This window comes from Pseudolactococcus laudensis, from assembly GCF_013449735.1.
In the GTDB taxonomy this organism is placed as follows: Bacteria; Bacillota; Bacilli; order Lactobacillales; family Streptococcaceae; genus Pseudolactococcus; species Pseudolactococcus laudensis.
In genome coordinates this window covers 1-43,677 of sequence record NZ_JACBNY010000017.1, presented here as the reverse complement: position 1 = coordinate 43,677, position 43,677 = coordinate 1, and the positions used below count along the sequence as shown (strand labels likewise).

Annotated in this window: 42 protein-coding genes and 1 pseudogene; 5 read left to right on the top strand and 38 right to left on the bottom strand. The window is 38.8% G+C overall.

Annotated elements, in window-relative coordinates; all coding sequences use genetic code 11:
- Window positions 1-263: 263 nt before the first annotated feature.
- From HZR21_RS08965 to HZR21_RS08950, 4 genes are all read right to left on the bottom strand, one after another.
- Window positions 264-539, bottom strand: a complete 276-nt coding sequence (locus tag HZR21_RS08965; RefSeq protein WP_003139300.1) for a non-specific DNA-binding protein Hbs — start codon at window positions 537-539, stop codon at window positions 264-266.
- 134 nt (window positions 540-673) lie between these two features.
- A complete protein-coding gene (locus HZR21_RS08960) occupies window positions 674-1,246 on the bottom strand; it encodes a YpmS family protein (protein WP_003139303.1) in 573 nt (190 codons plus the stop codon).
- Window positions 1,236-2,099 (bottom strand): SGNH/GDSL hydrolase family protein, encoded by an 864-nt coding sequence (locus HZR21_RS08955; protein WP_180747364.1) that lies wholly within the window; start codon window positions 2,097-2,099, stop codon window positions 1,236-1,238. The genes HZR21_RS08960 and HZR21_RS08955 overlap by 11 nt, the downstream gene beginning before the upstream one ends.
- A 66-nt stretch (window positions 2,100-2,165) precedes the next feature.
- On the bottom strand, window positions 2,166-2,996 hold the full coding sequence (locus tag HZR21_RS08950; RefSeq protein ID WP_180747363.1) for a DegV family protein: 831 nt from the start codon (window positions 2,994-2,996) through the stop codon (window positions 2,166-2,168).
- Window positions 2,997-3,225: 229 nt separating this feature from the next.
- On the opposite strand from HZR21_RS08950, the gene trhA reads away from it, so the two are divergent.
- The gene (gene trhA, locus HZR21_RS08945; protein WP_180747362.1) at window positions 3,226-3,867 is read left to right on the top strand and encodes a PAQR family membrane homeostasis protein TrhA; all 642 of its coding nucleotides are present in this window, start codon (window positions 3,226-3,228) and stop codon (window positions 3,865-3,867) included.
- Window positions 3,868-3,964: 97 nt separating this feature from the next.
- Here the strand turns inward: trhA and HZR21_RS08940 are convergent.
- The 4 genes and pseudogenes from HZR21_RS08940 to HZR21_RS08925 form a co-directional block, all read right to left on the bottom strand.
- A pseudogene (locus HZR21_RS08940) lies at window positions 3,965-6,634 on the bottom strand (DEAD/DEAH box helicase family protein).
- 2 nt (window positions 6,635-6,636) lie between these two features.
- Complete coding sequence (rhuM, locus tag HZR21_RS08935) at window positions 6,637-7,638, bottom strand: RhuM family protein (protein ID WP_180747361.1); 1,002 nt, start codon at window positions 7,636-7,638, stop codon at window positions 6,637-6,639.
- A complete protein-coding gene (locus HZR21_RS08930) occupies window positions 7,638-9,563 on the bottom strand; it encodes a DNA methyltransferase (RefSeq protein WP_180747360.1) in 1,926 nt (641 codons plus the stop codon). Before HZR21_RS08930 ends, rhuM begins: the two co-directional genes overlap by 1 nt.
- A gap of 194 nt (window positions 9,564-9,757) precedes the next feature.
- Entirely contained in the window at window positions 9,758-12,880 is a 3,123-nt protein-coding gene (locus HZR21_RS08925; protein ID WP_180747359.1) for a DNA polymerase III subunit alpha, read from the bottom strand.
- Between the two features lie 223 nt (window positions 12,881-13,103).
- Here HZR21_RS08925 and HZR21_RS08920 point away from each other — a divergent pair, with 223 nt between their 5' ends.
- On the top strand, window positions 13,104-13,295 hold the full coding sequence (locus tag HZR21_RS08920) for a YjzD family protein (RefSeq protein WP_003139312.1): 192 nt from the start codon (window positions 13,104-13,106) through the stop codon (window positions 13,293-13,295).
- Window positions 13,296-13,406: 111 nt separating this feature from the next.
- Window positions 13,407-14,036: an ankyrin repeat domain-containing protein gene (locus HZR21_RS08915; protein ID WP_180747358.1), complete on the top strand. Its 630-nt coding sequence runs from the start codon at window positions 13,407-13,409 to the stop codon at window positions 14,034-14,036.
- A 159-nt stretch (window positions 14,037-14,195) separates the two neighbouring features.
- Here the strand turns inward: HZR21_RS08915 and pyrG are convergent, their stop codons facing one another.
- The 8 genes from pyrG to truA form a co-directional block, all read right to left on the bottom strand.
- The gene (pyrG, locus tag HZR21_RS08910; protein ID WP_180747357.1) at window positions 14,196-15,806 is read right to left on the bottom strand and encodes a CTP synthase; all 1,611 of its coding nucleotides are present in this window, start codon (window positions 15,804-15,806) and stop codon (window positions 14,196-14,198) included.
- Window positions 15,807-15,937: 131 nt separating this feature from the next.
- Entirely contained in the window at window positions 15,938-16,414 is a 477-nt protein-coding gene (locus HZR21_RS08905; protein ID WP_180747356.1) for a hypothetical protein, read from the bottom strand.
- Between the two features lie 68 nt (window positions 16,415-16,482).
- Window positions 16,483-18,903, bottom strand: coding sequence for an HAD-IC family P-type ATPase (locus tag HZR21_RS08900; RefSeq protein WP_180747355.1), 2,421 nt, complete (start codon window positions 18,901-18,903; stop codon window positions 16,483-16,485).
- A gap of 57 nt (window positions 18,904-18,960) precedes the next feature.
- Window positions 18,961-19,335, bottom strand: a complete 375-nt coding sequence (locus HZR21_RS11795) for a GNAT family N-acetyltransferase (RefSeq protein ID WP_246307841.1) — start codon at window positions 19,333-19,335, stop codon at window positions 18,961-18,963.
- Window positions 19,332-19,823, bottom strand: coding sequence for a GNAT family N-acetyltransferase (locus HZR21_RS11790; RefSeq protein WP_246307840.1), 492 nt, complete (start codon window positions 19,821-19,823; stop codon window positions 19,332-19,334). The genes HZR21_RS11795 and HZR21_RS11790 overlap by 4 nt, the downstream gene beginning before the upstream one ends.
- Before the next feature lie 61 nt (window positions 19,824-19,884).
- Window positions 19,885-20,424 carry a TIGR01440 family protein gene (locus HZR21_RS08890; protein WP_180747354.1) on the bottom strand — a complete coding sequence of 180 codons (540 nt, stop codon included), beginning with the start codon at window positions 20,422-20,424 and terminating at the stop codon, window positions 19,885-19,887.
- Window positions 20,425-20,466: 42 nt separating this feature from the next.
- Window positions 20,467-21,252 (bottom strand): bifunctional hydroxymethylpyrimidine kinase/phosphomethylpyrimidine kinase, encoded by a 786-nt coding sequence (locus tag HZR21_RS08885; protein ID WP_246307839.1) that lies wholly within the window; start codon window positions 21,250-21,252, stop codon window positions 20,467-20,469.
- A complete protein-coding gene (truA, locus tag HZR21_RS08880; RefSeq protein WP_180747353.1) occupies window positions 21,227-21,988 on the bottom strand; it encodes a tRNA pseudouridine(38-40) synthase TruA in 762 nt (253 codons plus the stop codon). Before truA ends, HZR21_RS08885 begins: the two co-directional genes overlap by 26 nt.
- Window positions 21,989-22,193: 205 nt before the next feature.
- On the opposite strand from truA, the gene HZR21_RS08875 reads away from it, so the two are divergent.
- On the top strand, window positions 22,194-22,760 hold the full coding sequence (locus HZR21_RS08875; protein ID WP_180747352.1) for a hypothetical protein: 567 nt from the start codon (window positions 22,194-22,196) through the stop codon (window positions 22,758-22,760).
- A gap of 144 nt (window positions 22,761-22,904) precedes the next feature.
- Here HZR21_RS08875 and HZR21_RS08870 read toward each other — a convergent pair whose 3' ends face one another.
- From HZR21_RS08870 to HZR21_RS08845, 6 genes are all read right to left on the bottom strand, one after another.
- Window positions 22,905-24,899 (bottom strand): ABC transporter ATP-binding protein/permease, encoded by a 1,995-nt coding sequence (locus HZR21_RS08870; protein WP_180747351.1) that lies wholly within the window; start codon window positions 24,897-24,899, stop codon window positions 22,905-22,907.
- Between the two features lie 179 nt (window positions 24,900-25,078).
- Window positions 25,079-25,780, bottom strand: a complete 702-nt coding sequence (locus tag HZR21_RS08865) for a MarR family winged helix-turn-helix transcriptional regulator (RefSeq protein WP_180747350.1) — start codon at window positions 25,778-25,780, stop codon at window positions 25,079-25,081.
- A gap of 140 nt (window positions 25,781-25,920) precedes the next feature.
- Window positions 25,921-26,238, bottom strand: a complete 318-nt coding sequence (locus HZR21_RS08860) for an AzlD domain-containing protein (RefSeq protein WP_180747349.1) — start codon at window positions 26,236-26,238, stop codon at window positions 25,921-25,923.
- Entirely contained in the window at window positions 26,238-26,966 is a 729-nt protein-coding gene (locus HZR21_RS08855; protein WP_180747348.1) for an AzlC family ABC transporter permease, read from the bottom strand. The genes HZR21_RS08860 and HZR21_RS08855 overlap by 1 nt, the downstream gene beginning before the upstream one ends.
- A gap of 531 nt (window positions 26,967-27,497) precedes the next feature.
- Window positions 27,498-28,109, bottom strand: coding sequence for a 30S ribosomal protein S4 (rpsD, locus tag HZR21_RS08850; protein WP_180747347.1), 612 nt, complete (start codon window positions 28,107-28,109; stop codon window positions 27,498-27,500).
- A gap of 168 nt (window positions 28,110-28,277) precedes the next feature.
- Entirely contained in the window at window positions 28,278-29,012 is a 735-nt protein-coding gene (locus HZR21_RS08845) for a TrmH family RNA methyltransferase (RefSeq protein ID WP_180747346.1), read from the bottom strand.
- A gap of 150 nt (window positions 29,013-29,162) precedes the next feature.
- Between HZR21_RS08845 and HZR21_RS08840 the strand changes: the two genes are divergently transcribed.
- A complete protein-coding gene (locus HZR21_RS08840) occupies window positions 29,163-29,438 on the top strand; it encodes an acylphosphatase (RefSeq protein ID WP_180747345.1) in 276 nt (91 codons plus the stop codon).
- Window positions 29,439-29,498: 60 nt separating this feature from the next.
- Here HZR21_RS08840 and HZR21_RS08835 read toward each other — a convergent pair whose 3' ends face one another.
- The 16 genes from HZR21_RS08835 to HZR21_RS08760 all read right to left on the bottom strand — a co-directional run bounded on the left by HZR21_RS08835 (window position 29,499) and on the right by HZR21_RS08760 (window position 43,487).
- On the bottom strand, window positions 29,499-30,368 hold the full coding sequence (locus HZR21_RS08835; RefSeq protein ID WP_180747344.1) for a methylenetetrahydrofolate reductase: 870 nt from the start codon (window positions 30,366-30,368) through the stop codon (window positions 29,499-29,501).
- 69 nt (window positions 30,369-30,437) lie between these two features.
- Entirely contained in the window at window positions 30,438-32,048 is a 1,611-nt protein-coding gene (gene pabB / locus HZR21_RS08830; protein WP_180747343.1) for an aminodeoxychorismate synthase component I, read from the bottom strand.
- 47 nt (window positions 32,049-32,095) lie between these two features.
- Window positions 32,096-32,689 carry a lysozyme family protein gene (locus HZR21_RS08825; RefSeq protein WP_180747342.1) on the bottom strand — a complete coding sequence of 198 codons (594 nt, stop codon included), beginning with the start codon at window positions 32,687-32,689 and terminating at the stop codon, window positions 32,096-32,098.
- Window positions 32,690-32,726: 37 nt separating this feature from the next.
- Window positions 32,727-33,710 (bottom strand): nucleoid-associated protein, encoded by a 984-nt coding sequence (locus HZR21_RS08820; RefSeq protein ID WP_180747341.1) that lies wholly within the window; start codon window positions 33,708-33,710, stop codon window positions 32,727-32,729.
- An 11-nt stretch (window positions 33,711-33,721) separates the two neighbouring features.
- Window positions 33,722-34,975 (bottom strand): serine hydroxymethyltransferase, encoded by a 1,254-nt coding sequence (gene glyA, locus HZR21_RS08815; RefSeq protein WP_180747340.1) that lies wholly within the window; start codon window positions 34,973-34,975, stop codon window positions 33,722-33,724.
- Entirely contained in the window at window positions 34,965-35,591 is a 627-nt protein-coding gene (locus HZR21_RS08810) for an L-threonylcarbamoyladenylate synthase (RefSeq protein WP_003137233.1), read from the bottom strand. The genes glyA and HZR21_RS08810 overlap by 11 nt, the downstream gene beginning before the upstream one ends.
- On the bottom strand, window positions 35,584-36,399 hold the full coding sequence (gene prmC / locus HZR21_RS08805; protein WP_180747339.1) for a peptide chain release factor N(5)-glutamine methyltransferase: 816 nt from the start codon (window positions 36,397-36,399) through the stop codon (window positions 35,584-35,586). The genes HZR21_RS08810 and prmC overlap by 8 nt, the downstream gene beginning before the upstream one ends.
- Window positions 36,396-37,463: an A/G-specific adenine glycosylase gene (gene mutY / locus HZR21_RS08800; protein ID WP_180747338.1), complete on the bottom strand. Its 1,068-nt coding sequence runs from the start codon at window positions 37,461-37,463 to the stop codon at window positions 36,396-36,398. The genes prmC and mutY overlap by 4 nt, the downstream gene beginning before the upstream one ends.
- The gene (gene prfA / locus HZR21_RS08795) at window positions 37,460-38,533 is read right to left on the bottom strand and encodes a peptide chain release factor 1 (protein WP_003137230.1); all 1,074 of its coding nucleotides are present in this window, start codon (window positions 38,531-38,533) and stop codon (window positions 37,460-37,462) included. Before prfA ends, mutY begins: the two co-directional genes overlap by 4 nt.
- A gap of 69 nt (window positions 38,534-38,602) precedes the next feature.
- Window positions 38,603-39,115, bottom strand: coding sequence for a GNAT family N-acetyltransferase (locus HZR21_RS08790; RefSeq protein WP_180747337.1), 513 nt, complete (start codon window positions 39,113-39,115; stop codon window positions 38,603-38,605).
- A 28-nt stretch (window positions 39,116-39,143) separates the two neighbouring features.
- Window positions 39,144-39,713 (bottom strand): thymidine kinase, encoded by a 570-nt coding sequence (locus HZR21_RS08785; RefSeq protein WP_180747336.1) that lies wholly within the window; start codon window positions 39,711-39,713, stop codon window positions 39,144-39,146.
- Between the two features lie 144 nt (window positions 39,714-39,857).
- Window positions 39,858-41,036 (bottom strand): tyrosine-type recombinase/integrase, encoded by a 1,179-nt coding sequence (locus tag HZR21_RS08780; RefSeq protein WP_180747335.1) that lies wholly within the window; start codon window positions 41,034-41,036, stop codon window positions 39,858-39,860.
- A 100-nt stretch (window positions 41,037-41,136) separates the two neighbouring features.
- On the bottom strand, window positions 41,137-41,349 hold the full coding sequence (locus HZR21_RS08775) for a hypothetical protein (protein WP_003137224.1): 213 nt from the start codon (window positions 41,347-41,349) through the stop codon (window positions 41,137-41,139).
- A gap of 281 nt (window positions 41,350-41,630) precedes the next feature.
- Window positions 41,631-41,891, bottom strand: a complete 261-nt coding sequence (locus tag HZR21_RS08770) for a hypothetical protein (protein ID WP_180747334.1) — start codon at window positions 41,889-41,891, stop codon at window positions 41,631-41,633.
- Window positions 41,892-41,978: 87 nt separating this feature from the next.
- Window positions 41,979-42,494 carry a hypothetical protein gene (locus HZR21_RS08765; protein ID WP_180747333.1) on the bottom strand — a complete coding sequence of 172 codons (516 nt, stop codon included), beginning with the start codon at window positions 42,492-42,494 and terminating at the stop codon, window positions 41,979-41,981.
- Between the two features lie 3 nt (window positions 42,495-42,497).
- Window positions 42,498-43,487: a phage tail tip lysozyme gene (locus tag HZR21_RS08760; protein WP_343037652.1), complete on the bottom strand. Its 990-nt coding sequence runs from the start codon at window positions 43,485-43,487 to the stop codon at window positions 42,498-42,500.
- Between the last annotated feature and the right edge of the window lie 190 nt (window positions 43,488-43,677).

The following is a 43,677-nucleotide window of genomic DNA, read 5'->3' as shown; positions in this document are numbered from 1 at the left end:
ACATTGAGACCTATTACAATACAAAAAGGATGCATTCAGCTCTTGATTACAAGTCTCCAAAAGACTTTGAAAAATATAATTCTTAAATTCTCTTAACTCCGTGTCTAGTTTTTCGTTGACTTTCCAATTAAGTCTATATTTTTGGGGTCACATCAAGTCAATGACTTTCATTTTTGAAAGTCATTTTTTATGTCCTCCAAATAAAACAAACCAACAAAAAAACAACCACAGAACCCTGTGATTGCTATATTTTGAACACTGAATTATTTAACAGCGTCTTTCAAAGCTTTACCAGCTTTGAATGCAGGAACAGTTGTTGCTGCGATTTTGATTGAGTCTCCAGTTTGTGGGTTACGACCTTCACGAGCTGCACGTTCACGAGTTTCGAAAGTACCGAAACCGATGAGTTGAACTTTTTCACCTTTTGCAAGGAATTCAGAAACTGATGCGAAAACAGCGTTTACTGCTTTTTCAGCGTCTTTTTTAGTCAAATCTGCAGATTCTGCAACTTTTGCGATCAATTCTTGTTTGTTAGCCATTTTAAAAATGTCCTCCAATAATTATTTTTACCCTTAGGCAAACTTTATTATAGCAAGTAACGGCTATTAAAGCAAGTAAAAACGCTACTTCTAGCGCTTTTTAAGGATATTTTTACATAAAAATTACTTTTTGGCTATTTTTGCATGAGATTAAAGACGAATTTATCATTTTTCATATCAAGTTTATTAGCCTGTAAGAAAGTATCCTTAGCTATGGCAATTTGCGGTAAATCAATGACTACCTCTTGTTTTTCAGATTTAATCGTGACAAATTTAGGTAAATCATATGCGCCTTTGATATAATTCAAAACTGTTTTAGCAGGTAAACTCAAAGTACCAATCGAGATACTCGTCACTTTCAAATTCACGGAACCATCATTTAAAGCGTAGGGTTCAAAATAAACATACAAAGGGATATCTTTTCCAAATATTTTATAGGTTCCTTCGAGAACTGCCTTATCTGAGAGGTAGAACTTATAGCTCATTTTGTTGTCCTGAAAGTCACCTAAATATTTATTGATAGCTGTATTCAATTGCTCAGTATTGGTTGAGATTTCTGCGACTTTATTCACACCCTTAATGGTACTCACCTTATCCAATACTTCTTGGTCTCGATGTTTGGTCACTTGAAAGCCAACAACAGCAACAAGTGAGATATTGATCGCTAGTATCAGCAAAAAGAGATATTTCCAGTAATTATTTTTCATTATGATGCTCCTTGTAAGCTTCAGCTACTGCGTCACTCATGATTTGATAGCCAATATTATTGGGATGAAAATGGTCTTCCTCAAACAGCGCATCATTAGTGATTGTTTGAATATCACCGTCACTACTTGTCACGCCACGACTACCATCCACCCCTTGGTAGAGCAAGTCATTAATCGGTACAAAGTACATCTTCTTTTGCTGCGCAACCATCTCCTGTGTCGCTTGGTTCCAACGGTCAATGACATCTTGCATCTCCGTTATATCAGGGAAGTTGAGGTAGAAAGGATTATAAATGCCCAAAACATAGACCTGTGCATCCGGATTATGCTTTCGAATAAAATCAAAGATTTCAGTTAGTTGTTTTTGATAGGCCTGCGCGGGTTTATCAAACGAACGCTCTGTTAAATTCATGAGCTGTGTTCTAATCACTTTCATGACGTCATTTCCGCCAACAGTAATTGTGATAACATCAGCCTTTTTTATCGCTGTCTGAATTTTCTTCTCTTTGGTCATGCGTTTGTAAATTTGAGTCGAAGTATTGCCGGCGACGCCGAAATTTTGCGATACAACATTCACATCTGAGATTTCGCCAATGGTGTTGGCTAATAGAGGGACAAAGCCTCCTTGATTGGTTTGATCACCAATGCCCTCTGTCAATGAATCTCCGATTGCCACATAATTCAGACGTTTCTGAGTCAGCGCCGCTTTCAAATTCTTGTTAGAAAGCTCTGAACCTACAGGTCGAATTAAGAAGTGACCAATGACGGTAAATATGGCAAAAATTGCCACCACAAAGACGACAATTTCAATCAGCCAACGGCGCACACGCCCTTCGTATTTATTTTTTTTCATAATCTTTCCTATTACATCGTTCATGCACTAGTTGTTAACTGATACTTTCAAACAGCAAACGACACCTTATTCAAACTCAATCATGAGCGCCCAAGCACCTGGACCAGTATGAGTCGCAACTGTTGAGTTGGTATCTAGGATTGGGATTTTTTTATCGACAAAAGGTTGCAATGTATCTCTCATCTGCTCAGAGAAAGTCATGTTTTCTGCATGAGAAATTCCAATCTCTTTGATTTTTCGATTTTTGATTTTGTCTGCAAACTCATCTAACCATTTTTGGAATGTCTTATTACCACGACCTTTTAAGATTGGATCTAGTGATGTATCGACTAACTCCATAACCACTTTAATGTTCAAAAGGCCACTCAGAACACCCGTTACACGATTGACACGGCCGCCTTTAACCAAATTATCAAGGTTTGCAATCCCGATAAAAAGCTCCGTATTTTCTTTAGTTTTTTCAACCGCTGCTAAAATTTCTTCTTTCGTCGCACCGCTCGCTGCCAATTTCGCAGCCTCAATGACTTGAAACTTCAAACCTTGGTCAATAAAATCACTATCAATTACCGTCACATCTGCATTTGAGAGCATGGCGCCTTGACGCGCAGCCTCTACTGTACCTGATAAAGCCTTGGTCAAATGGATGCTGATGATTTGGCTACCGTCTTCTGCTAATTTATCGTAAATTTCCGAGAACACCCCAACTGGTGGTTGAGATGTCTTAGGTAAATTCTTGCTGACCTTCATTTTTGTCATGAATTGGTCAGCTGATAAATCCGTATCCTGATAAAGGACACCATCAATCAATATCGCTAAAGGGACAATTGTAATCCCATATTTTTCAATCAGTTCTGGTTCAACTGTAATTGTCGAATCCGTCACAATTTTAATCGTCATGCTTAAAAACTCTTTTCTGTCGGAAATGACTAAAAAATAAAAAGTTATTCTCTAGTAATCTCAAAAATTATGTTATACTTGAGATGAAGTAGTTATCAAAACTAGATAGTAAGTTTTGAACTGCTTTCTAAATTATTATATCAAATTTTGAGTAAAATTTCTCAATTTATCATGTTGCATTTTAAGTGCTAGTCAGAGACTAGCTAGAAAAATAGAAAAAAGGTCTCTTTTGAAAAATTCTAAAGCTTACATCATTACTAACGAAGTCTTTAATGCCGTTACACACGGCATTGGGTTTGGCTTTGCAGTTGCAGGACTGATTCTACTCATCCTAAAAGGTGTTGCGCATCATTCCACACTACAAGTCGTCAGCTATACCATCTATGGCTCAACCCTCGTCCTACTCTTTCTCTTCTCCACCTTATTTCATAGCCTTATTTTCACCAAGGCCAATCAAGTTTTCCAAGTTTTCGACCACTCCTCAATTTATCTATTGATTGCCGGTACCTATACCCCTTATTGTTTGATTACACTCAACGGTTGGTTAGGTTGGACCTTGTTTGCTATTGTTTGGGTGTGTGCCATCACAGGTGTCGTGCTTAAATCCGTCTTTCTACCAAAGTGGGACCATGTCCCACGTCTATCAACAGTCTTGTATATCATCATGGGTTGGCTGATTGTCTTTGCCTTAAAACCGCTCTGGCATGCCTTACCACATCCTGGTGTTTGGCTACTCTTTGTCGGTGGGGTGCTTTATACTTGTGGCGCCTACTTCTACTCGTTAAAATTTCCTTATGCACACGTTGTTTGGCATTTATTCGTCATGGCAGCCGCTGTCCTGATGTGGATTTCAGTTTATAAATTTATCTAAAAAGATACGCCCAAGTCAGTCGACAAAAGGCGTATTTTTTTGGATTTATTTTAGCATTGCTACTTAACGTATCAATACAATTTGTTGATCATCAATTTTACAATACGATTTTTTCCAGTTGTTCCATTGTACCACGACCATCATCGGTTGTGTAAAATTTAAGACCATGTATTTCGACTTTGCCAACTTGGTCCACAAAATCAATCTCCCCATGATTTTCACTCATATAGAGTAGCAAGTCTTCTTTCCACAATTCCTTCTCAAATCGTTCACCACTCATACCTTTCGGCTCAATAAAAATCTGAAATTGAACTTCTTTATCCTCTAGGAATAAAATAAAGTCAGGTTGAAAACCTTGAACATGTATATCAGCCACAGTGCCGTCATATCGTTTTCGATTGCCGTATTGATGAAGTTTCAACTTCTCTGCTTTTGCTGATTCACGATGCATATTTTCATCCATACGGAAAAGATAAACATTTTTGCCGTATTTTTCTCTAAGCAGCCCCATCCTTGACTTAATGCGTTCAAGTAGTTGATGCTCCAACTGATTCATAATTGCTGTTTCATAAACAAAGAAATCTTCTTTTACTTCAGTAGCTGTGATAATCTGTGTTGTAAGTGTATTCGAATCGACTCGCGGAATACGTTTCTTATAATCTGTTAAATAGTTGCTTATTGGATAACCGACAAATTTATTAGTCCCACGCTGTTTGATAAAACCTGATTTTATCTTCGTTTCGTACTCTTTCAAAAGACCGACTGTCAGGTCAAGAATATCATTTGGTGATAATAAATCACTTGTAAAAGTTAGTGGAACATTGACAAACAGTTTGATATTTCTGGTATTAAGCCAATTTTCTCCATAAATAAAGTCTGACATTGAATCAATATTAGGTAGATAGTGGCGTAAATTATCAAATTGATAAAATGATATTTTTTGTATCGCTTTTTTGATATAACGCTCATCGAACTTGGCAACATGGATTTGTTTCGTTTCATTTTGAACTCCTTCATCCAGATAGGATACTTCTTGGATGGCAGAATAGAAATTTCTTGTGATATCTTGCTTGTGTTGAATACCATAACTGTCTAATGAAACAAAATAATCAGCTGAGACTTCCTCCGATTCATTGTAATAAATCTTACCATTTTTATAAACTTCCGTTTGCTTGAACGATTTTTTTAGTTTGATTTCAATCGGAGGATTTTTTTCATCCTTGCCCGTTGGCAAGTCCATTTCCTTGAGTGATGCCACCAATTGTTTAAGATACTGTGGCTCATTCATGGTATGGTAATGCAAAGTCTCTAGGATAAGAGAGTCATTTCCAGTCTCACCATCAAAACGGCATTGATAGCTCCTAACACCGTCTTTCAAAAAAGGATAGTACCTTGCACCACGCCCAATCAATTGTGCTTCTACCATGGTAGCCGTCTTATTGGTCTTGGCTTCCTGTTCAATTCGGACAATATCATAAAGGTTTAGAACATCCCACCCTTCAGTGAGTTTGGCTACAGCAAATACGACACGATAGAAATTATTTGGACTTTCAAGGGTATTAAGGGCTTGATACTGCCCTTTTTCAAGCATATTACCTCTCTCAGTATCATTGGCATTGATGATATTTCTTGCATTAAAATCTCGTTTGAGGTCACTTATCACCTCATCAAGTCTATCTTCATTTTTTTCATAGTAATGATAAGCAAGACTTAAAATTTCACTGTCGGCACCTTTGTTTTTCCTGATAAAATCAAGCAAACTGTCACTTGTCAGACTAGCAATCAACTCTTTAAAATCTTGATTGGCTTTATTAGAGACATCAATTTTTGACGATTTAAAAAGAATGATTGGTTTAAATGTTTCAGTAATACCTTGAAATTCTGCTCTATATTTCCGAAATTGAGAAACAAGAACAGCATTTAACATCTTATCTCTATCGCTTGCCTGAGACTGAATACGCTTGACATTTTTAGAGTACCTGTCTGCCATAAGTCGATTAAGTGCATAACGATAAACAACTTTATCTTTATATTTATTGTAAATCGCCTCTTTTTCAAACTCAACCGTGGCCGTAAATTCTAAAAGAATATTATCTTCACGTGCATTGAGAATTTTTTGAATTGCAGATTCCCAAGTATTTTCTTTCTCTTTCTCAGTTTTCGTGCTTGCCGAATAATGATGAGCTTCATCTGCCAAAACGACCACTGGATGCTTGGCATAATCCATGACTCCCATCGTATTTTATTTTTGAATGAAAAGATCATCCGACATTTTTTGCACACTTGAAAGTTTAATATAGATCGTATTTTGATCAATAATTCTCGGAAACCTTTCAACTTGTTTCACTGAGATAATCTTACCATCAATTTCAATCTTATCAGAAAAAAGATACTTATCACTGCTACTATTGACTAAATTATCCTTTGTTTTCATCAGTACAGAGTTAGTATTGACTGTAAAAAGAAAGTTTTGATAACCTCGTTCTTGATAAAGATAGAGAATCAAGCCAGCCATAAGATCGGTTTTCCCTGAACCGGTCGCCATGTTAAACATGAGATGATTTGGTCTATTAACCGTTTTTTCTTGTGAGTAGTGAAAAAAACGAATTGCCGCATCTTGATAATATCTCAATGTATGTGCGAGATTTTCATTAATATAGCTAGGGATTACATAACCAGTATGTTCACTGATAAAACTTTGTTCAATGTGTCTAGCTTCATTAATCAGAGGAAAATCTAAGATTGGGTCTATTTTCTTTTTCGCCATATCTAGTCACCACCTTTCAACCGTTTTATATCATCAGATAGAGCATTGAAGTAATCTTTATCAACAGAAGTTACCTCATGATATTCTATCTGATAGTTTTCATAAACTTGATCAACTTTACCATCTGCTGACTTTCTAGAAACTTTACCTCGACCTTCAAGGATGTCAGCTCTCTGATAGGTCAAATAGCGGTCTAGTTCACTTCGCCAATCACTCATAGTCATCGCACTTTGAGTTCTTGCTTGGTACTCTGCCGTATCCAGATAACCTGATACTATTAAATTTAGACGTTCTAATTCATCTTGATTGAGATAATTTTTCGAAATTTTTAAGTCGAATTTTCTAGGATAATTTCCTTTGAAGTTAGTCAAACCTAGATCTTTTTTACTTTCATCAAGACGTGTAAAGATTAATTCAGGTGCCGTTTGACCGGTAACTGCGTAAAGCATTTTGTTTTGAACGGTCTGGAAAAATTCTCGTGCGACATCACTTGAACCATCGTAGTCTACTGATGTTGCAAAAATATCGAGTACTTGTTGGTAAAATAAACGCTCACTGGATCGAATATCTCTAATCCGCTTTTGTAAATTTTTAAAATAGGATAAATCAGAAGTTAACTTATCATTATCCAATGCGGCACCTGTTATCAAATACTCTTTCAATATGGTTGATGCATATCGCCTGAACTGGGCACCACGAGCTGAACGCACACGATAGCCGATCGCTAGGATCATATCAAGATTATAAAAGGCAACCTTGTGGGACTGTGTTTTTCCTTTGATTGCACCATGTTCAGTGGTCATCAACTGATAGTTGACAACCACTTCCTCCTCTAACTCACCATCGGAAATAATCGCTTTGATGTGCTTGCTGATATTTTGCTTTGTTGTCTGAAAAAGTTCAGCAAGTTCAAGTTGCGATAGCCAAACGGTTCCGTCTTGCAAATGAAGTTCAATCTTTGCCTGGCCATCTTCGGTATTATAAAGAATGATATCGTTTGTCATCACTCAGTTTCCTCATAAAATGCATGATTAAACTGATAATCCGTATCCGCAATAATATCACGAACGTTCGCATCATCTATCTCAGAATAGTTATAATACAGGCCATTTTTATCCAACAGTTTAACTAATAAACGCTTGTTCGCCTCAAACCCTTCACTAAAATCAATCTTTGTAAGGTCTGCACGGAAGGAAACATCTACATCATCATTTGACTTCATACGATCATAGACCATTTTTAATTCTGTCAAATCAGATGAATGGATGATGTCTTGTAGATAGCCCATATTTTTAAGCATGAGTTCTGCATAGACGAATGAGCCGCCACCTTGCCAGTTGACGTCTTTAGAGATACCACCTTGCTCACCAGCAATGACTTTTTGTAAGCGTGGAACTGAAACCGTGTTGATATAGTCCATCTGTTCAATACCGATAAAACGTCTATTCATTTTCAAAGCCACTGCTTGAGTGGTTGCCGAACCCATGAAGAAATCTAGGACTAGATCATTTTCAGCAGTAGTAATTTTTATGATTTCCATTAAATACTCTTCGGGTTTTGCATAATCAAAATCATCACGACCAAACAATTCATCAATTTGGTCATTACCTAAACTATTTGTCGTTTTGCCATCATACAATTTCAACAAAAAGTCAGAATAGACGGCTGATGCTTTTTTATCCTCTGCATCATCTTCATTTTTAAAAACACGACGGAAAGGTTTCTCACCACTCATAAAATCATAATCATCAGGAAAACCAATACCACCATTATCATACCATTCTTGAAAAGTATCCTTGGCAACAGCCCATGAACGCTTGGGGTTTACAGGATATTCTTTTCCAGTCTTAGGATTAACCATTGTAAAATTAGAATTAGGACGTTCTTGTATAGTCCTTTGGCTAGTCATATATGCCTTACGCCACGGACGGCTAGGAAAATCTTCCGTTGTCAAATATTTTCGCTCAACTTTCCGTCCGATTATTTCATCACTATCACTGCCATTGGTATAAACTAATAGCCAATCAAAGTCTTGTGATAAATTAAATGGTACATCTGATTTACCATTTCTTGTTTTTCTAGGAATTGTTCCAACAAATTTTTCTTTCGTAAAAATACTATCAGCAAGTAATTTCAAATAATGCATGCCATCTTCACTAATATTTATCCAAATAGATCCTTTCTCAGATAATAATTCTTTAGCAATTTCTAAACGATTTTTCAGAAATGTCAACCATGAAGATAGGTGAAAATTCGAATTATACTTGAAAGAATCCTCGCTAATTTTCTTTTTAAAAAAATAGGGGACATCTAAATAAATCAACTTCACTTTCCCAGCATAACGTTCCTTCAAACTATGTAATGCAAACAAGTTGTTCCCTTTGATAATCAGATTATCTTGCGTAGAAAACTCAGTCACTTCGTGACTACCATCTTCATCATATTTTTTAGCATTAACAAATACTTTCTTGTCAAACAAGCGATCAATTTCATCTTTTTCAATCACTTCATTTAAAAAGGCATCATCATAGCCATCTTCGTTATCTTCTTTTGTCATGGCGGCAGTTAGTACGCCATCTTTAAAAGGGAAATCTAGGACAACATCTTCATTATCAGCTAAAAATTTACCACCACTCGTCAAACCCACACGATTTTCATACTTGGTGTAGCTTGTATCCCAGTAATCACTATAAAGTACCGCTTCTTCTAGCAACTCAACCTTAAATATTTTTTCACCTGCTAATTCAACTAGATAATGTTCTCTAATAAAGTCAATGCTTAATAGTTTTTTCAATAACTTTTCATCATATTGACGTAGGTCTGTTGAAAGTTTAGAACGATTAAGTTCATCTCCGATGAGATAAGTTTCACCAAACTCAGACGGTGCGATTTTAAGTTCATCAAATATTTTGGGTTCAATTTTCGCCATAGGGTGATTTCTCCAGTTTATTTTCTAATTTCAATTACTGTCATTATATCAAAAAATCAGGTTGTTTGCCGTCCTCCAATATTAGCTGTCTTAACACACCAGCTCTTTATTTTATTACTTAACTTAAACGACAAGAAAGACTAATTCTCAGAAATAAAAAATGATTGTCAAATATCATCAACAATCATTTTAAATCACCTATATACCGCTTTATCCACATATCCCGTCAAGCGTTTCAATAAAATTTCAGACTCGTCCACGTAAATGCCAGTCATTTGCGTCGTCTTTGTGGTTTCATTATACAAAATCACAGGTGAATTGCCTGGGAATTCTTTTAAAATTTGCGCAATGCGCGAATTTTTACTCGTATCTAAAATCGCTAACCAAAGTTTTTTGTCCGTTTCAACCACCTTGACAAGCTGCTCGGCAACCAACTGTAAGCGATCATTTCGCTCAGAAACCTTACCTGTGATCAAATAAAAATCATTGACCTCCAGATCAGCCAGATAATGGTGATAGCTTTCCGGAAACATGGTCACATCAAGCTCATCCTTGGTATCTGTCACATTCAAGAAAGCCATGGTCGCACCATTCTTCGTTCGATGCGTCTTCAAATGCGTCAATTGAACTAAAATCGTTGCTTTTTGACCCGCCGTAAGCTGACTCACCTCAGTAAAGTTACCATGGCGTGTTCTTGCAATACGCATTAGAGGATGTTCAGTCACTGCCACACCCATCAAATCAAATTCCATCTGATATTTTTCAGCATTGCTATAATCTTCATAATCAACATAGGCAAATTTTAAATTTGTCGATGTTTCGGAAAAGAGGTCTGTTTGAAATACTGAATTAAAGTCCAGTAGTCTCTTGAGATTTTCAACTAACTTTCGACGATTCGGATCAAAGTTATCAAATGCACCAACTTCAATCAAGGGTCTGATGACAGTTTCCTTACGATAATTCTCTGGTAATTTTTGAATGAAATCCTGCAAACTTGAAAATTCTCGATGTTCAATGATCCAAAGCGCTAAATCGCGCGGCAAACTCTTAATCGCGCGCATGCCTAAGAAAATTTCACCTTTGGATAATTTATCATAGTAGGGCATGCGATTAATTGTCGGTTGTGCCAGTTTAAAGCCTAGATTTTGTGCATCATTAAGTAGAGCGATACGCTTACTGTCCCGCAACATAATTTCATAAAAAACATCTGGATAGTGTGCTTTAAAATAGGTCATCTGAACTGCTAGAGCACCATAACCAAAGGCGTGAGACCTATTAAAGCCATAGTTGGCAAAACGTTCAATCAGTTCATAAATCTCAGTCGCTTTTTCTGTCGTATATCCTTTTTTCAAACTACCTGCAATAAATTCAGCTTTTAACTGCTCAAATTCACTGCCTTGTTTTTTAGAAATAGCACGTCTGAGTAGATCTGCACGACCCAGTGAAAATCCGGCAAAAATCTGGGCAACCTGCATGATTTGTTCCTGATAAATCATAATCCCATATGTTGGTGCTAAAATATCAGCAATTGAGTCATCCGGATAAATAACCGTCTCCTCACCATGACGCCGTCTGATAAATTCAGGAATAAAGGCTGATGGTCCTGGTCTGAAAATTGAGGTTGCTGCGACAACATCCGCAAATTCTGTCGGTTTCGATTGACGTAGAAAATTCATCATCTGAGGGTTTTCAAACTGGAAAATCCCCAAAGTCTGTCCCTTTCTGAATATTTCTAACGTCGCATCATCATTGAGATCAATTTGGCTGATGTCGATTTGTTTTTCATACCTTTTCGCAACTAAATCCCGCATGTCATTGATGAAAGTCAGGTTTTTGATACTCAGAAAGTCAAATTTAATCAGACCAATTGCTTCAACATCGTGTGCCTCAAACTGAGTGATCGGTAAGGTTTCACCAGGTGCTAAAGGCAGGTAATCTGTCAAATCATGAGCCGCAAGAACAACACCTGAGGCATGGACAGATTTCTGACGTGGCATGCCTTCTAGCTTTTGCGCATAGGCAAAGATTTTTTGTAGACGCGAATCGTTAATGATTTCAGCACGAAAACGGTTATTTTTCTCATATTCCTGGGCGAGATTATCCGAGCGACCAATCATACTTGAAACGTGTGAAATTTCAACTTCTGTCATGCCAAAGACCTTAGCAACATCACGAAAACTCTGTTTCATACCAAAAGTAGAGAAAGTCATGATCTGCGCGACATGACTACTGCCGTAACGATTTTTGACATAGGTCAAAATTTCAGCACGCTGGTTATCCGGCATGTCGATATCAATATCGGGTAAGCTGGCCCGTTCAGGATTGAGGAAACGTTCAAAAAGCAAATTATTAGCGACAGGGTCTACACCTGTGATTTGCAAAGCATAGGCCACGAGAGAACCTAACGCAGACCCACGCCCCATCCCTGTATAAATCTGTTGTGACCGTGCATAGCGAATGACGTCTGCAACAATCAAGAAGTAATCATCAAAGCCCATTTCATGAATGACACCTAGCTCATGATCCAGTCGCTGTTGATAATTAGCTGAAGTTAACTGTCTAGCCTTTAAGAAGTGTTCAGCAGTTTCACGTAATTCATCTGCTGCTGGCTTTTCAGGATTAAAACGCGGCAGGGCAAGTGTGTCAAGCGCAATATCATAGCTGATCTCTGAAACCAGCCGTTCTAAATTTTTCAAACTCTCCGTATCAAATAAAGCGCGAACATCACTTTCTGCCCGTAAATTTTCGAAGTGGTTGCTGGTCAAGCTATCATCATACTTGGTGCCATTTTTAATGTGATGTAAAATTGCTAGCGTCTCTGCATCCCCGGCGTTTAGATACCTTACCGTTAAAAATGGAATTTTCGGTCGCAAAAAGCCTTGTGCCATTGGCTGTGCCAAACCGACATAAACATCTTTTGGGGGCAATTGGGAAAGGATACTATCAACAGCTGAGTCAGCGGGAATGATGAGGGCAACGTCACTCAAATGACTTTGCATGTCTGAAAAATCGTTAAAGCCGAAATTTTTCTTACTCGAAATACTGTAAAGATTTCTAAGCCCGACATTTGTTTTGGCAATGAAAGTGAAATTGATAGCGAGGCCGTCCAACAAAAGTGTCGTTTCGTAGCCAATGACTGGCTGGATGCCTGCTGCTTGGGCTTGCGTGATGAATTGGTGGGCAGCATGGAGATTGTCGCTATCAGAAATGCCGAGTGTTTGGTAGCCGAGCGCTTTTGCTGCTGTGATATAATCGGTGAGTTTGACCGTCGCATCCATAAAGCTAAAAACGGTTTTCGTATTAAGTTGGGCGTACATCTTAACTCCTTTCATGGTCTTTTATTTTTGTTAGGCAACTTGATTCAGTGGGTTGCCAGGTTAGTTGCTCTCACGAGTTAAATCTAGCCATTATTTTTTGATGTTTTTCTTGCAAAATTTCCTTATTTCTATTATACTTTATTTTGAGAGAAGAAACATATCAGGACATATCTAAAATTTTCATTTTCTATTTTAGAAAGCCCTTTAGAAAGCAGATGGTGTTATGAAATTCTTCGTTGTTCTATTTTGGTCATTGATTTTAAGTGAAATTTCTGGCTTTGTTATCGGCAAACTCAATGATACAAGTTTCCAACCTAATCTGGTCGCAATCATTGCTGTTGTCTTTACAGTCTTCATTTTCATTATAGACAAAATCGCAATTCCAAAAGATCCACAAGCTAAAGCATCAAAATAAACCGTTGGGTTTATTTTTTTATTTTCTAAAAATATATAGGATTGAACATTTGAAATATATGAGATATAATTAAATGAAAGCGGTTTAAATCAGAAAAAGACGAGGGACAAAATGAAAAAACTATTTGTTGCAATTAGACGTGGTAATAATGATGAAGTCAAAGCAATCCTTACTAATAAACCCAAGTTATTATCATGTACCGCAAAACAACCACCCAAAAAAGATGACGGACAGTCCCTTCTTCAAGTTTCTTTGAAAACTGGAAATTTTGAAATTGCTGAATATCTCTTGGATATGGGGGCAGATGTCAATTTTATCGAAAAGGAAAGTTGTAATGAATGGCTAGCTCCTGTTTTACATGATGCAATTAGAGCTCTAATATTTAATTGTCAAACAATGGAAAAAGATGCTGATAAATTTGATAGAGTCTACAAAATATTTAATAAAATGCTTACCTTAGGTGCAGACCCAAATGCGGTTGATTCATATGGAAACACCTGCCTCGGCAGAGCAATTATGGATGCAAAACAGATGATTGATCATCCTTTTTTTGAGGGTAAATCATCTTGGGCAGGAGAAGGATTAGATGATATCGGGCGTGATTTGGTATTGACACAAATCAGAAGTGTATTTCAAGCGCTCATTGATGCTGGAGCAAATATCAATTCTTCCAATAGCCAAAGAGAAAGTGCTGTATATGATATCAAAAATTCAAGGTTAGAATCATTTAATTTATTTTGAGATATAGTGTCAATTTATCGAAATATAAGAAATGTTATATCATCTCCGTCTTATTTTTAAAAAATCATACTTTAATTGTAGAAAAAATCATATTTACTCGTATCAGAAATTTTAGAAATCAAAAAATGCTAGAACATCAATCCTAGCATTTTTTGTGTTTTATTTCGCTTCAGCGTTTTCAACAGATGCTTTGACAAAGGCTGTGTAAAGACCTTCTGATCTATTTGGACGGCTTGACAATTCTGGGTGATATTGACACGCAACGAAGAATTTATTTTCTGGAATTTCAACAATTTCTACCAAACGGTTATCAGGTGATACGCCTGAGAAGACGAGTCCTGCTTTTTCAAACTGTTCACGGTAGGCGTTGTTAAATTCATAACGGTGACGGTGACGGCGTTGGATGACTTCTTGGTTATCATAGGCTGCTGCTGTCACTGAGTGTGCTTTCAATTTCGCTGGGTAAAGTCCCAAACGAAGTGTACCACCCATATCCTCAACATCGATTTGATCACGCATGAGGTCGATAATTGGGAATTTCGTTTCAGGATTTAACTCAGTTGAGTTAGCGCCGTCAAGTCCAAGGACGTTACGACCAAACTCGACACAGGTCAACTGCATACCTAGACAAACGCCAAGCATCGGCACATCATGCTCACGCGCATACTGAATCGCCGCAATTTTACCCTCAGTGCCACGGGGTCCAAAGCCACCCGGTACAATAATACCGTCAGCGTCGCCCAAAAGTTCAGCAGCATTTTCAGGGGTCACATCGTTTGACTGAACCCATTTCAGGTCAATGTCGGTGTCCGCAGGGTATCCGGCATGTTTCAAAGCTTCAACGACAGAGATATAAGCATCTGGCAATTCGACATACTTCCCAACCAAAGTAATCTTAGTTGATTTTTTGAGGTTCATGACGTGGTGAACCATTTCTGTCCACTCTGTCATATCTGCTTTTGGCAAATCAAGTTTCAAATGATCCAAAACGATTTGGTCCATGTTTTGAGCTTGTAAATTAAGTGGGATTTGGTACAAATGTTCCACATCAAGTGATTCAATAACAGCCTCTGGCGCAACATCTGTAAACTGTGCAATTTTATTTTTAATCCCTTGCTCAGCTGGTGTTTCTGTCCGGATAACAATCATATTCGGCTGAATCCCCAAGCCACGTAATTCTTTAACAGAGTGTTGTGTTGGTTTAGTTTTCATTTCAGCAGACGCTTTTAGATAAGGTAATAAAGTTGTATGAATGTAGAAAACATTGTCCGAACCCACATCAGATTTCATCTGACGCAAGGCTTCAAGAAATGGTAATGACTCAATATCGCCAACAGTTCCGCCGACTTCAGTAATGATGACATCTGAGTCAGTCGTTGCTGCGGCACGTTTAATTTTTTCTTTCAAGGCATCTGTGATATGTGGAATAACTTGAACCGTTGCTCCCAAATATTCGCCTTTACGCTCTTTACGCAAAACTTCTGAGTAAATTTTACCTGTTGTCACGTTAGAGTATTTGTTAAGGTTAACATCCATGAAACGCTCGTAGTGACCAAGGTCAAGGTCAGTTTCTGCGCCATCATCTGTCACGTAAACTTCCCCATGTTGGTAAGGACTCATTGTACCCGGGTCAATATTGATGTATGGGTCAAACTTTTGAATTGTGACTTTAAGGCCACGATTTTTTAAAAGACGACCAAGACTTGACGCCACAATCCCTTTACCAATACCTGAAACCACACCACCTGTGACGAAAATATACTTTGTCATTTACCTATTGTCTCCTTTAATTTAAACACACATGGGAAAATAAATATAAAAAGCTCCCAATAATGGGAGCTATTTGTCCGACCGCCTGAGCGGTGCCCGATAATTATTATAGCAAATTTTTTGTGGACTTGTCAAATTTGATTTTTTAATCGTGCTATTGTTTCCTGATAGGCTTGTCTGGCTGCTAGGCTATCTGCTTTCATCGTTGGAAATTGTTTCTTAATTTGATTTGCTGTCATAAAGAAGAAAACAAACGCAACCACAACTGCTGCAAAAAACAAGACTTCAATTATTAGCAATGGTAAAATAGTCGCATCAGTCAAATTAGCTACCAAAAATACCATAGGGATTGATAAAGCGTTATAGACATAAACCATGATTGGTGCGATATATGAACGACCACCTAGCTTGAGTTTCATATTATAACGATGCACTTGAATCGCTGCAATAAATATGACCAGACTAAAAAAACTGTTTTTAAAACCAATTAACGAGAGAATAACAGTCACTATCGTCATAATTGGAATGGTTAGATTACCACCCCATGCATTATATGGCAAAGACTGTTCTTGCATGAGTTTTTTAGCGCGTTTACTTTCTTCTTTCATTGAAACCCCTTATGATTAGTTTATCTATTTGTAATCATATCATTATATCAATGGTTTTTCAATTCAATTCATACTTCTATCTCTTTTGGCTTTTCTTTTAAAACTGTTTTTAGTAAGATAAATCGAATGATTAATATCGCAACAATATCAATGAGCACAATAATAATCGTTAAAAAGTCATACCACATAGGAGGCCAGTAGAACTCTACAGGAGATAGACCAAAAAGCGACATAAGTGGCGCAATGAAATAACTGGCAATAAAGGTAACAAGTGATAAAAGTATCACACTTAATCTAAATCGTGTTAACGGCCGACACAAGAGGAACATCAAGAAGATTTGAACACCTCCAACCACTTGTGTAATCGTTGTTTTCATTGCCATATCCAAAATTTCTGACTGTGCGTAATGTTGATAATGTAGTACCCTACCTCCTACATCTTCTATGGAAATTTCTCCTTTAGCTAATGCCCCTAAAGTAAAGATTGTCAAAGCAAGTACAATACCACAAGGCAAGGCATTTAGAAAAATATTTCTAAAGAAGTTATCCTTGGCCTTGGCTTCGTTTTTCTCAAAAACAAGTAGAAAAGTTGGTACACCAATCGTTAAAATACCTACTAGAGTCAAATTAACTGGATCAAGTGGGAATAAAATTTTAAAGAGGAAGAAAGCAAAAACCAAAATCGTCGAATAAATCACACGAACAACGTGTAAACTTGCGACTGTATTGATATTATTAATCACTTTTCGGCCTTCTTTGACAACATTTGGCAGCGTTGAAAAATCATTTTCCAACAAGACAAATTTAGCAACTGCTTTTGTTGCCTCGCTACCAGAACCGAATGCAATGGCACAGTCTGATTGTTTGAGCGCTAAAATATCATTAATGCCATCACCAACCATACAAGTCGTATGACCGTTTTTTTGTAACGCTTGAATGATGTTCCGCTTTTGAGGGGGTGTCACGCGACCAAAAATACTGGTCTCTTTAACAACTCGTTGTAAGGTCGCCATATCTTCAGGAATATCCGCAGAAATAATCGCCTTACCTGTTACACCAACATCTTTTGCAATGGCAGCAACGGTATCAGGATAGTCACCAGAGATAATCTTAACATCAACATCTTGTGATTTAAAATAGGCAATGATATCACGCGCATCTTCCTTGACGACATCCTTAATTAGAATTAGGGCAAGCAAAGACGCATCTTTGGGTACCCCTTTATCGGTGAGATGACCTTGACTGTGTGCCAAGCCAATAATCCGGTTGCCTGATTTTAGATACTGTTCAATATCAGCTTTAACTGCTGCCGGTAGCTCCGATACAATCATATCAAAAGCCCCTAAAAGATAGGTACCCTGACCTGCAATCTCCATAGCTTGTAATTTTAGCTCTGATGAAAACGGCAAATAATCTACGACATCATATGTTTTTTGTGGGGTTTGAAATTTAGACTGTAAAGCAATCGTAGACATATTTTGTTCTGCATCACGACTGACAATAAAAGCGATAATATCATCAATCTCTGACTGATTGTCACCGTAGTAAAGAACATTTTCGACACTCATCTTACCTTCGGTAATGGTCCCTGTTTTATCCAAACAAATGGTATCTACTCGCGCTAAGGTCTCAATTGCAGGTAATTCTTGGGTTAAAGTACCCAGTGTGGAAAGTTTTAAAACGCCGGCAGCCAATGCGACACTAGTTAAAAGCACAAGGCCTTCGGGCATGATACCTATCATAGCTGCAACAGCTTTTAATATAACAGCATTTGTGCCAATAATCTCCAGGAAGTTATATTGGTCAAGAAAGACGGCAATCGTCGCAGGCAAAATGATAATCGTAATCCATTTCAAAATGCGATCGATATTCTTTTGAATCTGTGATTTCGTCATAGCAAAGGCTTTAGCTTCAACGGTTAGCTTACTGACGTAAGTGTTATTACCAACTGAGATAACTTGTACTTTCGTATTGCCTTGCATGACCAGACTGCCTGAATAAATCTCATCACCGATATGCTTTTTGATAAATTCTGACTCACCAGTAATCAAAGACTCATCAACGACGAGGCCTTCTTCTAAACTCCTGACGTCAACGGGGACTTGCATCCCTTTGGTTAAGAAGAGAATATCATCCAGTACGATGTCTTCCTTATTGACTTGTGTTTCAATCCCGTCACGTAAAACTAAGACCTTAGCCTGCTTTAAAATAGAGAGGCTCTCAATTGTTTTCTTAGCTTTAATTTCCTGATAGATGCCTATCCCTGTATTAAATACGACTGACAAAATAAATAGTAGATTTTTAAGCGAGCCTGTAAACAAGACCATGCAGAATAGCAACAAGTTCAAGAAATTGAACAAGGTCAATGTATTATGAAGAATGATTTCTTTGGTCGTTCTACTAGCAGAGGTAGTTGCAATATTGACCTCACCTTTTAATAGATGTGCTTCAACTTGAGCTTGGGTCAGTCCTGTCTTAAAATCGGTCATTCCGAGGTACTACTCCTTCATTTTAATTTGGTGCTATCACTTATCGATGCGGACAGGTTAAAAATATTCACGTAAGATCACATCTTTCATGACAAATTTGGTAAATTCACCTATCGTCATTGTAACAGCTTGGCCAGTGCCAAATGTCATGTTATTTTCTGGTAATATCTCGTCAATAATCGTAAATTGCTTGTCTGCATTAACTGGAAATTGTTTCAAATATGCTTCTAGATTGACAATTCGAGCCATCATATCTGCTCGTAAACTAATTTGTGCCCGACTCGGCTCACGCATATCTTGTTCTAATGTAACATTTGAGGGTGCTGTGTAAACAAACTTATCAAAGGCACCTGCATGACTAGCAATAAAACGATAAGCTGTATTTTTAGCTTGAACATCAAGCGTTATCAGTTCATGAATGATAAATGTCATGCCATTAAAGGCATAAATGACATATCCTCTAGGTTCTGCTTGGTCATAAAGTCTGTGCGTTTAACCGTTAAATGTGTTTTTTCTCCCAACGGAAAATCAGCTGCATCAATCTCATAATGTTTTTGGTTGAAGACATAACTATAACCAAATTTACTGTAAAAACTGTAAGAAAAAGGTGCGAGATAAGAAAATAGTGTTTCCTTCTGATAATTCTCTTGTAAAATTTCAGTCATGAGCTGACTTGCTGCACCATTGCCACGGAACTCAGGATAACTTGCAACGTAACCAATTCCTGCCATTGGTACCGATTGACCTTGGAAGTTAACCTGAAAGTGGGTATCGACAATCATACTCGTCAATTCACCATTTTCAGTATGTGTATGTAGGGTCGACTGCTCTAATAATTTGTAAAAAGCGCGGTCTCCGCCAGTTGGATTTTTATGGAAAGCATATTTCGCAAGCTTCAAACAAGCCTCTTCAATCGTCATTTTTTCCCTCACCTTATTTGTCTTTTAATCAGACTAACCTTGTCTAAACGTATCAACTGTATCATAAGCTGGCACGTGGCCCACCAATCAGCTTAGGACGGCTTTTGAGTGCTGTCACGTGAGCGCCACCTAATTCACGCATGATTGGGCGAAAAGGAATCTGCACGTGTTTCACATGCATCCCAATCGCTGTATCACCAATATCAAGACCAGCTTGCGCTGTGATATACTCAACTTCTACTGGGTCATTAAATAAAGCATAAGCTGCGACTTGACCACTGCCTCCAGCATTGAGCAGTGGCACAACGGAAACGATTTCCAAATCTTTTTGCTCTGCTAAATCTCGCTCGACCAACAAAGCACGATTAAGATGTTCGCAGCCTTGAACCGCTAAAAACACACCGATAGCCGTGAGTTTATCATAAATTGTTTTAACCACAACTTGACCAATTTCAGCTGATGAATTATGCCCAATCAAGCCACCATTAACTTCACTTGATGACAAGCCCAAAACGAATATCTGATCTTTTTTAAGGTCAGCCTGCTTGATAACATCCTCAATCAAGATTTCTGTTTGCGCTTGCAATTTTTCTAAATCCATTTGTTTACCCCACTATCATACTCTAAATACATTAAAATAATCTCACCGATGAGGCAATCGTTGCAACACCCCATATTCATTTGAGTTAAGAATCGCCTGATAGACAAATTCCTTACTTTGTTCGACAGCTGCTAGTACTGACACCCCAAGCGCCACATGACTTGCAATAGCCGACGCAAACGTACAGCCAGCACCATTATTATTTCGCGCAACAATCGGTTTAACAAATTCCCGAGAAATGACACCATCATCATATAAATCACGCGCAAAATGCTTATCCAAACGACTGCCACCCTTAATTACCGTATGACGACTCCCCAGACCAGACAAAACCGTCGCAGCAGCTTTCATATCCGAAACAGTCGTAATCGTCAGACCAGCCAGCATCTCAGCCTCCCTCAGATTCGGCGTCATTACCGTCACATAAGGCAAAAACTCAAGCATCTTCGCCGTCATCAGCGACATCTCCTCATCTTTATTTTCTTTAAAAACCAGAACCGGGTCAAGAATGACGGAGACATCTTGATGCTGCTGAATAAAACGCAAGGTCAGGTCGGCAATCTCTATTGACGGCAACAGACCTATCTTAATCGCATCGAAAGTAACATCATTTAGACTATCCAATTGCCGCTTGAAAATATCAAGATCCGTTGGAAAAATATCAAAGCCAGATGCATGCTCAGCTACTGTCACAATCGACGTCACGGCAACAAACCCATAAATCCCGTATTGAGAATAAGTCGCTAAGTCAGCCTGAAAGCCACCACCTGATAAGACATCAGACCCCGAAATCGCTAATATTTTAGGCGTTGATTTCATCGTCGTCATAACGTAACTCCATGAGACACAAACCATGAGCCGGTGCTGTCGGTCCTGCTAAATCACGATTTTGTGCCACTAAAATTTCAGATACTCGCGAAACTGGCCACTTGCCGGCACCAATTTTTACCAAGGTACCGACCATATTTCTGACCTGCTTATATAAAAAACCATTGCCAGAAAAAATGAAGAGAATTTCATCTGTCCCACTTCTCACTACATCTGCCTGTGTAATCGTCCGAACCTTGTCCTCGACCGTAGCGCCAGAGGCTGTAAAACCTGTGAAGTCATGCGTGCCAACCAATAACTGCGCTGCTGCAACCATGTCATCAAAAGCAACGATTTTCGGAAAATGATAGCTAAAACGCCGGGTTAAGGGGTTGTTGGCCCGAGAGGTGGTCAGGCGGTACTGATAGGTTTTGCTGTGGGGCTTGAATCGTGAGTGAAAATCGTCAGCAACTAGCTCAAGCGCAACAACATCAATATCATCTGGTGTTTGAGTATCCAGGGCAAATCGTAATTTTTCAGTGTCACGCGCTTGCGGTAAATCAAAATGAATGATTTGAGCTAGCGCGTGAACGCCACTGTCTGTACGCCCTGAGCCGTGAAGTTTAACAGGATGACCTGAGTTTAATTTCGCCAAAACACGCTCAAGTTCCTCTTGAACGGTTCGACCATTATTTTGTATTTGAAATCCGGCAAAATCTGTGCCGTCATATGCAATCCTTGCTTTATATCGTGTCATGCTAACATTATATCATGTTCATTTAAAAATCTGATGACAAAGTGGATTGTTTTTTCTGTTTACCATTATCATTTAAACTTATTTTTTCATAATATGTTGACATGAATTTTTTAGCATGTTATTATGAAATCGGTATCAGCGCTCAAATTTAATCAACTTTGATAAGCCAATGACGGTATGACTATTTTAATGAAAAGAGAAGACGATGCATCCTAAATATTTAATCACTGCTTTTGCAATAATGTCACTCATGACTTTGGCTGCTTGTGATGAGTCAGACCACGAAAAAGGTGCAGTTGCGCCTTCATATTCAAGTGAAAGTTCCTCAGTCAACTCATCAAAAAAAGACGGTGTTGTCGTTGACCAGCCATTAGGCATGGATGATGTTACTGTTATTGAGCTTACCCACGGTGATACGCCACCAACGCAAGAAGAACTCGAAAAATATCAGTGGTATTCTCAAGGATCAGCGAACTTTGCATCATTTAATGGCGGAGAATTAAAGATCTTTAGTTGGAGAAAAAGTGACAATGGTTCTTATCATAGGTTAGAAATTTCAAATTTTCCTTATGAAATTATTGACAATGTCATGCAATGGGATGTTGTTATTCGTGGTAAAAAATATGTTGGTGTGGATGATACATTCGTCATGTCTTGGGAAGGTAATGAGCTAGTGCTGACTCCCAAAGATGACCAACCTGAAAAAGGTCATCGTAGTCATAGATTTGTCCCGATTGAGTATAAGTACTCAAAAAGAATTGTGTGGCAATAATTTCTCGCCTTTTTTCTCAACCCATATTTTGTATGTAATAATGCAAAATATGGGTTTTTCTATACTGAAAACTGATTTATAAGTAACACATCTACTGCAAGATTCGGTAACAAAAAAGACACTTTCGAGTCTTTTTTAAATTGCTTAATCATTTGAAAGTGCTTCAATCGGGTTCAATCTAGCAGCTTTACCTGCTGGCATCAAACTAGCGAACAAAGCAATGATAATTGCAATGATGACACTACCTATAACTGCACCAGTTGAAATTTGAATGATATGGAATTTATCAAGCAAATCACTGACGCCTGAGTTAACACCAACTTGACCAAGAAAGGCAACTATAATCCCTAGAATGGCAGAGGCAATTCCTAACATGACAGTTTCAATAACAAAGAGTAGGCGAATATCCCCTTTTCTTGCGCCTAAAGCACGTAGGATACCAATTTCTTTCGTCCGTTCTGCAACTGACATATACGTTGTAGCGATAATCATCATCAGACTCACGAGAAGTGAAATGCCTGCGATTAAAGCGAGAACGATAGTAACAATGGATGTAATATCATTAATCGGTTTCAAAACTGCACCGAGTGAGAAGGTTACAAAGTCTTTCTTGCCGTCAGTTTTCAAGTTTTGAATTTTGTTTACGACAGATTTAACATTGTGGCTATCATCGATTGTTGGCACGATGAAGTTAGGGTCACCGACAATATTATTTGCGATAAATGCTTTTTGAAGGGTTTTAAAGTTCATTGTCAACGGATTTTGTGCTGGGTTACCTTTAGTAATCCCCGACACTTTCACGTCTTGTGAAATAGTTACTGGTGCGCCATCTTTATTGAGCATTTTATACTCAAGGTGTAGCGTTTCACCAATAATTTTTTTCCAATTTGTCTTATCCCATTTTTTTGCAAAAGTATCTGGTACAACTACTTCACCTTCACTTGGTTTTTTACCCACTAAGAGTGAACTATCTGTATTGACATTTGTCCAAGTTTGAATTTTAGCGAAAGGTTCTTTCGTTGCGCCAAGACTAACTGTAAAGTCGGCTGGTGCGACATCAAAGGCTTTTTCGACTTGCTTCACATGATTTAACTTTTCAACTTTGTCTATCAAAGTATCAGAAATCGCAGTTTTTGTCGTATTCTGAGGCATTAATCGTGTTGTTTCCTGAAAGGCCTCATCGTTTTTCTTGTTCTCATCAGATGTCACGCGTTTCATGACCATTGGGACATTTGGATTAGCCAAATCTGTGACCATTTTATTCATGTAACCCTTAGCACCATTGCCCAAACCAAGGAAGAACATAACTGAAAATAAACCAATGGCAACGCCAATCATAATCATCAGATTTTGTTTCCAGTTGTTGAGAAAATGCTGCCAAGCAATGCGAGCCTTAGCGCCAAAAGAAAGTGTTTTGGTTTTAAATTCACGTGCTTTTTCGACCGTCTCATAAGCTGGTTTAATCCGTTCATCCGACGTGACTTGACCGTCTGCCAAATGCACGATACGTGTCCCGTAGTCAGCTACTTCTTGCGAGTGCGTGACAACAATGACCGTCTTACCGCTTTTGGCAATATCAGACAGAATTCCTAGGACATCGCTTGTATTTTGTGAATCCAAAGCGCCTGTCGGTTCATCAGCGATAATGATGTCAGGGTCATTGGCGAGTGCGCGTGCAATCGCGACACGTTGTTTTTGACCACCAGATAATTGGTTGGGATTTTTCTTCTTGTGTTCGAGTAACCCAACTTGTTTGAGTAAATCTTCTGCTTTTTTGACTTGTGCCTTGTGAGACAGATTCGTCATTTTTAACGAGATTAACACATTGTCTAAAACACTAAGATAGCTGACCAAGTTAAAGGATTGAAAGATGAAACCAACTGTATCTCGACGATACTCATCCATTGATTTTTCTTTTTTATCTGCTTGCTTGACGCCATTGACAATGACTTCACCATCATATTTGCGGTCAAGACCACCAATAATGTTCATCAAAGTCGATTTCCCGCCCCCAGATTCACCGAGAATCGAGATGAAGTCTCCTTTATCAAAGCTTAGATTCAAGCCTTTCAAGACAGGAAATTCTTCTTTTCCAAGAAAATAAGATTTCTTGATATTTTTTAGTTCCAAGATTGTCATGCTGATGACCTTTCTATTTTTCCATAAAATATTTGTTCTTTTTTAAGTATAAAACTTTTCCCGAAAACTTTCATGGTACTTTAGACTTATTTTCACATATATTGATGAAAAATTTAGATAATAGTTCAAAATAAGCATAGCGACTTAGTCGCTATGCTTATTTCATCAACCTCTCTCAATTAAAAATCTTGCCATTTTTCTTCATCACTCTCACGGTTTTCATCTCGAGTATTTCGAATGAAGTCCCAAGGATTATGGCGACTTTTAGCAAAACGTCTAAAAGTTTCATCAAAAGATTCTTGATTCCGCTCACGCGCACGTTCCTTATTTAAATGTCGGCGTTCATGCATTCGGATATGATTTAATTCTCGATTACTTGCACCGTGGTGATTTGAAAAATGCTCAAACTCGGATAATTCTTCTGGAAAAGTTTGATTAGTTTCAATAATTTTCCTAAGCAAGTTTGATAAAGTCAACACTTCCTCGGGTGTCAAATCGCCTAATAATGTTTCTGATAGTGTATCAGAAAACTGACTTTGTTTATCTTTAGCCATTCTTGCCTTTTCTGTCAAGAAAATCCGACTCACGCGTTTATCTTGCTCATCTTGTTTTCGGACAATAAATGCCTCAGCCTCAAGTTGTTTCACCATATTAGTTACACTAGAAGGACGAATATCAAGTTTTTCAGCAATCTCAGTATTCGTTAAGCCATCTTCTTTCAGTAGCAAATTAAACAGACCGCGTGCTCCCTGACGCCTTCTGTCCCCACCTGCTTGTGAAAAATGATGATTCATGGCATGTGTCCGCAATGCAAAACGCATTTGTGGATTTTGTAGTAATTTAGAAAATAGCTCTAATAGCTCATTTGTTTGTTCAGACATAAGTTACCTCTTTCTTTATTTAACGTTTAATTTTAGTTAGTTTTATTTTTATACAACTAACTAAATTAAGTTTAAAACAATTAAGTTAGTTTGTCAAGAATAAAACTAATCTTTTTTTGAAAAAAAATAATCCCGAAGGATTAAACAACTAATAATCGTAATAATGCCATCGTAATAACACCTGTCACTACCGCGAACATCAGAGATTTTCGCAAGTAGCCGACTACCATAGCCGGAATCATCGCGACACATCTCAATCCGTCAAAACTCGGTAACGCATTTTTATGCAAGATTAACAACTCAGAAACCATTAAACTCGTCATCATTGACAGTGATAAGTAGTTCAAAAATCGTTTAAAGAATGCTGGAAATTGTATCAGCTTAGCAAGAGGGAATGATAAAATTCTGGGTACCCAGGTGACAATAACACTGAAAAATAAAGCAAGATAAAAATACATCAGATGACCTCTGCCCTTCTAGTCTCTTTAGGTGTCGACATCACTGCACCAATTAAAGCGCCAATAAGTGTCGCAATCAGAACTGCAACATAACTAGAGGTGACAATACCCACTAAATAATAAATCAGCATTGTACTGAATAAGACAGTCAGGACAATCGTTAAGCGTTCATTTTTCACCATAGAATCTAAAGTCAGGACTAATAAGCCAATAAACATGGCAACCAGAGCATAATCTATGCCAAACTTCTCCGGATTCGGTATTAGATTTCCAACTGCTGCTCCCAAGATAGTAGACAATATCCAAGTCAGATAACTCATCACGTTCACTCCTTGCATCCAAGAGGGTGTGATAGGTGTGTTAGTCGCATGTTCTAAAACCATGAGGCCAAAAGATTCATCGGTCATCAAAGTGCCCATGCCGATGCCGGATTTAAGAGATTGGTGTGGGAAAATTTGCGTGGCGGTCAGGCTTTGCAAGAACATTCGGAAATTGACCAAAAAGATGGTCAGAGTGATGATGGAAATTGGTGCGTGAACAGCCATCATGGCAATCATGATGAACTGACCGGAACCGGCATATAGGAAAATGGACAGGCAAGCAACTTGCCAGAGGCTAAAACCTTGAGCGATAGCGACGATGCCAAATGCCGCACCAATGCTGATATAGCCTAGGCTGACGGGGATGGCAGCTTTCATTCCGTCCATAAAATTGTAACTTTTTGACATGACTAACTCCTAAGGTGTAATAGTCTCATTATATCAGAAAATTGCAGAGCTTTTACTTATTTTTACTACTTTTCAATTTTGAGTTCAACTAGAAGGGGTTATTTTTAAAAATTTTGTATTATAGCTTTCAGTGTTGGACACTTCATTGAATTGAAAAAGACTGGGATAAAAGTTTATTACTACATAATTTTTTAATGCTCTAGCTTTTATTTTAAATCATATATCATAATAAAAAAACAGCCTTTTGGACTGTTCTTTAATCTTCGTTTATTCCGATTACATTTGTCTACTCGGTTTGGGTTTCTCAGGCGAAACGAGATCTTCGTAGAACTTTCAAACGCTGCGCGTTTCTCAATTCCTCGTAGACAAACAAAAGACAGTCGAATTTGACTGTCTTTTGATATTTGCTCCCGAGTTCTTGCTTTCGCAAGCGAAAGGCAAAGTTCTTCGAACTTTGCGCATGCGTCGCATGCCAAAAATTCGAGGCAAACAAATGACGCTTCGCTGAAAGCCTTTGGCTTTCGACTTCGCTTACATTTGTTTGTTATAGTATTCAACGACGAGTGCTTCGTTGATTTCTGGGTTGATTTCATCGCGTTCTGGTAAACGTGCGAATGTACCTTCAAGTTTGTCAGCGTCAAATGTGATGAAACTTGGGCGTCCAAGTGTTCCTTCAACTGCTTCAAGGATTGCTGGTACTTTAGCTGATTTTTCGCGAACTGAGATCACATCACCAACGTTAACGCGGTATGATGGGATGTCAACACGTGAACCGTTAACCAAGATATGACCGTGGTTAACGAATTGACGTGCTTGACGACGTGTTGTTGCTAAACCAAGACGGTAAACAACGTTATCAAGACGACGTTCAAGAAGTACCATGAAGTTAAAACCAAGTGTGCCTTCTTTTGCTTTAGTCGCTTGAACAAACAAGTTACGGAATTGACGTTCAGAAACACCGTAAGTGAAACGGAGTTTTTGTTTTTCAGCCAATTGCAAACCGTACTCAGAAAGTTTTGAGCGGTTGTTTGGACCGTGTTGACCTGGTACGTAGTTACGACGTGCGATTTCTTTACCAGTACCTGTAAGTGATACGCCGAGACGACGTGATTGTTTCCATGATGGACCTGTGTAACGTGACATGTAGATGTCTCCTTCAAAAAATTTATTTGAAGAGCATGTTTTGCAAGTTTCCGGTTCGTGCATTTCCAGTTCGCCTCACAGCTTTGGTTACTTTGTAACACTAGAAATGTTGACGATGCCCTACCTCGCGGCTGCATAACTCAACTTTACAAGTATATCAGGAAAATGTTAATCTGTCAAGGAGAAAATCATAATACCCGCAGCAACTGCAACATTTAAAGACTCTGCCTGACCTGGCATATTAATGTGTGCTAAAATATCAGCGGTAACTGATGTTTCTGGTGTGATACCCGCCCCTTCATTTCCCATGATGAGTGCAAACTTTTCAGGTTGACTAACTGTTCGATAGTCAACCGATGTTTCTGATAAGGTGGTTGCAATCACTGTCGTTCCTTGAGTTTTTAACCGTTGATATAAAGCCAGCGCGTCATTTTCCCGAAAAATCGGTAGATGAAAGTGTGAGCCTTGCATGGTGCGTAGGACTTTTGGCGAGTAGATGTCGGCACTACCAGCTGTTAAGATGACACCGTCAAATCCAGCGGCATCCGCCGTTCTAATCATGGTGCCGACATTGCCAGGGTCTTGAACATTTTCCAAAATCAGGAGTTTGTTCAGTTGCTCAGGTTTTAGACTTGACGCCTCTAAACTGACTTCTGCAATAATCCCTTGCGGTGTTTCGGCGTCTGATAAGAAGTTCATGACCTCGTCTGATATGAGTGTCGCATCTGGTGTATCTGCGAACTTTTCCGTTACAAAAATCTGCTTGAAATCCGCGCCAGATTTCAATGCCTCTTCATATAAATGCTGCCCTTCAATCAAATAAGAATTGGTGCGATTTTTCTTTTTATAAAGTTTCTTCGCGTTCTTGACGCGTGTATTGTCTTTTGATGTGATTATTTCCATAGGTCTATTTTAGCACAATGCTGACTTGCATGGTTCTGTTTATTAATATTATGCAAACGAAAGCGTTATCATATTTCAACCGAAAGATTTGCGATTTTGATATAATGAGACTAAATGATGTAGACTTAAGATAGAGAGGGTTTGAGTTAAATGAATAAAGTTAAGTTAAATGCCACTGGTCGCGTGCAAGGAGTTGGCTTTCGCTATACGACTTTTCAACTCGCCAAGCGGCTGAATATCAAAGGGACAGTTAAAAACGAAAACAACGGCTCAGTCACGATTTTTGCTCAATCAGACGATAAGCTCAGTCTTCAAAAATTTATCAATGAAGTTCGTAAATCTCCATCACCTTATGGTCGTGTAGATTATTTAGATGTGAAAATTGATAACTCACCAGATTTTGATGACTTCAAAATGATTAATTAATTGACAAAAAACCTTGGTAAATCAGAATAGAAATTCTGACTTACCAAGGTTTTTGTTAGTTTACAAATAGCGATCCATCATGGTATTAGCGACGAAGGGTTTGTTCATGGTGTAGATGTGCACGCCGTCGACGCCGCGAGCTAGGAGGTCGTCGATTTGCTTGCAGGCGTAGTCCATGCCGGCTTTTTGAAGATCTTCTGGTGAGTCCTTGTATTTGTTAATGATTTTAATCAAACGTGTGGGTAGGCTAGCACCGAAGTAGAGCATCCGCGCCACTTGAGATTCTTGCAAAACTGGCATGATACCCGCAGCAATTGGTGCTTCGATTCCTGAATTTTTGACATAATCATTAAGTCTTAAAAATTTGTCATTGTCAAAAAAAAGCTGGCTGATAAAAAAGTTGGCGCCGGCATCATACTTACGTTTGACGTGCTCGATATTTTCAACATCCAATGGACTATCGACATGGCCTTCCGGATAAATGGCGGCTGCAATATCAAAATCGCCCGTTTTTTTGATGTCCGTGATGAGTTCATGGGCATAGTGATAAATATCTGGGCAACCCGTCACATCCGTATTTTTCGGTAGATCCCCGCGCAAGGCTAAAATATTTTGGACGTTTTTAGCCTTAATCTCCGCCAGAATTTCTGTGATTTGCTCTGGATTATTATTAATCGACGTCAAATGGTGCATGGTTTCGATGCCGTACTCTTTTTTAATTTTCTCAGCGATCTCAAGTGTTTTATTTTCACGACCAAGACTGCCCATAGCGCCATAAGTCACACTGATATAATCTGGTTTGTGGGTCAAGCCAGCCACTGTTTGATAGATAGTTTCAATGCCCGCGTCAGTTTTGGGCGGGAAGACTTCCAGAGAAATGACGGATTTCTTCTGAAGATTTTTTTCTCGATAAATGTCAGTTATTTTCATAAGACTATTCTAACAAACTTTACCTGAATTGGAAATTTGTTAAAAATAGCGGTTAGTTATAGTCTCAACTTATAGCAAAAAAACTTCCCTAACACCCTGAACTGAGTTACAGCAGAAAACCTTGTCTGATCGGGTTAAATCTTCTCGATATAGGACCTGCTCACGGCACTTACCGGAATCTAATAAATACTGACGGTAAATCCCTGGTAATAACCCACTTGATAAAGGCGGCGTCAACCACTCCCCATCAATCTCAAGAATCAGATTAGCACGCGACATTTCAGTCAGCTCACCCCGCTCATTGACAAAAATCTCGTCTTTGGCTTTAAAATAAGGGCGATAGGTTGTTTTATGCGCGAGAAACTCGGCACGGCTGTCAATGGTCATTGGGGATAAAGAAACGGTGTTAAAAGCTTTGGTCGGCCGATAAGAGGTCTCAAACTTGCCATCACGACTGAGGATCAAGCGTAGCATACCATCTTGTTCAGGTTGTAGGTTCAACATATCTGGATTGAACTTAAAGCCATAGTAGGCAGCGGATTTTTGCAGTCGCTCGAAGTGTTCCTTTTTAAAGGTTAGCTGACCATTTTCAACTTGAATGGTCTCAATCAACTGAAAATCATCTTGTAAGAAAGCTGTTTTCGTCTGGGTCTCCAACCATTCATCAGCGGTATCTGAATCCCAAACAATGGCGCCACCCACACGATATTTGAAATGATCAGCACCTGTCTGCCGTTGCAAAATACGAATGGGCACACTAAAGGTCATCTTCTCTGGACTCAGGAAACCAATGGCACCGCAATAAATATCACGACTGCCTTTTTCTAGGCGCTCAATAATGTTCATGGTTGAGATTTTTGGAGCACCAGTGATAGAGCCATTAGGGAATAGCGCATGGAAAATCGCCAATAGATCAGTATCTGCTTTTAAATCAGCCTCGATTTGTGAGGTCATTTGGTGGACGGTTGCATGTGTCTCCACTTCGAATAACTTAGTGACTTTGACACTACCGTTTTCAGCAATTCTGCCCAGATCATTACGCATGAGGTCAACGATCATCACGTTTTCAGTCCGATTTTTCTCATCTGTTTTGAGAAATGCGATACGCTCGGCATCTTCTGCTGCTGACTGTCCTCGTTTGACCGTGCCTTTCATCGGACGCGTCGTGATGTGCTGATCCTCAATTTCAAAAAAGAGTTCAGGCGAAAAGCTGAGCAAGGTATCATACTCATTTTTGATATAGGTATTATAAGGCGTCCGCTGCTTAGTCAAGAGATGTTCATAAAGCGCTAAATCATCGGCAGCATAAGGCACCTCGTAGTCATAGGTATAGTTGACTTCATAGGTGTTACCATCGCGCTGTTCTTGCTTGATCTCAGAAATCGCAGCTGCGTAATCTGAAAAAGTCAGTTGTGCCTTAGGGTTTAGACTAATCTCTGGCGCATTTTTCGGGACGTAGGGCGTGAAGTCTTCGAAGACTTGAAAGTAGAGGAGGGGGCTTTCAGACTTTATCTGTTTGCCCAGAAAAACGTCTTTGGCCTCATAGCGAATATAGCCGACCAGATAATGCGTCTGCTGCCATTTTTCAATTTCAGACAATGCTGCTATCACACCGGCATTATCAAAAGCAATCAGGGTTGCAAGAGGGTTTTCAAATTTTTTATCGTCGTATATCATCATCGTCCTTTTATTATAGCAAAAAATTGAGAGTAAAAAAAAACTGGCTTTCACCAGTTAAATAAATGAACGATTTTCATGTTCCAGCGAACTTCTTTCGCATAGAAAATGTTGCCGCCATTTCGATAGAGTTTGCCTTTGTTAAACAAAAGCGAATCTAAGGTAATGTGATAATATTCCTCAGCTGTTGTATTGCCTAGACTTGGTGCGACGACGTCTTTAGAGTAAGCCTCTGCCAAGGACAGGGTGTTCTTACCACCATTTTTGGCAATATAGTCAACATAGGCTTTCCCAAAGTTATAGGCTTGAACGCCTGTCCAAACATCGACACCTTTTTCACTCGCATATTCCAACATTTCAGTTAGATTGACAATGCCTTGATGAATACTATCTTCCTCAGTTTCAATCGTGTCATGAGTTGACTCAGTAGACTGCATGACATCGGTGCGTTTCCCTTTGGTTTCCGTGTAGATAATCGATAGAACTAACTCTCGATTGCCTGAAACACCATGTTTTTCTAAGGTCTGCGTCACATAATCATCGTACTGCATAACGTTTTTAACGTTTTCATGTGTACGATATACCCAAAATCCAAAACCTACAAGTATGACCAGGAGGATTAAATTTCTAATTTTTCTTAGCAATACGTCCTCCTTCTCATGTTAGTATATGATATAGCAATTACCACTTGTTCTTAATTTCCTCGATATTTTTGATGATAATCGAGTAAGTCCCATCATCATTTTGGATAAATTCGACCGTCTCCGCATCTTCATATAGACTTTGCGGCACAATCATTTCTATCCCATTTGACAATGACAATTTTTGATTAGATAGTTTTTTCTCGATTTTTTCCATAGGCATCTGCTCAAACCGAATCTTATCGGGAATTTCTTCCTTGACTTGATCTTTAAAGGCCAAGCGTGCCGTTAGATTATCCGCAAATAATTGGTCAGCAAGTGCTTCTGGATTGAGATTTTCCTGTTTTTCGACTGCATGAAAAACCGCATTTTGCACCTTTTGAGAAAAGGCAAAATCATCATCGTCGTAAGACTTGGCAACAGATTCTGCCGTCTTTTTAATTGTTTTAATCGCTTTATTAACAGAAATCTCAGGCTTTTCAGCTAGCAGATTTTCTGAAAAATAGTTATAGTTTTTACCGTTGTACTTGATCCGTTTTTCAAGCAAATGGTAGCTGAACGTATTGCGATTGATGGCAATTGCTTCATCAGCAGCTGACCCAGCCCCAGGCAATGAAGACTCGGTTTTACGAATCTTGATTTGTCCTGTTACCGTATCGAAGTCATGCGAAAAAGAATCCCTCAGCGACAGTCTGATAAAAGCAAAATGTGGCTGAGTATCTAATTCATAGGCAACAAAAAGCAAGTCGTTTTGCTTTTGTTTTTCTGACAAGATAAACTCTTCTCGCCAGAAATTGGCAACGGCAATCGTTGATGCAATAAAATCATCTGTTACTAGCGATAAAAAGTGATTTTCTTCTGACAAAACGCCACGTTTGGCATCATCAGAATAGATTTTTTCTACTTTTTTGGTCACATAGTCAAGCATGACAGGCGTCAACTCCATGAGATTTTCCGAGAAGGTAATCTCAGGTTGACCTGGGTCAAAAGCATGTAAAATCGCTTTTTTGATATATAAATCCATTAGTATTCTTATTAATCTTCGTAAAGTGGGAAAGCATCCGTCAAGGCAATCACTTCTGATTTAATTTGGTCAAGCTCAGCTTGATCATCCTTGTTTTGGAAAGCACGAATGATAAATTCTGCTACTTTTGTTGCTTCCGCTTCTTTGAAACCACGTGATGTGACAGCAGCTGAACCGATCCGGACACCTGATGTTTTAAACGGGCTCAAAGTTTCGTAAGGTACTGCATTTTTGTTCAAAGTAATTGAGACAGTATCCAAGAGATTTTGTGCCTCTTTACCGTTGATACCAAAGTCCGTGACATTCAGCATGAACATGTGGTTATCAGTCCCACCAGAAATCACGCGCAAACCAGCATTTTCAAAGGTTTCAGCCATGACTTTTGCATTTTTAATGACTTGTGCTTGATAATCTTTGTAGCTAGGATCCAATGCTTCTTTAAAAGCAACAGCTTTCGCAGCGACAACGTGCATCAATGGACCACCTTGAATTCCTGGGAAGATAGCAGAGTTAATTTTCTTAGCCAAAACTTCGTCATTTGTCAAAATGAGACCGCCACGTGGGCCACGGAGTGTTTTATGAGTCGTAGAGGTTGTAATATCAGCATATGGAACTGGATTTGGATGCAGACCAGCAGCTACCAAACCAGCAATGTGCGCCATATCAACCATGAATTTTGCACCAACAGTATCAGCGATTTCACGGAATTTCGCAAAATCAATTGTGCGTGAATAGCTAGACGCACCAGCGACAATCAATTTAGGTTGCGCCGCTTTAGCTTTCGCTAAAATTTGATCATAATCCAATAATTCTGTTTCTTTATCGACATTATAGCCAACAAAGTTATACGTTTTACCAGAAAAGTTAACAGGTGAACCGTGTGTCAAATGACCACCAGCTGCCAAATCAAGACCCATGACTGTGTCACCAGGTTCAATTAAAGCAAGGTAAGCTGCAGCATTGGCTTGTGAGCCTGAGTGAGCTTGCACATTGGCAAATTTAGCACCAAAAAGTTCTTTTGCGCGTTCAATTGCTAAATTTTCAGCAATATCAACGCATTCAGTACCGCCATAGTAGCGATTACCAGGATAGCCTTCAGCATATTTGTTGGTCAAAAGCGAGCCTTGAGCGGCCATAACAGCTTTTGAAACAACATTTTCAGAGGCGATGAGTTCAATATTTTGTTGTTGACGTTTTTCCTCTGCATGAATTGCATTCCAGAGGTCTTGGTCAAAAGCTTCGTAGTTTGGCTGGTCAAATATCATCCTTTATCTCCTCGATAATTTCTCTTAAAGTTAGCGCACCTTGGCGCAAGATTATGGGCGTCTTACCTGTCAAATCTACAATCGTCGAATCAATGCCCGAAATACTCTCATCAGCCTTCACAACAGCTGCAATCTGGCCGTCCAAATCCGTCAACACGTCTTGTGCGGTTTTGGGGCTTGGGTTTCCAGTCAGATTAGCAGAAGGGCCCACTAGGGGACCTGTTTGACGCAAAATTGCAAGCGTCGTTTGATTGGCTGGGACACGAAAGCCGACTGTATTCATACCGTTATTGACAAGACTAGGAACCTTTTCATTGGCTTCTAGAATTATCGTAAGGCTGCCAGGCATAAATTTATTATACAACTTTTCGAGATATTTTGGTTGATTTTGAGAGAAAAATTTCATTTCATCAAAATTCGAAATATTTAAATTAAGGGCATGATCATAAGTTCTATGTTTCACGTCATATATATTTTTGACCACATGATCTTCTAGTGCGAGACCGAATAAACCATAAACCGTTTCAGTCGGCAAAGCAACTAATTGGCCTGATTTGATTAGCTCAACGGCACGCTGAACATCTTGTGGTGCTTGGGGAAAAAGTAATTCAGTCAATGGTAATCATCCTATCCTTTCCGGCTAAATCTTGTAAAACGCTGACCCGCTTATCAGGAAAATGGTGCTGAAAAAGTTGGCTAACAGCTTGGCCTTGTAAATGCCCAATTTCCAAATAAATCTTGCCCTTGTCTGTCAAATAAGACTGCGCGTTTTCTGCTATTTTTTGATAAATGGCTAGTCCATTATCCTCAGCAAACAAAGCAAGGTGCGGCTCATAGTCCAAGACATTTTTAGCCATATCCACCTTCTCGAAATCTGCGATATAAGGTGGATTTGAAACAATTATATCATAGTTTCCTGAAACGTTACTGAAAACGTCTGATCGTGTAAAGGCGATATTTACTACTGCATTTTTAGTCGCATTTTGTTGCGCCAAGGCCAAAGCATCTGGTGAGATATCGCTAGCCATGACTTGCCAAGTCGACTGTGCCTTAGCGAGTGACAGAGCTATCGCGCCTGTCCCTGTTCCAATATCTAGGACTTTCAAGTCATCTGACGCATTTTCCGACGAAATCAGCGCGACGAGTTCTTCTGTTTCTGGTCGCGGAATTAAGGCACGCGCATCCACATCAAGGGTTAGACCGTAAAACTCGGTCTCACCGACGATGTACTGGGCTGGCTCGTCCTGTGATAGTCGGTTAAATATCTCTGTTAGATAGGCTTGGTCAGCTTCAGTTATCGCCGTGTTAAGCAATAGGATAAAGTCGGTATAGCTGAGTTTTCGCCCATAACGAAAAACATAGCGCAACTCCTCTGGGCGCGCCAATTGTTTTTCATATTCTTGAAAGGCTTGTAAGTAGGTCATAAATTCTCTTTCAAAGCTGCTTGGAGTTTAAGCTGTAGGGTCGTCTGCGGTAGTACTTCATAGGCATCATCTGACAAATAAGTCCACGTGGCATCTTCATTTTCAACTTGAACAAGCATGACTTGCCATTTTTGGTGGGTAAAGATGTGTGTGACTGGCGTGATATTCAGTTGTTTGGCGGCTTTAAATTGTTCAGAAATACCGTCATAAATCGCATCCCACGAGTCAAATTCTACCAAAGGATAGGTCCAAAAGTTAGCAAGCAGACCTGTTTTAGGGCGTTGGGTATAAGCCATACTGCCGTTTTTTTCAGAAATAATGGCCGCATAAAACTTCTGAACTTGCTTGACTTTTTTAGACTTGACTGGAAAATTCAGCTCTATTCCTTCTTGATAACTGAGGTTAAAACGCGCAAAAGGTGAATCCGCTAAGGTCTCAGTTTTGGCACGCATCAAAGAAGTCCCCAAATCCATCACGGCTTGGTTAAAATCACCTGGTCGCTCAGGATCAACGATCGGTAAAATAATATCATAAAAAATTTTACGTGACTTAGGTTGCGCAATATCTGCGTCGATTTTCAGCAGTCTTGCAAATACGCGAAACATATTGCCGTCAAGCGCTGGCACGACTTCATTAAAACTGATACTAGCAATCGCTGCTGCTGTATAAGGGCCAATCCCTGCTAATGTTTGTAGGGCTTGACTCGTTGTTGGAAACTGTCCGTCAAAGTCTGCCATGACTTGTTGGGCTGCTTTTTGCATATTTCTGATACGCGAATAGTAGCCTAAGCCTGACCAGAGTTTGAGCAGAACTTCTTCATCTGCTTCAGCTAAATCTTGGACCCTTGGTAATTCTGCCAGAAAGCGTTCATAGTAAGGGATGACTGTTTCGACCTGGGTTTGTTGCAGCATGATCTCGCTGACCCAGATGTGATAGGGTTCCTTGTCTATCCGCCAAGGAAGGTGCGTCCGTCCGCTTTCATCGTACCAAGTAAGCAAGGTTTGACGGAAGTCTGCAACCATGTCCTCGGATAAATGACCATCGGCGTCATACCAGTTTATCATTGTTTCAAGGCCTCGAGTTTTTGCGTTTGATCGAAAAGGATCAGGGCGTCGACGACTTCGTCGAGTTTACCTGATAAAATCGTGTCGAGTTTTTGCAAGGTCAGGCCGATGCGGTGGTCGGTCACGCGGTTTTGCGGGAAGTTGTAGGTACGGATTCTCTCAGAACGGTCACCTGTTCCGACGGTCGACTTCCGAAACTCATCGTTTTTGTCCTGCTCGATCTGCGCGAAATAATCGTAAACTCGGGCATTGATGATTTTCATGGCCTTGTCACGGTTTTTCTGCTGATTTCGTTCTTCCTGCATCTCCACCTTGATACCCGTCGGTTCATGGACGATCCGAACGGCTGTCGCCACTTTGTTGACGTTCTGTCCGCCAGCACCAGATGCGTGGTAAATGTCAATCCGTAGGTCTTTCGGGTCAATGTCGATGTCGAAATCTTCGATTTCGGGCATGACGAGCACCGTTGCTGTTGAGGTATGGACACGCCCCTGAGTCTCTGTTTTTGGCACACGTTGAACACGATGCGCGCCACTTTCATATTTGAGTTTCGAGTAGACGCTGTTACCTGAAATCATGACTGAGACTTCTTTGATACCACCGATTTCGGTCACGTTTGATTCCAAAATCTCAAATTTCCAGCCCTGATTTTCAGAGTATTTTTGGTACATGGCCAATAAATCGCCAGCAAAAAGCGCAGCTTCATCACCACCAGCGGCACCACGAATTTCGAGGATGATATTTTTGTCATCATTAGGGTCTTTTGGTAACAAAAGAATTTTGATGTCTTCTTCTAATGTTGCTTTTTCAGCTTTCAGCGCTTTGAGTTCTTCTTTGAACATGTCAGCCTCATCAGCGTCAAGGCTTGAATCTGACAGCATTTCTTCAGCATCTGAAATCCCAGTCGTTACTTCGACATAGCGCGCATAAGCCGCAACGGTTTCGCGCAAAGAGGCCTCTTCTTTTGACAACGCCATAAAGCGCTTGGTATCGTTAACGACTTCAGGGTCGCTGAGTAAACCGCCTAATTCTTCGTAACGGTCAGCCATAATTTGTAGTTGGTCGAACATATAATTTTTTTACTTCCTTATTTTCTATATTTTTCTTGTCAATGGTAGCAGGTACTTGAGCAAGCTTAGCTAACTTCTATCAACAGCAAAGGCAAAATGCGGCATCTCAATTCCTTTATAGGTTTTGATAAATTTAGTCCGAACAGTCATGCCATTACGAATCGCAACATTCATGGACGCGAGATTGTTATCACGAATGATTGAAAACACACGGTCAATACCTAAGACATCAAAAGCATATGTTTTACAAGCTTGCGCTGCCTCTACGGCGTAGCCTTGATGCCAATAATCGCGATTAAATAAATAACCTATTTCTGTAACGGTTTCACCTTGAACTTGTTGCAAGGTCAAACCACATTGACCGATAACTTGGTCGGTTTCCTTTAAGACAACAACCCACAGACTGAAACCTCGCGTTTGATATTGGGTCATCAAATTATCAAACCACTGCGCTACTTCTTCGTCAGAAAATGCGCCATTGTAAGCAAACATGGCATCATCATCCTGAAGGATTTTGGCAATTACAGCATAATCTGCCTGTGTGATTTCGAGAAGATAGAGGCGTTTGGTTGCCGTAATCATCTGTGGTCTCCTTATTTTCTACTGAGTTTTAAAGGTCGGGCTTAAACCAATGTTTGCGACAAACAGGTAGGTAGCTTTCGTTACCGCCAATTTGGATTTGACTGCCTTCATAGACTGGTTGATTATTTTCTGTGCGCAAGACCATGGTTGCTTTCTTGCTACAAAACCAGCAGATTGTTTTGATTTCTTCAATCTTGTCAGCTAGGAGTAAGAGATATTTACTGCCTTCAAATAATTCATTTTGGAAATCATTTTTTAGGCCGAAGGCCATGACTGGGACGTTGAGTTCATCTACCACTCTAGCAAAATCATAGATATTCTTTTTGCTGAGAAATTGGGCTTCATCTATTAAGATGCAGTAAGGTTTTTCCGGAAGTTTGGCAACATAGTCAAAAACATCTAGGGTAGCATCGATAGGGACGGCTTGTTCGCGCATACCGATCCGCGAGCTGACGACGCCAATCTCATCTCGGTTGTCGAGAGCGCTTGTCATGATGACGACGGGTTTGCCCTGTTCCTCATAGTTATGCGCCACTTTGAGAATTTCAATTGATTTCCCACTATTCATCGTGCCGTACTTAAAATATAATTGTGCCACCTGTTAACTCCTTTTATAATTTATCTCTTAAAGCCCTGTTATCATGGGGCTTTTGGTTTATTGATTGAACTATCAAATAGTACTTTTTCCCTATTTTACCCTATTTTCCACTCAAATTTGCCCAGAATTTGCCCCAAAAAACATTTAATTTTCATCTATCAAATCAACCAGTCTTGATCTCATTTTATCAGTCGTATGTGTATAGATTTTAGTCGTAATAGTCGGATCTGAATGGCCTACTCTCTCCATAATCGCTACTTGATCAGCACCGGATTCAACTAAATGAGTAATATGGGAATGGCGCAAAGCATGAGGAGAAAATTTCCGATCAAATCCAGCTCGTTTGCCAAAATTTGCAAAGCTTCTCCCTAAGTCTCTCCATGAAACAGGATTGCCTGTCCTACTAGGAAATATATACCCATAATCTATAAAACTTCTACCATTTTGTAACAATCTCGTATTATCACTTTTAAAATAAGTAAGAATCTCGATTGATCGATTAGACAAGTAAACTTTCTTATTAGAAGCAATTGTTTTTGGTGTTGTATGGCATTTTTTAGTCACACCACCAACTGAATAATCTAGGGTACTATTAATATCGATATATGATGCTTGCTTATCATAATCTTCCCATTTCAAAGAAGCTAATTCACCATATCTTAATCCTGTCAAAAACAAAAATTCTAATATCAATGCATTTCTACGACAATCAGGTCTAGTCATTAAAATAAATATCTGTTTTAATTCATCATAACTAAACAACTTTTTACGCTCTTTTTCCATATCTTCAATTGTAATTGGTGGAACACTTAGTTCAACTTTTTTCATTAAATCTACTTTAATAAAATCGAGTCTAAAAGCAAAGTTCATAATTTGTCTAAAAATACCAAAATACGTCACTAACGTTTTACGAGTATATGGCATTTTGTTAAAATAGCGCTGAATCATCAAAGGAGAAAAATCACCAATTGCTTTGCCTTTAAAATCTTTTTTTAAAATATTACAATATCTTGTCCTAGTTGCATAAGTAGAATGTTTTATTTTTCTACCTTGATCCTCTAGCCATATATCAATAATATCGGAAAAAAGAATAAATTCGCTTGCAATATCAAGTGTCGCGCTCTGTTTTTCAATTTTCTTCTTTATCTTATCAAGCATTAAATTTAGTGCTTGGTTTCCTGCTTGCTTACTTTTTGAAGTAAGCGTTATAGAAGTTTTTTCTACTTTACATGTCACCGGATTTTCATAACGCATCCTCCACACATATTTACCAACAGTTTTTGATTTTTCTACCCAAATACTGCCTACTTTTATATCTCTCATAAGTCCTTCCCTCAAAATAAAAAGGCAAATATAGAGATAGCCATTAGTTTTAATTATATCACTATATTTCTTTTTTTCTAAATTATTATTTGATCCATCCCTATTTATAACAACTGTCTTTTTGTTTATTTAAAAATTTATCAAATGCTGGCACCCAAACTCTTCCAGATAATCTAAAGCAATTACCTTTAATGTATTCTTGTTCTTTACGCATCAAACTAATTTGATTTGATACTGTTTTCTCCGACAAACTATAAAAATCGGCAATATATTTTTTATCCCCAAATTTTTTAGGAATTTCTACATCTATCATTTTTACTCCTTTGCTATTCAAAATCAAATCTAAATATATTATTTCTTTATATGTTTAAAGTATTATCTATAAGATCCGTAATCACTAATTTTGCAATTGATAACTCGAATATTGTCCACTAACTTTTTTGTATAACTATTTATCACTAAAATGTGTAAAATGTATTTCTCCTTTCGACATACATTTTACATACCTTGGACTCGAACCTGCACCTCTCACACGATTGTAATTGTTCTACCATTGAACTAAAGGTACTACCTCAGATATTATTTCTAAACTTATTATCTACTTTGTAAGTAAGCAAGAATGTATCCCTCTGAAATATTTGTGATAGAACAATCCTTAAGCAATGCGCAAACCTCATCACAAGTTTTGATTACAAAATGACTGGACATAAAATCAAAACCGTATTCTTCAATAAACTGCTCACGATCTCGGCCCATATCATCAAACGCATTTCGCCAACCAAAATAATCAGTTGTACATTGAGTTGCTGAATCAATTACTGCTCGTTTATCTTTACTCATACCAATCGCATACATCATTATTTCTTAGCTAGGATATGTTATACCATCAAGTTTCATTGACATATTTTCTACTCCTTAAATTCCAAAGTCTTTCAAGACTTACTAAATACTGCCCAATAATTCGGCTTTTGATCGTTTATTCAACCAGTGAAATGTACCAAGGTCTCGAACTTTAACCATAATTTGTGGCAAGCTGAAACCGTACTTTGCTAATTCATCTGTATATGATACTAAGTATCTTATGCAATTATCAATTGATACACAGAAATTATAGACAACATCTTGATAGCGCCTATCTAATTCCAGTAATTCTAAAACATATTCAGACCACACACGAATTGTTTTGACATCTACATTTGCGTGTTTTTCAATTGTAGTTGGATTGAGTTTATTTAACTTGTTTTGTATCGCTTGTTTTGCTTCAAGACACAATAAATCAATTTGTTTTTCATACTTGATAAGCAATTCACACCAGACCAAAATTTCATTTATTTTGGCGTATGACGATAAGTACAATTCATGTTTAAAACTTTCGACTTTTTGCTCAAAAAAATTAAAGTCATCAATCATCTGGACTTCATCATTCATAGCACGTATTCTAAAATCTGTTAAATTCATTGGCTATTTTCCCTCCACATACCAAAATTGTTTAGCTTCATCTGCTGAAAATGTACGATAAGAAACAGTCAATGGTGGCAGACCTGTCACATTCATTTCTGAAATTAAAATAGAGCCATCATCTTTGACTTGTTCTACAAATGCCACATGACCATATGTTGGGTCAGAACCTGCTTGACCTTGTACAAAACTTAGGGCAGTATGGAGTTTAGGCTCATGAGACACAGAATAGCCAGCCTTGCTTGCCCAATCGCCACCATTGCCCATGAAACTATCAAACTTAATGCCTAACTGATAAGCCCTGTTATAGACGTACCACGTACATTGTCCTTGTGGATATGAACCAGAGCCATTATAGGCTTGACCGCTAAATGGCGTTTCAACTTCCCAACCATTCGGAATACTTGCGGACATCACACCGTTTACGGCTTGACCGTTTTCAGTACCACCAAAACCTACATGGTCTTTCAATAAGTCATACCACTTTTGAGCGTCCTCTTGGAGCTTGTCAGCCTTTGTTTGACCGTCACTAAGTGATACACCCTCATAATATTGCGACCAGTCTAAACTTGCTTGTCTAGGGTCAGTAGAGACACTCACGATATCTTTTGTTTTCTTGTATGCACCGTTTAGTTCAGTAGACATAAGTTTTAACTCAACGTCCATTGACAGTGTTCTACTTTCAGCCTTAGACCAACGATTGCCATTGACCGTATTAGACCAACCAGACCATTGAAAGATACCTGCCACACCACCGCCGATATTTTCGGCTTTAGGGTCAAAGCCTGACTCCCTTTCAGCTACTGCTAAAGCACCACTTGCACCTTGAATGCTAAAGCGTTCTTTACTCATAAGATAGTTAGCTATATCAATAACATTTTGAGCCTTTTCTTCTGAGATATTAGCCTTACTTGCTAGGTCTTTTGATGTGATGTTTAGACTACCCGCAGAACTCGAAAAACTATCCGCACTTGATGAAGTGCCACCTGCCACAATGACAAGTAAAAATATAAAAAAATAGGTATAAACATACCTATCAGAAATAAATGTTTTTTATTTTTCATTTGATTTTCTTTCTAGGTATGTTGATACCTCACTTTTTCTTAAATAAACTAACCACAAACCAAACAGGGATAGCAACTATCCCAACAAAAATAGTTTTGATGATTTTCATAATTATTTT

Coding starts and splice junctions, on each gene's coding strand:
- HZR21_RS08955 (WP_180747364.1), bottom strand. CDS start 2,099: ATGAAAAAAAATAAATACGAAGGGCGTGTGCGCCGTTGGCTGATTGAA.
- HZR21_RS08965 (WP_003139300.1), bottom strand. CDS start 539: ATGGCTAACAAACAAGAATTGATCGCAAAAGTTGCAGAATCTGCAGAT.
- HZR21_RS08870 (WP_180747351.1), bottom strand. CDS start 24,899: ATGACAATCTTGGAACTAAAAAATATCAAGAAATCTTATTTTCTTGGA.
- HZR21_RS08930 (WP_180747360.1), bottom strand. CDS start 9,563: ATGGCGAAAATTGAACCCAAAATATTTGATGAACTTAAAATCGCACCG.
- HZR21_RS11790 (WP_246307840.1), bottom strand. CDS start 19,823: ATGACGATTGAAGAGGCTTGTTTGAAGCTTGCGAAATATGCTTTCCAT.
- HZR21_RS08855 (WP_180747348.1), bottom strand. CDS start 26,966: ATGTCAAAAAGTTACAATTTTATGGACGGAATGAAAGCTGCCATCCCC.
- HZR21_RS08900 (WP_180747355.1), bottom strand. CDS start 18,903: ATGACCGATTTTAAGACAGGACTGACCCAAGCTCAAGTTGAAGCACAT.
- rpsD (WP_180747347.1), bottom strand. CDS start 28,109: ATGTCACGTTACACAGGTCCATCATGGAAACAATCACGTCGTCTCGGC.
- rhuM (WP_180747361.1), bottom strand. CDS start 7,638: ATGACAAACGATATCATTCTTTATAATACCGAAGATGGCCAGGCAAAG.
- pabB (WP_180747343.1), bottom strand. CDS start 32,048: ATGATGATATACGACGATAAAAAATTTGAAAACCCTCTTGCAACCCTG.
- pyrG (WP_180747357.1), bottom strand. CDS start 15,806: ATGACAAAGTATATTTTCGTCACAGGTGGTGTGGTTTCAGGTATTGGT.
- HZR21_RS08950 (WP_180747363.1), bottom strand. CDS start 2,996: ATGACGATTAAAATTGTGACGGATTCGACAATTACAGTTGAACCAGAA.
- HZR21_RS08915 (WP_180747358.1), top strand. CDS start 13,407: ATGAAAAAACTATTTGTTGCAATTAGACGTGGTAATAATGATGAAGTC.
- HZR21_RS08835 (WP_180747344.1), bottom strand. CDS start 30,368: ATGAAAATAACTGACATTTATCGAGAAAAAAATCTTCAGAAGAAATCC.
- truA (WP_180747353.1), bottom strand. CDS start 21,988: ATGACACGATATAAAGCAAGGATTGCATATGACGGCACAGATTTTGCC.
- HZR21_RS08885 (WP_246307839.1), bottom strand. CDS start 21,252: ATGACGACGATGAAATCAACGCCTAAAATATTAGCGATTTCGGGGTCT.
- HZR21_RS08770 (WP_180747334.1), bottom strand. CDS start 41,891: ATGTATGCGATTGGTATGAGTAAAGATAAACGAGCAGTAATTGATTCA.
- HZR21_RS08820 (WP_180747341.1), bottom strand. CDS start 33,710: ATGGATTTATATATCAAAAAAGCGATTTTACATGCTTTTGACCCAGGT.
- prfA (WP_003137230.1), bottom strand. CDS start 38,533: ATGTTCGACCAACTACAAATTATGGCTGACCGTTACGAAGAATTAGGC.
- HZR21_RS08865 (WP_180747350.1), bottom strand. CDS start 25,780: ATGTCTGAACAAACAAATGAGCTATTAGAGCTATTTTCTAAATTACTA.
- HZR21_RS08775 (WP_003137224.1), bottom strand. CDS start 41,349: ATGATAGATGTAGAAATTCCTAAAAAATTTGGGGATAAAAAATATATT.
- HZR21_RS08875 (WP_180747352.1), top strand. CDS start 22,194: ATGCATCCTAAATATTTAATCACTGCTTTTGCAATAATGTCACTCATG.
- HZR21_RS08780 (WP_180747335.1), bottom strand. CDS start 41,036: ATGAGAGATATAAAAGTAGGCAGTATTTGGGTAGAAAAATCAAAAACT.
- HZR21_RS08925 (WP_180747359.1), bottom strand. CDS start 12,880: ATGTACGCCCAACTTAATACGAAAACCGTTTTTAGCTTTATGGATGCG.
- HZR21_RS08860 (WP_180747349.1), bottom strand. CDS start 26,238: ATGTATTTTTATCTTGCTTTATTTTTCAGTGTTATTGTCACCTGGGTA.
- HZR21_RS08840 (WP_180747345.1), top strand. CDS start 29,163: ATGAATAAAGTTAAGTTAAATGCCACTGGTCGCGTGCAAGGAGTTGGC.
- HZR21_RS08790 (WP_180747337.1), bottom strand. CDS start 39,115: ATGATTACGGCAACCAAACGCCTCTATCTTCTCGAAATCACACAGGCA.
- HZR21_RS08765 (WP_180747333.1), bottom strand. CDS start 42,494: ATGAATTTAACAGATTTTAGAATACGTGCTATGAATGATGAAGTCCAG.
- HZR21_RS08905 (WP_180747356.1), bottom strand. CDS start 16,414: ATGAAAGAAGAAAGTAAACGCGCTAAAAAACTCATGCAAGAACAGTCT.
- glyA (WP_180747340.1), bottom strand. CDS start 34,975: ATGATATTTGACCAGCCAAACTACGAAGCTTTTGACCAAGACCTCTGG.
- HZR21_RS08890 (WP_180747354.1), bottom strand. CDS start 20,424: ATGGATTTAGAAAAATTGCAAGCGCAAACAGAAATCTTGATTGAGGAT.
- HZR21_RS08845 (WP_180747346.1), bottom strand. CDS start 29,012: ATGGAAATAATCACATCAAAAGACAATACACGCGTCAAGAACGCGAAG.
- HZR21_RS08920 (WP_003139312.1), top strand. CDS start 13,104: ATGAAATTCTTCGTTGTTCTATTTTGGTCATTGATTTTAAGTGAAATT.
- HZR21_RS08960 (WP_003139303.1), bottom strand. CDS start 1,246: ATGAAAAATAATTACTGGAAATATCTCTTTTTGCTGATACTAGCGATC.
- prmC (WP_180747339.1), bottom strand. CDS start 36,399: ATGACCTACTTACAAGCCTTTCAAGAATATGAAAAACAATTGGCGCGC.
- mutY (WP_180747338.1), bottom strand. CDS start 37,463: ATGATAAACTGGTATGACGCCGATGGTCATTTATCCGAGGACATGGTT.
- HZR21_RS11795 (WP_246307841.1), bottom strand. CDS start 19,335: ATGACATTTATCATTCATGAACTGATAACGCTTGATGTTCAAGCTAAA.